This is a genomic window from Dehalococcoidia bacterium, assembly GCA_035528575.1.
Lineage (GTDB): Bacteria > Chloroflexota > Dehalococcoidia > E44-bin15 > E44-bin15 > DATKYK01.
This window is the reverse complement of sequence record DATKYK010000005.1, coordinates 1-57,671: the sequence shown is the minus strand read 5'-3', so window position 1 is coordinate 57,671 and position 57,671 is coordinate 1. Positions and strand designations below refer to the sequence as shown.

54 protein-coding genes, 1 tRNA gene and 3 pseudogenes (1 of these 58 running past the window's edge) are annotated in these 57,671 nt (G+C 51.8%); 39 read left to right on the top strand and 19 right to left on the bottom strand.

Going from position 1 to position 57,671, the window contains the following annotated elements:
- The 7 genes and pseudogenes from VMX96_00640 to VMX96_00610 all read right to left on the bottom strand — a co-directional run.
- A protein-coding gene (locus tag VMX96_00640) for an NAD(P)-binding protein (GenBank protein HUU62420.1) crosses the window boundary here: on the bottom strand, positions 1 to 1,547 show its 5' portion. Its footprint begins 361 nt before the window's first position; the window shows 1,547 of its 1,908 coding nt (coding positions 1–1,547); it begins with the start codon at positions 1,545 to 1,547; its stop codon lies off the left edge, out of view.
- A gap of 27 nt (positions 1,548 to 1,574) precedes the next feature.
- Positions 1,575 to 2,615 (bottom strand): annotated as a pseudogene (nuoH, locus tag VMX96_00635) (NADH-quinone oxidoreductase subunit NuoH).
- A 65-nt stretch (positions 2,616 to 2,680) separates the two neighbouring features.
- Positions 2,681 to 3,784 carry an NADH-quinone oxidoreductase subunit D gene (locus tag VMX96_00630; GenBank protein ID HUU62419.1) on the bottom strand — a complete coding sequence of 368 codons (1,104 nt, stop codon included), beginning with the start codon at positions 3,782 to 3,784 and terminating at the stop codon, positions 2,681 to 2,683.
- Between the two features lie 10 nt (positions 3,785 to 3,794).
- The gene (locus tag VMX96_00625) at positions 3,795 to 4,259 is read right to left on the bottom strand and encodes an NADH-quinone oxidoreductase subunit C (protein ID HUU62418.1); all 465 of its coding nucleotides are present in this window, start codon (positions 4,257 to 4,259) and stop codon (positions 3,795 to 3,797) included.
- Positions 4,252 to 4,848 (bottom strand): NADH-quinone oxidoreductase subunit B family protein, encoded by a 597-nt coding sequence (locus tag VMX96_00620; protein ID HUU62417.1) that lies wholly within the window; start codon positions 4,846 to 4,848, stop codon positions 4,252 to 4,254. The genes VMX96_00625 and VMX96_00620 overlap by 8 nt, the downstream gene beginning before the upstream one ends.
- Positions 4,839 to 5,210 (bottom strand): NADH-quinone oxidoreductase subunit A, encoded by a 372-nt coding sequence (gene ndhC / locus VMX96_00615; GenBank protein HUU62416.1) that lies wholly within the window; start codon positions 5,208 to 5,210, stop codon positions 4,839 to 4,841. Before ndhC ends, VMX96_00620 begins: the two co-directional genes overlap by 10 nt.
- A 69-nt stretch (positions 5,211 to 5,279) precedes the next feature.
- On the bottom strand, positions 5,280 to 5,495 hold the full coding sequence (locus VMX96_00610; GenBank protein ID HUU62415.1) for a hypothetical protein: 216 nt from the start codon (positions 5,493 to 5,495) through the stop codon (positions 5,280 to 5,282).
- A gap of 391 nt (positions 5,496 to 5,886) precedes the next feature.
- Between VMX96_00610 and VMX96_00605 the strand changes: the two genes are divergently transcribed.
- Together VMX96_00605 and VMX96_00600 are read left to right on the top strand one after the other, a co-directional pair.
- Positions 5,887 to 5,984: transfer RNA gene (locus VMX96_00605), tRNA-Sec, on the top strand.
- A gap of 632 nt (positions 5,985 to 6,616) precedes the next feature.
- On the top strand, positions 6,617 to 8,440 hold the full coding sequence (locus VMX96_00600; GenBank protein HUU62414.1) for a right-handed parallel beta-helix repeat-containing protein: 1,824 nt from the start codon (positions 6,617 to 6,619) through the stop codon (positions 8,438 to 8,440).
- An 83-nt stretch (positions 8,441 to 8,523) separates the two neighbouring features.
- On the opposite strand, the gene VMX96_00595 is transcribed toward VMX96_00600, so the two are convergent.
- Complete coding sequence (locus tag VMX96_00595) at positions 8,524 to 8,658, bottom strand: hypothetical protein (GenBank protein ID HUU62413.1); 135 nt, start codon at positions 8,656 to 8,658, stop codon at positions 8,524 to 8,526.
- Positions 8,659 to 9,025: 367 nt separating this feature from the next.
- Here VMX96_00595 and VMX96_00590 point away from each other — a divergent pair, with 367 nt between their 5' ends.
- From VMX96_00590 to VMX96_00580, 3 genes are all read left to right on the top strand, one after another.
- On the top strand, positions 9,026 to 9,322 hold the full coding sequence (locus tag VMX96_00590) for a hypothetical protein (GenBank protein HUU62412.1): 297 nt from the start codon (positions 9,026 to 9,028) through the stop codon (positions 9,320 to 9,322).
- A gap of 302 nt (positions 9,323 to 9,624) precedes the next feature.
- Complete coding sequence (locus tag VMX96_00585; protein HUU62411.1) at positions 9,625 to 10,449, top strand: hypothetical protein; 825 nt, start codon at positions 9,625 to 9,627, stop codon at positions 10,447 to 10,449.
- 313 nt (positions 10,450 to 10,762) lie between these two features.
- Entirely contained in the window at positions 10,763 to 10,981 is a 219-nt protein-coding gene (locus VMX96_00580) for a SelT/SelW/SelH family (seleno)protein (protein HUU62410.1), read from the top strand.
- Positions 10,982 to 11,069: 88 nt separating this feature from the next.
- Here VMX96_00580 and VMX96_00575 read toward each other — a convergent pair whose 3' ends face one another.
- From VMX96_00575 to yedE, 7 genes are all read right to left on the bottom strand, one after another.
- Entirely contained in the window at positions 11,070 to 11,996 is a 927-nt protein-coding gene (locus tag VMX96_00575; protein HUU62409.1) for a caspase family protein, read from the bottom strand.
- Between the two features lie 303 nt (positions 11,997 to 12,299).
- Entirely contained in the window at positions 12,300 to 14,150 is a 1,851-nt protein-coding gene (gene selB, locus VMX96_00570; protein HUU62408.1) for a selenocysteine-specific translation elongation factor, read from the bottom strand.
- Positions 14,151 to 14,153: 3 nt separating this feature from the next.
- Positions 14,154 to 15,206, bottom strand: coding sequence for a selenide, water dikinase SelD (selD, locus tag VMX96_00565; protein HUU62407.1), 1,053 nt, complete (start codon positions 15,204 to 15,206; stop codon positions 14,154 to 14,156).
- Positions 15,207 to 15,320: 114 nt separating this feature from the next.
- The gene (locus VMX96_00560) at positions 15,321 to 15,533 is read right to left on the bottom strand and encodes a sulfurtransferase TusA family protein (GenBank protein ID HUU62406.1); all 213 of its coding nucleotides are present in this window, start codon (positions 15,531 to 15,533) and stop codon (positions 15,321 to 15,323) included.
- Complete coding sequence (locus VMX96_00555; protein ID HUU62405.1) at positions 15,526 to 16,425, bottom strand: NAD(P)H-hydrate dehydratase; 900 nt, start codon at positions 16,423 to 16,425, stop codon at positions 15,526 to 15,528. The genes VMX96_00560 and VMX96_00555 overlap by 8 nt, the downstream gene beginning before the upstream one ends.
- Complete coding sequence (locus VMX96_00550; protein ID HUU62404.1) at positions 16,422 to 16,964, bottom strand: DUF3343 domain-containing protein; 543 nt, start codon at positions 16,962 to 16,964, stop codon at positions 16,422 to 16,424. The genes VMX96_00555 and VMX96_00550 overlap by 4 nt, the downstream gene beginning before the upstream one ends.
- 9 nt (positions 16,965 to 16,973) lie before the next feature.
- Positions 16,974 to 18,068 carry a YedE family putative selenium transporter gene (gene yedE, locus VMX96_00545; protein ID HUU62403.1) on the bottom strand — a complete coding sequence of 365 codons (1,095 nt, stop codon included), beginning with the start codon at positions 18,066 to 18,068 and terminating at the stop codon, positions 16,974 to 16,976.
- Positions 18,069 to 18,259: 191 nt separating this feature from the next.
- Between yedE and selA the strand changes: the two genes are divergently transcribed.
- Positions 18,260 to 19,672 carry an L-seryl-tRNA(Sec) selenium transferase gene (gene selA / locus VMX96_00540; GenBank protein HUU62402.1) on the top strand — a complete coding sequence of 471 codons (1,413 nt, stop codon included), beginning with the start codon at positions 18,260 to 18,262 and terminating at the stop codon, positions 19,670 to 19,672.
- Between the two features lie 342 nt (positions 19,673 to 20,014).
- Here selA and VMX96_00535 read toward each other — a convergent pair whose 3' ends face one another.
- Complete coding sequence (locus VMX96_00535; protein HUU62401.1) at positions 20,015 to 20,254, bottom strand: hypothetical protein; 240 nt, start codon at positions 20,252 to 20,254, stop codon at positions 20,015 to 20,017.
- Between the two features lie 123 nt (positions 20,255 to 20,377).
- Between VMX96_00535 and VMX96_00530 the strand changes: the two genes are divergently transcribed.
- The 20 genes from VMX96_00530 to VMX96_00435 all read left to right on the top strand — a co-directional run bounded on the left by VMX96_00530 (position 20,378) and on the right by VMX96_00435 (position 40,681).
- Positions 20,378 to 20,734 carry a metalloregulator ArsR/SmtB family transcription factor gene (locus tag VMX96_00530; GenBank protein ID HUU62400.1) on the top strand — a complete coding sequence of 119 codons (357 nt, stop codon included), beginning with the start codon at positions 20,378 to 20,380 and terminating at the stop codon, positions 20,732 to 20,734.
- A gap of 74 nt (positions 20,735 to 20,808) precedes the next feature.
- Positions 20,809 to 21,852 (top strand): permease, encoded by a 1,044-nt coding sequence (locus VMX96_00525; GenBank protein ID HUU62399.1) that lies wholly within the window; start codon positions 20,809 to 20,811, stop codon positions 21,850 to 21,852.
- Between the two features lie 15 nt (positions 21,853 to 21,867).
- Positions 21,868 to 22,131 carry a thioredoxin family protein gene (locus VMX96_00520; protein ID HUU62398.1) on the top strand — a complete coding sequence of 88 codons (264 nt, stop codon included), beginning with the start codon at positions 21,868 to 21,870 and terminating at the stop codon, positions 22,129 to 22,131.
- A 200-nt stretch (positions 22,132 to 22,331) separates the two neighbouring features.
- Positions 22,332 to 23,063, top strand: coding sequence for an FKBP-type peptidyl-prolyl cis-trans isomerase (locus tag VMX96_00515; protein HUU62397.1), 732 nt, complete (start codon positions 22,332 to 22,334; stop codon positions 23,061 to 23,063).
- Positions 23,064 to 23,142: 79 nt separating this feature from the next.
- Positions 23,143 to 23,595, top strand: coding sequence for a nitrophenyl compound nitroreductase subunit ArsF family protein (locus VMX96_00510; protein HUU62396.1), 453 nt, complete (start codon positions 23,143 to 23,145; stop codon positions 23,593 to 23,595).
- 6 nt (positions 23,596 to 23,601) lie between these two features.
- Positions 23,602 to 24,318 carry an aromatic aminobenezylarsenical efflux permease ArsG family transporter gene (locus VMX96_00505; protein HUU62395.1) on the top strand — a complete coding sequence of 239 codons (717 nt, stop codon included), beginning with the start codon at positions 23,602 to 23,604 and terminating at the stop codon, positions 24,316 to 24,318.
- A 10-nt stretch (positions 24,319 to 24,328) separates the two neighbouring features.
- Complete coding sequence (locus VMX96_00500; GenBank protein HUU62394.1) at positions 24,329 to 24,544, top strand: hypothetical protein; 216 nt, start codon at positions 24,329 to 24,331, stop codon at positions 24,542 to 24,544.
- Between the two features lie 45 nt (positions 24,545 to 24,589).
- Entirely contained in the window at positions 24,590 to 25,702 is a 1,113-nt protein-coding gene (arsB, locus tag VMX96_00495) for an ACR3 family arsenite efflux transporter (protein ID HUU62393.1), read from the top strand.
- A gap of 431 nt (positions 25,703 to 26,133) precedes the next feature.
- A complete protein-coding gene (locus VMX96_00490) occupies positions 26,134 to 26,427 on the top strand; it encodes a hypothetical protein (GenBank protein HUU62392.1) in 294 nt (97 codons plus the stop codon).
- Positions 26,428 to 26,722: 295 nt separating this feature from the next.
- On the top strand, positions 26,723 to 29,806 hold the full coding sequence (gene fdnG, locus VMX96_00485) for a formate dehydrogenase-N subunit alpha (GenBank protein HUU62391.1): 3,084 nt from the start codon (positions 26,723 to 26,725) through the stop codon (positions 29,804 to 29,806).
- A gap of 19 nt (positions 29,807 to 29,825) precedes the next feature.
- On the top strand, positions 29,826 to 30,608 hold the full coding sequence (locus VMX96_00480) for a 4Fe-4S dicluster domain-containing protein (GenBank protein ID HUU62390.1): 783 nt from the start codon (positions 29,826 to 29,828) through the stop codon (positions 30,606 to 30,608).
- Between the two features lies 1 nt (position 30,609).
- A complete protein-coding gene (locus VMX96_00475) occupies positions 30,610 to 31,320 on the top strand; it encodes a cytochrome b/b6 domain-containing protein (GenBank protein HUU62389.1) in 711 nt (236 codons plus the stop codon).
- A 134-nt stretch (positions 31,321 to 31,454) separates the two neighbouring features.
- Positions 31,455 to 32,285 (top strand): formate dehydrogenase accessory protein FdhE, encoded by an 831-nt coding sequence (locus VMX96_00470; GenBank protein ID HUU62388.1) that lies wholly within the window; start codon positions 31,455 to 31,457, stop codon positions 32,283 to 32,285.
- Positions 32,286 to 32,326: 41 nt separating this feature from the next.
- Positions 32,327 to 32,542: a twin-arginine translocase TatA/TatE family subunit gene (locus VMX96_00465; GenBank protein ID HUU62387.1), complete on the top strand. Its 216-nt coding sequence runs from the start codon at positions 32,327 to 32,329 to the stop codon at positions 32,540 to 32,542.
- Between the two features lie 92 nt (positions 32,543 to 32,634).
- Positions 32,635 to 32,967, top strand: a complete 333-nt coding sequence (locus tag VMX96_00460) for a twin-arginine translocase TatA/TatE family subunit (GenBank protein ID HUU62386.1) — start codon at positions 32,635 to 32,637, stop codon at positions 32,965 to 32,967.
- 34 nt (positions 32,968 to 33,001) lie between these two features.
- On the top strand, positions 33,002 to 33,748 hold the full coding sequence (gene tatC / locus VMX96_00455; protein HUU62385.1) for a twin-arginine translocase subunit TatC: 747 nt from the start codon (positions 33,002 to 33,004) through the stop codon (positions 33,746 to 33,748).
- Between the two features lie 371 nt (positions 33,749 to 34,119).
- On the top strand, positions 34,120 to 35,823 hold the full coding sequence (locus VMX96_00450; protein ID HUU62384.1) for a TIGR04190 family B12-binding domain/radical SAM domain protein: 1,704 nt from the start codon (positions 34,120 to 34,122) through the stop codon (positions 35,821 to 35,823).
- 70 nt (positions 35,824 to 35,893) lie between these two features.
- Positions 35,894 to 37,966 carry an FAD-dependent oxidoreductase gene (locus VMX96_00445; GenBank protein ID HUU62383.1) on the top strand — a complete coding sequence of 691 codons (2,073 nt, stop codon included), beginning with the start codon at positions 35,894 to 35,896 and terminating at the stop codon, positions 37,964 to 37,966.
- A 41-nt stretch (positions 37,967 to 38,007) separates the two neighbouring features.
- Positions 38,008 to 39,921, top strand: coding sequence for an FAD-dependent oxidoreductase (locus VMX96_00440; protein HUU62382.1), 1,914 nt, complete (start codon positions 38,008 to 38,010; stop codon positions 39,919 to 39,921).
- A gap of 82 nt (positions 39,922 to 40,003) precedes the next feature.
- Complete coding sequence (locus VMX96_00435) at positions 40,004 to 40,681, top strand: PHP domain-containing protein (protein HUU62381.1); 678 nt, start codon at positions 40,004 to 40,006, stop codon at positions 40,679 to 40,681.
- Between the two features lie 29 nt (positions 40,682 to 40,710).
- On the opposite strand, the gene holA is transcribed toward VMX96_00435, so the two are convergent.
- Positions 40,711 to 41,685, bottom strand: coding sequence for a DNA polymerase III subunit delta (holA, locus tag VMX96_00430; GenBank protein HUU62380.1), 975 nt, complete (start codon positions 41,683 to 41,685; stop codon positions 40,711 to 40,713).
- Between the two features lie 290 nt (positions 41,686 to 41,975).
- Between holA and ychF the strand changes: the two genes are divergently transcribed.
- The 13 genes and pseudogenes from ychF to VMX96_00365 all read left to right on the top strand — a co-directional run bounded on the left by ychF (position 41,976) and on the right by VMX96_00365 (position 54,479).
- On the top strand, positions 41,976 to 43,055 hold the full coding sequence (gene ychF / locus VMX96_00425) for a redox-regulated ATPase YchF (protein ID HUU62379.1): 1,080 nt from the start codon (positions 41,976 to 41,978) through the stop codon (positions 43,053 to 43,055).
- Between the two features lie 266 nt (positions 43,056 to 43,321).
- Positions 43,322 to 44,053, top strand: a complete 732-nt coding sequence (locus tag VMX96_00420; protein HUU62378.1) for a hypothetical protein — start codon at positions 43,322 to 43,324, stop codon at positions 44,051 to 44,053.
- A gap of 287 nt (positions 44,054 to 44,340) precedes the next feature.
- Positions 44,341 to 45,129 (top strand): SDR family oxidoreductase, encoded by a 789-nt coding sequence (locus tag VMX96_00415; GenBank protein HUU62377.1) that lies wholly within the window; start codon positions 44,341 to 44,343, stop codon positions 45,127 to 45,129.
- 50 nt (positions 45,130 to 45,179) lie between these two features.
- Positions 45,180 to 45,428 (top strand): annotated as a pseudogene (locus tag VMX96_00410) (DUF933 domain-containing protein).
- 600 nt (positions 45,429 to 46,028) lie between these two features.
- Positions 46,029 to 46,358 carry a helix-turn-helix transcriptional regulator gene (locus VMX96_00405; GenBank protein HUU62376.1) on the top strand — a complete coding sequence of 110 codons (330 nt, stop codon included), beginning with the start codon at positions 46,029 to 46,031 and terminating at the stop codon, positions 46,356 to 46,358.
- Positions 46,359 to 46,455: 97 nt separating this feature from the next.
- Positions 46,456 to 47,007 carry an ImmA/IrrE family metallo-endopeptidase gene (locus VMX96_00400; protein ID HUU62375.1) on the top strand — a complete coding sequence of 184 codons (552 nt, stop codon included), beginning with the start codon at positions 46,456 to 46,458 and terminating at the stop codon, positions 47,005 to 47,007.
- A 71-nt stretch (positions 47,008 to 47,078) separates the two neighbouring features.
- Positions 47,079 to 47,339 (top strand): hypothetical protein, encoded by a 261-nt coding sequence (locus tag VMX96_00395; protein ID HUU62374.1) that lies wholly within the window; start codon positions 47,079 to 47,081, stop codon positions 47,337 to 47,339.
- A 692-nt stretch (positions 47,340 to 48,031) separates the two neighbouring features.
- Positions 48,032 to 49,732, top strand: coding sequence for a Piwi domain-containing protein (locus tag VMX96_00390; GenBank protein ID HUU62373.1), 1,701 nt, complete (start codon positions 48,032 to 48,034; stop codon positions 49,730 to 49,732).
- Positions 49,729 to 50,967, top strand: coding sequence for a hypothetical protein (locus tag VMX96_00385; protein HUU62372.1), 1,239 nt, complete (start codon positions 49,729 to 49,731; stop codon positions 50,965 to 50,967). Before VMX96_00390 ends, VMX96_00385 begins: the two co-directional genes overlap by 4 nt.
- 311 nt (positions 50,968 to 51,278) lie before the next feature.
- Positions 51,279 to 51,824 (top strand): PHP-associated domain-containing protein, encoded by a 546-nt coding sequence (locus VMX96_00380; GenBank protein HUU62371.1) that lies wholly within the window; start codon positions 51,279 to 51,281, stop codon positions 51,822 to 51,824.
- A 531-nt stretch (positions 51,825 to 52,355) separates the two neighbouring features.
- Positions 52,356 to 53,360 carry a CoA-transferase gene (locus VMX96_00375; protein ID HUU62370.1) on the top strand — a complete coding sequence of 335 codons (1,005 nt, stop codon included), beginning with the start codon at positions 52,356 to 52,358 and terminating at the stop codon, positions 53,358 to 53,360.
- Entirely contained in the window at positions 53,347 to 54,117 is a 771-nt protein-coding gene (locus VMX96_00370) for a CoA-transferase (GenBank protein ID HUU62369.1), read from the top strand. Before VMX96_00375 ends, VMX96_00370 begins: the two co-directional genes overlap by 14 nt.
- A gap of 44 nt (positions 54,118 to 54,161) precedes the next feature.
- Positions 54,162 to 54,479: pseudogene (locus tag VMX96_00365) on the top strand (DUF933 domain-containing protein).
- A 317-nt stretch (positions 54,480 to 54,796) separates the two neighbouring features.
- Here VMX96_00365 and VMX96_00360 read toward each other — a convergent pair.
- On the bottom strand, positions 54,797 to 55,558 hold the full coding sequence (locus VMX96_00360; GenBank protein HUU62368.1) for an NYN domain-containing protein: 762 nt from the start codon (positions 55,556 to 55,558) through the stop codon (positions 54,797 to 54,799).
- A gap of 448 nt (positions 55,559 to 56,006) precedes the next feature.
- Positions 56,007 to 57,164 (bottom strand): pyruvate kinase, encoded by a 1,158-nt coding sequence (gene pyk, locus VMX96_00355; protein HUU62367.1) that lies wholly within the window; start codon positions 57,162 to 57,164, stop codon positions 56,007 to 56,009.
- Positions 57,165 to 57,671: the final 507 nt, after the last annotated feature.

Below are 57,671 nucleotides of genomic sequence, written 5' to 3'. Positions count from 1 at the left end.
GCACAGAAGCCACAGTTGAGGCACCTGTTGGCTTCCTCTATAGCCGTCTCTTCTGAAAAGCCGAGGGCTACCTCCTCGAAGCTGCGGATCCTATCCTTAACCGGTAAGTGGGATACCTTTGCCCTCTCTTTACTCTCGACATCGCTGATATCGAGATCCTCGAAAGCTACCTCCTTTAGTGGCAGCACTGGCTCCAGCTCTCCGAATTTTTCGCCGCGAAGGTAGCAGTCGACGGCGAGGGCAGCCTTGGTTCCTGCCCCGATAGCCTCAACCACAGTCTTGGGCCCGCTCACGGCATCCCCGCAGGCGAAGACGCCGGATATGTTGGCAGCCATGCTGAGGGGGTCGACCTCGAATGTCCCTCTCTTTGTGATATTAAGTTTGTGATCATGGGGCAAGCAGGAGAGGTCAGTGACCTGACCGATGGCGGGAATGAGCATGTCGATGTCGAGTATAAATTCCGACCCATCGACGGGTACCGGGCGCCTTCTGCCGCTGGCATCGGGTTCGCCCAGCTCCATCCGAATGCACTCCAGGCCTGCCAGCTTCCCTCCATCTTCAACAACCCTGACCGGCGCCGCCAGATAATGGATATTGATCCCCTCGGCCTCCGCATCCTCTATCTCCTCCTCAGCGGCGGGCATCTCCTGCCGCGACCTGCGGTAAACAATAGTTACCTCCTTGGCGCCGAGGCGGAGGGCGGTTCGCGCAGCGTCGATGGCCACATTACCTCCGCCAACTATGGCGACCCTATTTCCCACCTTGACCTTTTTGCCCAGGAGTACATCCCTGAGGAAAAAAACCCCGTGATATACTCCCTCAATGTCTTCGCCGGGGATGTCCAGTTTCATGCTTTCATGGGCACCCACGGACATGATAATGGCTTTATAGCCTTGTCCTTTGAGCGATTCCAGTGTCAGGCCATCTTTGCCTAGGGGGCTTTCCAGCTTCAGTTCAACACCAAGCTGCAGTATTCCATCGATCTCCTTTTGCAGCACCGCTTTGGGCAAACGATACTCCGGAATACCTACCGACATCATCCCGCCGGCGACCGGGAGCGCTTCGAAGACGGTCACCCCATAGCCCATCCTCGACAGATCGCGGGCGGCGGTCAACCCTCCAGGCCCTGAGCCAATAACCGCTACCCGCTCGTCTTTGGTTCGGGGGTACGGCATTATCTCTCCCCTGCCTACGCTCATTTCATAGTCGGTCACGAAGCGCTTTAGTTCACGGATGGCGACCGCTTTATCCATAGATCCCCGGTTGCAGGCCGTTTCGCAGGGGTGGGTGCAGACCCGCCCGCAGACGACGGGGAAGGGATTGGTTTGCCTGATGAGCTCAACCGCTTCAACAAATCGACCCTGGGTGATAAGAGAGACATATCCCTGCACATCCACGCTGGCAGGGCACGCCGCAATGCATGGAGCCCGTTTGCGCTCATCCCGTATAAATCGTTGGCCCCGTGCCCGCCTGGAAACATTGAGCCGCTGCTCAGGATACTGTACCGTGATGGGGCTGCGTAAAAGATGCCTGAAGGTAAGAGCCATCCCCTTGGCAACGCCACGGCCGAAATGCCTGAGGCTAAACCTCTCCCCGTACACCCTGAACATACTTGACCATAGGATAATGAGTATGATGGCGACGGGGATATTAATGAACATAAGCCACCAGGGGAACGAGGGCCAGACGATAACCTCAATCGCGGTGATAAAGATATTTGCCAATGCCAGTGGGAAGAGGAACTTCCAGGCAAACTCCATCAGTTGGTCCACCCTGAGCCGGGGCAGGGTGCTCCGTATCCATACGAGGGTGACAAAAACCAGTAACACCTTAATCATGAACCACAACACCGCCGGTAGTAGTGGCCCGCTGCCTCCACCGAGGAAAAGGGTGGTCAGGATAGCGGAAACGGCGAAGGCGTGAGCGTATTCCCCGAGCATAATGAGGCCATACTTCATTCCGGAGTATTCCGTATGGAAGCCGGCGACAATCTCCGAATCTGCCTCCAGGAGGTCGAAGGGGCTGCGGTTGATCTCTGCGGCTGCTGCCAGGAAGAAGATCATTAACCCCAAGGGTTGGAGCAGAAGGAAGGGCACGGTCTGTGCCTCCACGATACTCACCATGGACATGGAGCCGGTTATTATGAGCACACCAATGATGGAGAGCACCAGCGGGATCTCATAGCTTACCATCTGGGCCACAGCGCGCATGGCACCAAGCAGGGAGTATTTATTGCTTGAGCCCCACCCCGCCATGAAAATACCAACTACGCTCAGAGAGGATATCGCTATTATGTAAAGTATGCCGATATTAAGGTCGGCGATGAAAGCACCGTGGCCCCAGGGTATGATAGCGAAGATCATTAATACGGGAGTGAAGATTATTATGGGGGCTAGCCAGTGAACCCAGCGGTCCCCCAGGATGGGGATGATGTCCTCCTTCAGCAGTATCTTGATGGCATCTGCTACCGGTTGAAGGATGCCCTGTGGGCCTGCTCGATTGGGCCCCTGGCGAACCTGGAATCTTCCTATCCCTCTCCGCTCGATGTAAATAAAGGCCATTACCACAAGCAGAATAAAGGTGGAGAGGATGGCGAAGGCGATGACTACGGGTATGAGGTATGCTGCCCAACCGGGGATATAGCCCAGCAGCCAATCCTGGAACTGCTCGAGAACGCCCACTAGCGATCCACCTCGCCCATACAGATGTCAATGCTGCCAAAGGTGATTATGGCATCTGCCAGCATCCGTCCGATAATCATATCGCGGAGTACGGTGAGGTTTAGTAGTGTTGGGGCACGTACCTTGAAGCGATAGGGTTTAGCAGAGCCATCGCTCACCAGATAAAAGCCCAGCTCTCCCTTGGGGCCCTCCACCCTGCCGTAGGCTTCCCCTTTAGGCGGCTTGAATGTCGGCGATACCCTGGTGCGTACCTCCCCTTGGGGAATCTGCTCCATAGCCTGCTCGATAATGCGCACGCTCTGCTTAATCTCCTCTATCTTAATCCGGTACCGGTCGTAGTTATCGCCATTGGTGCCGGTAGGGATGTCGAAATCGAACCGGTCATAGATAGAGTAGGGATCTGCCTTGCGCAGGTCCCACTTTACCCCGCTGGCACGCAGCACCGGGCCGGCGACCGAAGCGTTGATTGCCTTATCCGCTGGTAGAATGCCCACTCCCTTGGCGCGGGCAAGTACCACCTCGTTCTCGGCAAGAAGCTGGTCGTATTCATCGATATAGCGGGGCATCTCACCGATAAACCTCTTCAGTGCCGGTATAAACTCCTGGGGGATATCGTGGCTAACCCCGCCGAAGCGCATATAGTTATAGGTCAGGCGCTGCCCGCAGGCCATCTCAAAGAGGTCTAGGATCTTTTCCCGCTCGCGTAACATATAAAGGACCGGCGTCATGAAGGCTCCCATGTCGTTGAAGAAAAATCCCACTCCCATGAGGTGACTGGCAATCCGCATAAGCTCGGCCATTATTATTCTGATATATTCTGCCCGCTCGGGGACCTCGATACCGGCAAGCTTCTCCACCGCTAGCACGTAGGCAAAGTTATTGGACATCGAGGCCAGGTAGTCCAGCCTATCGGTAAAGGGGATATTCTGGGTGTAGGTTTTATGCTCTGCGAGCTTCTCGATCCCGCGGTGGAGGTAGCCAAAGATGGGCTCCATATCGACGATCACCTCGCCATCGAAGGTGACCCTCATCCGAAATACCCCATGGGTTGAGGGGTGCTGCGGCCCTATATTAATAGTGACTGGCTCGGTCTTGAGCGTCATTTACTCCCTGCTACGTCGCTTTCCCACCGCCCGGCACGTCTATAACAAAATCCTTCCTCAGAGGATGCCCCTTGAACCCATCCCAGAGGAAGATTCGCTTCATATTGGGGTGTCCCTCAAAGGAGATGCCCATGAGGTCATAGATCTCGCGCTCCTGAAAATCGGCCCCCTGCCACAGGCTGACCACCGAGGGCAGCCTGGGATTTTCGCGCTCATCGCACCTCGTCTTTAAGATGATGCTATGGTTATTTTCTAGCGAGGTTAGAAGGTATACCAGTTCGAAATAGTCGATGTAATCGACGGCGGTGATGCTGTTGAGGTAATCGAGATCGAGGCTCTCTTTGATGAAGCGCGCCACTTCAAGAAGCGCTTCGCCGCGGACGAAAACAGCGGTTTCATCGGAACCAGTGATCGCGTCGGGGAATCGCCCTCCTACTTGCTGTGCGACCTCTGGGCCGGAAAGCTGCTTAGTCATCCTTTTCTTTCTTTATAAGTTTGTCTTTCAAGACCTTGCGATGCAGCTCCATGAATCCGTGGAGCAGACCCTCGGGGCGAGGCGGGCACCCGGGGATGTAGACGTCTACCGGGACGATGAGGTTTATCCCGGGAACCACGCTATAGGAACCACGGAATGCCCCACCGCTGATAGTGCAGGCCCCCATAGCTATGACCCACTTCGGCTCGGCCATCTGATCATAGATTCGCCTCAGGGCTGGGGCCATCTTCCAGGTGAGCGTGCCGGCAACAAGCATCAGGTCGGCCTGGCGTGGGGAGAAGCGAAAAACCTCCATGCCGAATCGAGAGAAATCATAGCGCGAAGCAGCAGCACAGATCATCTCGAAGGCGCAGCAGGCGAGCCCCAGGAGAACCGGCCAGACAGAGTAGCGCTTCCCCCAGTCTATAACGTGCTCGGTTGAGGTAAGCAGCACATTGCGCTGAAGCTCCTCATGGAGCCAGGCTACCGGATCGGGATAGGGCTCCCTTGAAGCTGCGATGAGCGCCTCTATTTCCGCGCCCTCGGTCTTATCCAGCTCGCTGCTCACATAGGGCATCTCTATTTCCACTTTAGAACCCCCTTTCTCCACGCATAGACAAAACCGACCATCAGGATCAGTACGAATGCCAGCATCTCCACCAGCCCGAAGAGCTTAAGCTGCTTTAGCTCCACTGCCCAGGGATAGAGAAAGACCACCTGTACATCGAAGGTTACAAAGAGCAGGGCAAAGAAATAATAGCGGAAGTTGAATTGAACCCGGGAGTTGCCTATCGTTTCCATGCCGCACTCATAGGTGGTGTACTTTGTGGGGTTGGGCTTCCGGGGGACGATGTGGAGGAGCCTGAGGGTAACGGGGATTAGGATCATTGAGGCGGTAAAACCAAGAGCAGCAACGAGGAAAATTCCAATGTAACCGAAGTCACCTAGCAAATATCGCCCCTCCGAGTTAATTTGGAAACCTGCAGTATTTTACAACAACTTTTGGCATTATACAACATGTCATTTTTTTTGTAAAGTGAAAAAAAGCACAATCATAGAATTGCTCACTCCTTGAGGTTGGTTATCGTTTTCTTTTCCTTCCAGTCCTTGGTAAGCGAGAGCACTTTCTATAAATTCGTTAGCCCGGTCCAGGCAAAGTTGGCACCGGGCATTTATCCAGCCCTGAAGTTCATTTATCTGCTCTTGGGCAATGTACTTGAATCCTCCCTGTTTCATGAGATATTCTCTCAGTAGCCTGAGATTACCCCTTTTGGCAGTGGATTCGCTGGCCGAGGTGAGGCGGTACGACAGGGCTATCGCTTTACAGCTCTGGCGACACCTTGATGTGCTCTGGTTTGATGCTTGACAGTTTGTGAATAATGTGACAGAATGCGACTTCCAGAATTGTTATGCAGTAGGATATGGTGGCGGGGCCTTGTGTGAGATCATCAGGCTTCTAGGGATGAGTGCCGGTGATGTTATGTTCTATTAGGTATCGGGAAAGCTCGCTTATTGCGTTACCAGCGGTCCACCCCTACCTTGCGGAAGCATTTCTGGTTTTGCTTGTCCAGCCATCTAAGAAGCGTATTGCGCTGCCTGAAGCCCAGGTAGAGCTTTGATAAATAGTGGGAGCGGATGGGCCCCGGTGGACTCCGCGGACTTCAAATCCGTTGGTGGGCACCTTGCGGTGTCTACGGTAGGTTCGACTCCTATGCGCTCCCGCCAATCTAATTTCAGCGGTTTTACGGAATTATTTGGAGGTGTTTGAAACTCTTCCGCAACGAATTGCTTAGCAGTTTGATCAGCTTTTTGCATTGCCCTCTCCTTTCTTAACCTTCGGCTTCCTCTTCCTTTTATAGTCCAAGCTCAGGACTACCCAATCACGTCCTAGCTTCTTACCGGCAATTTCACCCCGCTAGAGTGTATATGCTCACCAGCCACAGCACAGCTCACCGTCGCCCCAGGCTTAGAATTAGGTTAAAGCGCTCATATTTGCCCTGGAGTGGCTACGTGTTTATATTCGAGGGTATATTTATGGCCGGGGGTGGAGCTGGAAGGTAGAATGGTAATTCTCGACCGGTGAGCCTGTCACGTTGAACTTTGCGTTGAATAGGTATACTAATCAACATGAAAAAGTCATTGAATAGCTACAGAATTTAATAGCAGCAGGATATTCTAGCCTACCCATCTGGCCAACCGGTATCTTGAGCCCGCCAGCCTGTTGCCATCCGCCGCTGCTTAGAGCCATTGACAGGCTCTATCAGATATGGTCTAATTTCGATTGAAATCACGCACGGCGCACATAATTAGCAGGGATTAATACCCTTTCAATTTCAAACTGGGAGGATGTTGCGAAAATGAAAGCCAGGATGGTTAGTATGGTAGTGGCTCTGGTACTTGTATTTTCGTTGGCCTCGGTAATAATTCCAATAGGCACAGTGTCTGCACAACCGCCTTGGTATGTTGATGCTACGAGCTGCCCTGGGCCAGGGACAGGCACGGTGGGCAACCCGTTCTGTAAAATTCAGAGCGCTATCGGGAACGCATCCGCAGGCGATACCATCATCATAGCAGCAGGGCAATACAATGAGCATGACATTACAATAAACAAGTCCCTGACGCTACGGGGTGCAGGTGCGGGAAGCACCTTCGTTGACGGTGAGGATATGAGCAGGGTGTTTTATATAAATAATTCCACGGTCGATATGTCCGGCATGACGATTCGGAATGGCAATGTTTCAACCGCAGCAAACGGCGGCGGTCTATATAACGAATACGGCAATGTGACGATGACCAACTGCACCGTAAGTGGGAATGAGGCTTATAATGGAGGCGGCCTATATAACAACGGTGGCAATCTCACGATGACCGGCTGCACCATAAGTGGGAATGAGGCTAATTTTTGGGGAGGCGGCATTTATAGAGACGGGGGCGAGGTGACACTGACCAAGTGCACCGTCAGCGGAAACACTGCCGCGAGCGGGATGCTCGGCGGTGGCATTTATAACAACGGGGGGGCGGGAGATGGGCTGACGATGACCGGCTGCACCGTCAGCGATAACAAGGCCGATACCGAAGGCGGCGGCATTCGGAACGATGGCCCGCTTGAGATGACCAACTGCACCATAATTGGAAATGAGGCTCCCGACGGAGGCGGCATTTATAATAGTGGCAATGTGACGATGACCGGCTGCACCGTAAGCGGAAACGATGCCGACAATAATGGTGGTGGCATCTTTAATGATTATGGTGATGAGCTGACGATGACCGGCTGCACCGTAAGCGGAAATGAGGCCTATAACGGAGGCGGCATTTATAACTACGGCGGTCACGTGACGATGACCGATTGTACCGTCAGCGGCAACACTGCCCGGGACGGCAACGGCGGCGGCATTGGTACCGTCGGGCCGGATTTCACGGTGACGATGACCAACTGCACCATCAGCGGAAACAACGCCTCTGGCGATGGCGGCGGTATTTATAACAATGAAGACGAGGTGACGCTGACCAACTGCACCATCAGCGGCAACGAAGCCGGGGATAACGGTGGTGGTATTCGTAATGATAGTGGCCGAGTGGATATGACCAACTGTACAGTGAGTGGAAACAACGCTAAGGAAGGTGGTGGCATATATACCTACGTGGGCCTTACAACTCTTACTAACTGCACGGTAAGCAATAACTCTGCACAGAATTGGGGTGGTGGCGTTTATAACGAAGGGACGGGTTGGGCGGAGTATGTAGAGCTAAGATGCACCATAATATACGGTAATAATGCTGCTGTTGATAAGAACTACTACGGTGAGTACTTAGACATCGGCGGCGAATCCATCGTAGATGAGCTTCTTAGCCCTGCTCCCGACCCCCTCCTCGGCCCGCTTCAGGATAACGGGGGTCCCACAGAGACCCACGCTCTAATAACTGGCAGCCCGGCCATAGACGCCTGCATTGTTTCATGTAACCTAACCACCGACCAGCGGGGGCAACCACGGCCGGCGGACGGGGATATAGATGGCACCTACGTCTGCGACGTGGGAGCATATGAGAGACAGGTTGCAGTTGGCGGGATTGTCGAGCCTGTGGATAAGATTGGCATACTAGCACCGTGGCTGGGACTTGCTGCTCTTATAGTGGTAGCTATGACAGTTGCAGTGTTGATTAAGAGGAAGAGAGTAGCGTAGGCTACACGGTAGCGTACAGAAAGATAACAGGGGCTACCCGAAAATAGGTGGCCCCCTATCTTTTTACCCACAGCACTGACAGCCTAGTTTTCACTACTATATAGGCAGCGTTGCCTTGCCTTGCCCGATAGGGCTACGCACGGTGCTTGCGGGCTGCGCTCCTGCTTCCCCGCACCCTTGAGCCTGCCAGCCCGCACTGCGGTATCGACGTGTGTCAAGCCCTCCCTACAAAAATCCACATTTTTGTCAGGGTTTTCCCCACACAAAAATATACAGACTTTCCCCACAAAAAATACAGACTTTCTCTACAGACAAAAGTGCCGTTCACCATTACAATTAAATTGATAATGGGAATGTTGCGCCAAGAATAGCCATAATCACATACGGGCAAAACTGAGGATTCACACAAAAAAGAATATCGGCTCAGGAAGTATGGTGACCTACGGTTTTGCCTAAAAACCTTTAAGCGGGGTATAGAAGCCCAGCCCTGGCTCACTGCATATAAAGCGAGGGAGGTGATGATATCGCGTAGCCTGAGAATCGAGTGCAAGCCAGAAGACTAATCAGAGAAGGAGGAACAAGGCCATGGGAAAGTATCTGATGCTTTGGGAAGTAGACCGGACGAAAGTACCTATTAGTCCTCAAGAGCGAGGGACCGGATGGGGTACCTTGCTCGATATGGTTAAGAAAGATATGCAAAAAGGTTTAACTAAGGATTGGGGGGCATTCGTTGGCGAGATCAACGGCTATGCAGTTGCTGAGGGAACTGAGGAGGAAATTGGCGATATGGTGCAACGCTATGTTCCGTTCGTCTTTTTCAAGGTGCATCCTGTCGCTTCGCTGAGCCAAGTAGTTGAAATTGCAAAAAGATTATCTCGATAAGCCTATCTAGTTAATCAATGAGGATTCCTTAATGCAGTGACAGCGATATTCGCCCTGTCGGGATAAGGGGGCGGGCATTCTGGCATAACTGCTGCGCAGGAGGGTCTTAGGGTGCAAGATGGCGGGAATGTGAGTTAGAAGCATTAGCATAACCAGCCGCATTGTAGGGGGCTACCCGATAATGGGCGGCCTTTCTGTTATTGCCCACAGCATTGATAGGCTAGTAACGCAGGAGTATTATCGCTTTCACGAACAACGTAGTGACTTAAACAGCCCAGCCAGGCGGATTTGGAGAGGACAACATGAAAATAGCAGCGACTACGGTGGGAACTCAGGGGCCTGAAACTCCTGCCGAGAATCAACAGAGGCTGGAAGCTGCGAAGCAGGCCTTAATAGCGGCGAAGGAATTAGGCGCTGATGTATTAGTGCTGCCTGGTGGATTTTTTACTTGTGATGATTCTCAGTCAAGACAACGTATCGCAAATTCCCTTATAAATGAGGCTGAAAGATTAAGTATTGCTGTAGTATTCGGAGTAGATGAGGAGAATAAAGACTCTACCCAGCATAGGTCAAAGACAAAAGTAAAAGTACAAAAGCAGGCTACGGTATGGTGGCCTGACCCTATGTATGGATATGCTTGGGGTCCAACTGAAGAGATGATTCATTATGGTAGGCAGAGGTCAACCGATAGCGATAACCAGTGGTTAGTAGATAACAGGAGGTGCAAGGAAGTACGTCTACTAATGATAGGTGATGAAGCTCTCGGAGTGCTTATATGTGGGGAGATATTTAATCAACGTATCCGAGATGCTTTGAGAGAATGCAAATCCAGATCTAATGTTGTAGCTGATTTAGGCCACAGAGGGGCTGGATTTAGAGTACATCATGGTATGAAGGGGCTTGGCGAGGGTGAGCATGGCATTGCCTCTATGTGTTCGCTTCATGTGCAAGGCCCAGATGCTAAGTTTAGATACTATATTCCCCACAAAGGATATATGTCTACGGAGTGTTCAAATAAGGTTTTAGAAGGTACTCCTCGTATAAAAATAAAAATATTAGACTTCTCGCTCCAAAATCCCGCTGCCTGTTCTAATTTAACTACATCTTTAGCTGTTCCCCCACCATAGTGAGGTCTCGACAATCTTTGCCAGTCATGTTTTAATCCCCGCCTATCTATTTTTTTCATCTAGAGAATTCGCGACAGAGTAATGTTAAAAACAATAGCATGGCAAACTTCAACTACCGTATGCCCCAAAACTGCCAATTAGTGTGTGATTTGAAAAGCGGATTGGTAGACCGCCATTCGGCTCGGTTCGGTTTTAGTTGGTAGCCTCTTGACAGTCTAACTGCCCAGGAGTATGCTCACAACCACAAAAGATAGCGGCGCAAAGAGCCCAGCCAGGCGGATTGGGAGAGGGTAGAATCCGCAGGAGGTACATTATGAAAGTTGACATACATTATTGCAGGCAATGAAACTATGAGCCCGCTGCCGCCAGTCTGGCGGATGAACTACGCAATGCCTTTGGTGTAGAGACAAAGCTAGTCCCCGGTAGCAACGGCATCTTTGATGTTTTTGCAGATGATAAGCTCGTGTTCTCCAAGGGTGAAACTGGCCGGTTTCCCAACCAGGGTGAGATAGTTCAGAAACTCAAGTTGTAGAGATGCGCCGTACCAAGCCTAGCCAAGCGGATTACGGGGGGCTACCCGATAATGGGTGGCCCCCCGTCTATTGCTAGCTTCTATATTATTAAGGGATTAGCTCATCAAAATACTGGTCGCTTATCTGTGGGTGTGAGTCATCCCTCACTGATGTCACTCCAGCATAAGCATAGGCATGGGCTTCTTGGATAGAAACGCCATCTCCATTTAAGTCAGCAAGACCCTGGAGCAAACCCTCATCGACAAAGTAATAGCCCCAGAGAGTATTACGTAGCTGCAGGTAATCCCAACCATACTCATCTGCTTTGCATGCAGCTGCAATGACACGTCCCTCACCCTGAAGGTCATCAGGGTCGTCGAACATGCCCCCTGAGTGACACGAACCAAAGGCGAGTGTAATTTTTAGCGATTCTAGGGTTGAAAGCTTACCCTTTAACCATCCATCTGGGAGGCCATAGTTGTCATACGTAACTATCAATTCATCGTAACCATCGACCTCGTCATCGGAATCCCATTTATCAGCATCCGCTGCACGATACCCATGACCACTAAAGAAAAATACCACCGACGAGTCAGCATCCTCGCTCTTAGCTAGCCAGTCTATCGCCTTATCGATGGCTCTTGCTGTTGCCTTTCTGTCCAATAGAAGTTTAATGTTATTCTCCGGAAAGCCATAATTATCAATCAACGCCTGTTTCATCTCTTTGGCATCATTCGCTGGATTCCACAGAGAATCACCAGCTCTGTAATTGGAAATACCAATTACAACTGCCCATTTATTAGCCTCTGAACCGTCATCTGGTTTTGGCTTTTTATCCTGGCCTGGTGGCACACCATATGGATTGCCAGTAGGCGTCGTCGGCCCTCCACTCATATCATCGGGCAGTTTCATTACAGGTAAATCCTTTGGCGTCGTCTCAAACGCTCCCCCCATGGGTTGAGTTGTGGCAGCAGAAGTCCCTGCCAAGGCTAATAAAAATACCAACATAATGCCGATGACTAGTACTTTCCACATTGCTCATTACCTCCTAATTGAATTTAAATTATACCTACGAGATTCTAAGCTGCAATGGCATATGCTGTCAATACTAACATTGCGAACTGTGCTTGATACAATAATTCTCTGTGCACTGCCCATAGCCCAGGATGCGATAAACCTGTTATCTTACCAACACAACCTCAGGTTGCAAAATTGTAACCACATCATTAACCCCCACCATTGACACGGGCCCCGGTGGACTCCGCGGACTTCAAATCCGTTGGTGGGCACCATGCGGTGTCTACGGTAGGTTCGACTCCTATGCGCTCCCGCCATCATCTACCTTAACACCCGCTCATCACCGACGCGGCGGGTTAATTTTTGCGTGTCCAGGTATTCCATCAGGGCCAGGGCATATTTGCGACTGGTGTGGAAAAGGTCGCGGACCTCGGCTACGGTTACCTTGCCCCGTGATTTTATCTCGGCGATTATGTCATCCACCATCTTGTCATAGATAGAGGCCAGGAAGATCACGTCATCGCTTACCTTCACCACCAGACGCTTCTCTATGAGCAGATTGAGGAGGTCCGGCTCAGGTAGAGGATCGAGGGACGGCAAGTAGGGATTGTGTGTCAGCCTATCCAGGAAAGCGTCGACCTCCGCCTGCTGTTTTGGCGTTGGCTGAGGCTCGTGCTCTGGCAGGCGCACCATTGGCCCCACCTCAATTAGAGTGCCTTCCTGTATAAGCTGCTCCAGTATGTGGGCAAAGAACTTGGTGCGGGTCTTCAGCTTGCCTTTTAGTTCCTCTTTAGGAGGGCCGTGGCGAAGCGGGAATTGCTGGTGGTATCTCCGGACAGCTTGCTCTGCTTGCTTTGACAGCTTTTCCCAACCCTGGGCTGAGAAAAGCAGCCCCATGTCTCTCAGTGCTATAACATTCTTCTGGGCGGCCAGTGATTTTATGGCTTGCTCTGCTTCCCCTTGCCTCAGATTGCAGAGGGACAGCAACCTCTCCAGCTCGAGAGGCCCTTCTTCTTGTATAATGGCCAGGATTATCTGTTCAGCGGTGCCCGCCTCCCTGGTGGCTAGTCTCTCAATGACATCGGGGCGAAAGCGGCGGTGTCGTTTTGCCCGGGGGCCAACGATTTGCCCTCCGCCAAGGGTCTCCTGGGGGGAGCGAATGATGAATCGGTCATCCTTAACAGCCGCAATGGGCTGAGCAAGTAGAAACTGAGCCCATGTTGTTTCCCCTGGGTCAATCCTGTCCCTTTCCAGCAGGCGGACCTTCCCCAGCACCTCGGCGGCCCCATGGTGAAAGGTAACGGTAGCATTATGGGGGAGAGGGCGGGGTGCAGAGGGCAGCAGGCGTAGCTTGACGTCGAACGCTCTGGTCGGCAGGAGCCAACCAGGGGTGGTCACCACATCGCCACGCGCAAGCTCAACGGTAGACAAACCGGACAGGTTAGCCGCAACGCGGCTGCCCGGAGGGGCAGTGTCGATCTTCTGCTTGTGTGATTGCAGCCCGCGTATACGTGCTGTAAGAGCGGAGGGCAGGATCTCTATTTCTTGCCCCTTGGATAAAGAACCATCGACCAGGGTTCCGGTAACCACGGTGCCAAAACCAGTCATGGTAAAGACACGGTCTATGGGAAGCCTTGGTCTGCCGATGTCCTGCTTGGGCGTGGCCGAATCTAAAACCAGGTCAATGGTGGAAACCAACTCGGGCAAGCCCTCGCCGGTGAGTGCGGAGACGGCGAGTATCGGGGCTTGGGACAGCGTTGTACTCGCCAGCAGCTCATTTAGCTCCAGTGTTACCAATTCCAGCAGCTCATCGTCTACCAGATCTTTCTTGGTGATTACTACGATGCCATTTTCAACCTTCAGCAGGTCGAGAATGGCCAGGTGCTCCCTGGTCTGGGGCATTGCCCCTTCATCGGCGGCGACAACGAGCAGGGCGATGTCGATGCCTCCAACACCGGCGAGCATGTTCTTTATGAAGTGCTCATGTCCGGGGACGTCCACAATGCCTACAGCTCGACCGCTGGGCAGCTCTAACCAGGCAAAGCCGAGGTCGATGGTCAGGCCTCTCTCTTTCTCCTCCCGCAGCCGGTCCGGGTCTATCCCGGTGAGGGCCTTAACCAGAACCGATTTCCCGTGATCGACATGACCTGCGGTGCCCAGGACAAAGGACATACTTCACTCCCGGATGACGATTTTTCCCTTCGGTTTGCCTATTACCGCTCCAATGATGGCAGCATCCTCTATGCCATTCCGGTGCAGGTTTTGCAGTAGCGCCTCAGCCTCTTTACCCGGGACCGAGATCAGCAATCCACCCGAGGTTTGGGGGTCAAATAGGATGCTCCATATATCATCGCCTATCTCATAAGCCTGCTCTATCATATTAAGGCGAAACTCCCTGTTGCGATGTGTTCCCGCTGGAGCCAGACCCATCTGGGCGAACTCCTTCGCCTCTGGGAAGAGGGGAATGGCCCCCACATGGAGCTCCATGCCCAACTGGCCATCCTCTATCATTCCACAGGCATGCCCCAGGAGACCGTAGCCGGTTATATCGGTACAGGCGTGTACTTCAGCTTCCAGCATTAGCTCCGATGCCCTTCTGTTCAATGTAATCATAGAGCTAACGATTCCCGCCACAGCCTCCTCTCCTGCCAATCCACCCTTCAGGGCGGTGCTAACCAGTCCCGTGCCCAGGGGCTTGGTGAGGATCAACTTATCCCCTATCTCGGCTCCCTCCCTGGTGATTATCTTGGCTGGGTGTACCACGCCGGTTACCGATAGCCCGTATTTCAGTTCGTTATCCTCTACACTGTGCCCACCAACAAGGGCAACCCCTGCCTCCTGTAGTTTATCGAATCCACCGCGCAGGATGTCCCTGAGCACCGATATCTCCTGGCTCTTCGTGGGGAAGCAGACAACATTCATCGCGGTGAGGGGCCTGCCCCCCATGGTGTAGACATCGCTAAGGGCGTTGGCGGCAGCGATCTGCCCGAAGGTATAGGGGTCATCGACGATGGGCGTAATGAAATCGATGGTCTGGATGATGGCCAGCTCATCGTTCAGCCTATACACTGCAGCATCATCACCCTTCTCCAGGCCGACAAGCAGGTTCGGGTCATCGACCAGGGGCAGGCCGCACAATGCTTTATCCAGGTCCGACGGACCTATCTTGGAAGCTCAGCCGGAGCCGCGAACGGTCTCGGTGAGCCTTGGCCTCACTTGGTCGTCCATTGTCCTCCCTTCATTGTGGAGTGCGAATGGTAGTTGAACCATCATAGCATCTTGGCTGAAGCCGCACAACTTTTTTCACACGGAACGAATCTCGGTTCCTTTGCTCTGCCCCTTTTAACCCTTAGTCAGGGTTAGATAAAAATCATCCCCCTTTCGCTCCACAGAGATGGCACACCCCTTGCTTTTTGCCAGGCGAGTAACGTTATCGCGCGCTGTAGCGTCATTGACGATGACTACCACGTCCCCTGACTCTATGTCTTCCAAGGCGTTCTTAGTCTTTATTACCGGCATCGGGCATGATAGCCCGCGGGCATCGACTTCAGTCATTTTTTCCTCCTCGTGTAAGGCAAACCCCGCTCCACTCACAGAGGTATTCCTTAAACACAGCGGGGAACTGTTTTACGATTTCACTAACCTTGGTTGCCGGTGTAGGCTGGGCGAACTTCCCTGCCATACGGTTTGCTTTGGCTGCGATTATGGCTGCTTGATGCGGTTCCAGGCCAGCGTAGACGAAAGCGGAGACCAGGCCGGTAATGGTGTCGCCGGTCCCCCCTATAGCCTCCAACTCAGGCACATCCGGTTCATCCACCCTTTCCAGAATCTCACCATCACGAATCACGTAGTCAACTGCTCCCTTGACTAGAAGCAACCTGGCTGCGCCCCTATTCTGGTAGGCAGCAGCAACTAGATTCGGTGTCTGTGTGATATCGTTATCGAAGAGATGCCTGGCGATATAGGCAGGGTGGGTGGCTGAGGTGTCGGCGAGGAAGGCCATTTCAGTAGCGTCCGGGGTAAAGATGTCGAAGCATGAAGCCAGCCCCGCTGCCTTGGCGGAATACATCGAGGCCGCATCGGCGACTAAGATCGGCCTGCTCTCACAGTTATCGACGGCCTGGCATAGTCTCCTCGTTAGGGCCATATCGGGCAGCCAGTAGTGCAGCGCGAGCACTCTTGGCGAAAGAGTCCTTATATTCTGGATAAGGTATTCGTAGATTGCCCGGCTCCCTTTACCCTTGCCGATGTCGCCGGCGATAACAACCTGGGGCCGGTCGAGCTTCAGGTAGTCAGTGACCGCCAGTGCCGCGCTGATCATAGCGCCGGTTCCCTGCATGCAGGGAAACCGGTGCCCAAAGACAGCCAGATAATTGTCCTCGATACTGACGTCACCAACAGTCAGCGGCACGCCCTCATCGGGAATCGTCCCGGCGATAAGCATCATTGTTGCTCACCCCCCTGCCATATGAGAAGGCTCTCCTCTAAAGCCCGGTGCAGCATCAGGGAACACAGGGTAAAGCCGATCTCCTTAGGTTTGGGTGCCTCGGTGAGCTTTCTATCGACCAGCTTGGTGTGCATGACGGGGATATCGGGGCATCCCCCGCCGGATGTGTTTACGATGACTCCGGTCTCCTTGTCAAAGGTAAGCTTCATGTTGCCTGCCTTGACCATCACCCAGTCCCCGAAATCTGTCACCTGTACGATGTCCAGAAGCTCGGAATACCCCTCTCCAAGAGGAACGATCTCCACATAGAAGACGTCGTTCTCATCGAAGACCCGCTCAATGCCCGGTTGTTCTACCAGGTTTATTTCAACCGCCAGATCGCAGCCTTTGCGCAGTTCCGGGGGAGGGGCGATCAGTTTAACGGCGTGCCCTGTACCCTTTAGCACCTTCTCGGCCTTCAAGGCAGCCTGAACATCCATGAACAGAACCAATCCCCCTCCCTCGAAGGCTGGTTTTTTTTTCCATTTTGAAAGTGACATATATGCCTCCTAGCGTTGTATCGTCTTTCTCTCCCGCAGCAGGAATCCGAGGCCTATGCAGAGCACCAGCCCCGCGACTACTGCCCAAGGTCCCAGCCCCGACGGACCGGCAGAAGTACTGGCCAGAGTGAAGTTATGTGCTATAGCGGCGCCGACGAGCAGGCCGAGGACGGTCATGCCGGCATCGGTATCCCCCTCGCCGCTAAGCACCAGTGTGCGCAGGGGGCAGCCGCCGAGCTGGGTTGCCGCCAGTCCCACCAGTGCCATGCCAAGGAAGTTCCACAGGTGGTTGGCATGAGCGATTGGCTGATTCTCAAAGCCGAGATTGAACAGGCTTTCACCAAAACCATGGGTGAGGATCAGGTTTGTCAACAGCGCCCCGAGGAAAAGACCGACTATTCCCTTAAACAAATAGGTATCCCTGACAAGGAACAGGTCGCGCCAGCCTCCAACAGTGCACATCCTAGTCCGCTGGGCAAGGAAGCCTACCAGCAGGCCCACCGCCAGGGAGACGATTAGCGCGGCGTGCATTGAGCCGGGACCCGTTTCGCTCTCAATGAGGAAGCCGGGCTGAACTATCGCCATGATCAGGAGCCCGGCCATAACCGCCGGTATTATCCACCCTGCTACCGTCGGCCTCTTCACCGCACGCCCCAGGCTAAAGCCTCTCTTGAGTAGGAGCACTCCGCCGAAGGTGCCGAATGCCACGCCAGCAAGGCCAGTGATAGCATTCAGGTCGCCGCCGGCAAGCCGGAGCAGTGCCCTCACCGGGCAGCCGAGGAATACCAGTATCCCGATCATCATGAACATGCCCAAAAAAAATCGGACTAGCGGGGCGGAGCCACCTCTAGACCGAAATTCCTTGAAGGCATAGGCAGCGATGAAGCTGCCTAAGACGAAGCCGATGATCTCAGGGCGGAGATACTGTACAACACTCGCTTGATGTAGGCCGAGCGAACCTGAAATATCCCTCAGGAAGCAGCCTACGCATATTCCCATGTTCTGTGGGTTTCCCCACTTCACCAGGAATGCCGCCAGGATACCTATCAGCAGCGCGGAGGCGAAGATCAATGTACCCGGCGTTAACCGCCGTGAAACGCGCATAAACACGCCCTCCTTCTCTCTTGGTCTTACCCGTCTTTAAGAGCCACGCTCTCAGCCGCTTCACGGCTCATGTGCGTCGGTTCGCCATCGATCTCACCCCCTCTCCAAGTTAGCTCTCTATATTCAATGAATTATTATAGAGTACAGAAACGAGTATTGTCAAATCTGGTTAATTTTAACGCAATACTTCAGTGAAATATCGTTTGACAGGCTTTAGCGGGATGTGCTACATTGCCTTCGCAATGGATCAAAGCCTTCGTAGCCTTCCCAGTGTCGATAAGTTGCTCTCTGATGAGCGCATACACCGCCTTCAAGAGGAATACTCTCACGAATTCGTGCTCCGGGGGGTGCGGCAATACCTTGAAGAGGTGCGCCGTGATATCGCCGAGGGCCAAACTGCCCCGACTTTTGACGAGATAGTTGGATCGGTCTGCAGTCGAATCGCTTCTCTGGCAGAGCCCAGCCTGCGCCCGGTGATAAACGCTACTGGCGTTCTCCTGCATACCAACCTGGGGAGGGCACCGTTAAGCCGGGAGGCTATGGCAGCTATGGAGGAGTGTGCCAGGGGCTATACCAATCTGGAGATCGATCTCGATAGTGGGAAGCGGGGCTCCCGCCAGGTTCACATTGAGTCCCTGCTGTGCCAGCTAACCGGGGCCGAGGCTGCTCTTGTAGTAAACAATAACGCTTCAGCGGTGCTCCTGGCCCTCAGTGCCCTGGCTAGGGGCAAGGAGGTGATCGTCTCCAGGGGGCAGGCGGTGGAGATCGGCGGCGGCTTTCGTATCCCAAGTGTTATGCGCCAGAGCGGGGCCAAGCTGGTGGAGGTAGGGACAACCAACTGTACATATTTGTCGGACTATGAAGAGGCGATCACCCAACGAACCGTCGCCTTGCTTCGGGTCCACTCCAGTAACTTCAGATTGGTCGGTTTTACCCAGTCAGCGGCTATCGAGGAGTTGACTCAGCTGGGGGAGCGATACCGGCTTTCAGTACTCGATGACTTAGGCAGCGGCTGCCTCCTGGATACCGCCAGGTTCGGGCTGGAGGCCGAGCCTACGGTGCAGCAGAGCATCGCGGCTGGCGTAGGGCTGGCCATGTTCTCTGCGGATAAGCTCCTGGGCGGACCCCAGGCCGGTATCATTGTGGGCCAGGGCCAACTTATGGCCAAGCTGCAAAAGCACCCCCTGGCCCGCGCGGTGCGCATCGACAAGATAAGGTTGGCAGGGCTGGCAGTCACCCTGCTCCACTATCTCAAGGGGGAGGCGGAGGTAAAAATCCCGGTATGGCGGATGATTTCGGCATCCCTGGAGGAGATAGAGGAGCGAGCCCAGAAATGGTGCCAGTCACTCGGTGGTGCTGCCTCAGTAGTTGAAGGTGAATCCGTAGTAGGGGGCGGCAGCCTCCCCGGTGGCACCCTGCCCACTTGCCTGGTGGCTATCGGAGGAAGGGGCAAAGTTAAGCAGTTGGCTGACAGGCTGCGCAGGGGGTCACCTCTGGTCATCGGACGGATTGAGAATAACCTTCTGCTTCTCGATCCTCGTACCGTCCTCCCGGAAGAGGAAGAGGCTCTGCTGGGTCGCCTGCGAAATGTCTTGAGTCGCTAATTCGAATCTTGCTTGCTCAGGCGCTCTTTGAGCGATTTAATCTCTCTATATAACCTTCTTTGCTTTCGCCGCATTAGATGCATGTACCCAAAGATAACAGCCCAGATGATGGTATATGTGCTCTGAAGAGATAGCTCAGGTTTTTCATATTCACTCCTCCCCTTGTTCATTCTTAATATGTTTTACCTGCTTGATCTCGATTCCCGGCCCCTTTAGTGAAATATTCTGAAGAATCAAGGCAATGTACAAAGTGGTGAAGGCAGCAATGCTGACCGGTGAAGTTAGGAGCATAGAAGATGTAAGTCCCCTTTCGAAAATCAGTGTGGCTGTATGTTGTGTTCGTCACAGATTGAATGCTGGAAGGACTATGGGTACATTGATAAATCCAACGATCCTCAGCACCGCAGCAAATCCTGCAACCCTAGATTCCTCGGTAGCATAGTTGCGTACCAGCAAATAGGCGATATAGTTTGGCCGGAGAAAGAGGCTCGATGTTAGCCGGGCATCACGGGTCCACCATATTCCCCAAATCAGCTTGGCCTTCTGTAGAAACCAAACGCTGGTTCCATAACTTCTGATCATAGTGTCACGGGCTGGTGTGCTGAAGGATTATAGGGCTCGGCTAGAGTTGACAGTAGATGTATAGTGGATATAAAATATAGGCGTAGATGCGCATATAACGTTTAACTAAACAGAGGTTTGACCATGCGAGATTTGACCAAAGCTTTCAAAGCCCTTTCCGATGAGACCAGGCTCAGGATCCTGAACCTGCTCCTGGAAAGGGAGTGCTGTGTCTGCGAGGTGATGCAGGCGCTGGAGATCTCCCAGACAAGGGCTTCACGCAACCTGAGTGCTTTATATGATGCTGGCTTTCTGAAGCTGAGGAAGGATGGCCTGTGGTCATTGTATTCAATAGACCGTGATACGACGGGAGAATATTTCTCAGATATTCTTCAAGCTGTAGAGAAAGCGCTAGATGCCAACGAAATGGTAGCCCGAGACAGGGAGCGCCTCAATAAGGCTGAGCGTGTCGGTCCCGGTTGTGTTAGGCCAGTTGGATAAGAGGTGGGATAACGGCTCTCTTTTTTATACAAAACATATGCAAGAATGCGCATTTAAGGAAATAGGTTCATTGTATGGAATTTTTTATTGATCTCTTGCAAGGTGGGGTTGATGCCCTGCGCGAATACTTATCGGCGCATGTCCTAACGTGCCTTGTGCCCGCTTTCTTTATAGCCGGGGCTATATCGGTTTTCCTTTCTCAGGCAGCGATTCTCAAATATTTTGGGCCGCGAGCTAATAGGTGGCTTTCCTATAGCGTAGCCTCAGTATCAGGCGCAATACTGGCTGTTTGCTCCTGCACGGTGCTTCCACTGTTCGGCAGCATATATAAGCGGGGCGCTGGCCTCGGTCCGGCAATTACTTTTTTATATGCTGCGCCGGCAATCAACGTGCTCGCTATCGTCTATACAGCGCGGCTTTTAGGCTACGACTTAGGCATCGGACGCGCCATCGGTGCCATCGTGTTCGCCGTTTGCATTGGTCTCATAATGGCCTTTATCTACCGGAAAGAGGAAACGACAAAGGATACAAAGGCCTTTGACATGCTGGTCGCCAATCCAGATGACAAAAGGCCGTGGCAGCAAATTATATTCCTCGGCACTCTGGTTGCCATCCTGGTCTTTGCAGCCTCCAAGAACTGGATTGCAACCGGTGTCGCTATGGCCGTTCTTGCCGTCATCCTGTGGCGCTGGTTTGCGAGGGGTGAACTGGTGCAGTGGATGAAAGAGACGTTTCGCTTCGTCAGGCTTATAGTGCCGTGGCTCCTGGGCGGCGTATTCATTGCTGGAATCATTACAGTTGCTGTCCCGCAGTCGATAGTGTCAAGCTTGGTGGGAGGCAACAGCCTTCTTGCCAATCTAATTGCCTCTGTCTCGGGCGCACTGATGTACTTTGCCACCCTTACCGAGGTACCTATCGTAAGGGCCTTTTTGGACCTTGACATGGGCAAGGGACCAGCACTGGCGCTGTTACTAGCAGGGCCTGCGGTATCGCTGCCCAATATGCTGGTGATACGGAAAATTATGGGAATTAAAAAAACGCTGGTATACATAGCATTGGTGGTGGTGATGGCAACCATAACAGGGTACATATTCGGGCTGGTAACCCAATTAAATTAGAGAGGAGGTAGAAAAATGCAAATCAAGATTCTCGGGCCGGGATGTGCCAAGTGTAGCCAACTGGAGAAGACGACAAGAGAGGTTGTAAAGGAACTGGGGATAGATGCCAGCATCGAAGAGGTCAAGGACATCAATAAGATACTGGAGTATCCCATCTTGACCACTCCGGGACTGGTGCTTAACGAAGAGCCGGTCTGTTCCGGGCGGGTGCCGAACAAGGCTGAAATCACCCAGTTCATCATTAACGCTATGGACAAAGAACAAAAGGCAGAGAAGTAGAGAGCTGTTTACCGCGATAAGAGAGGAACTGAGGTGTACCCTTGGCTACTTAAATAGAGCCAGTCAATTCCTCTGATGAATGCACCTGTGGAGCTGAGGAAGTTGTTATTCAACCTTGCTCCGGCGGCTGTTGTGGCCCAAGCGAAATCTGCGGTGGTTCCGTTATAGGATATAATACCTTAAATATGAAGGGAGGAAAAATGACAAGATTTGCATCGGTTTTCATGCTAATGGCCCTACTGATTGGCTCAATATTTATGTCAGCTTGTTCTACGGAGGAAGTAACTGCAAAGGAGGGTGATACCGTTAAGGTTTTCTACACAGGCACATTGGATGATGGCACTGTATTTGATTCCTCCGAATTGCGGGGCGGTGACCCACTGGAATTCATAATAGGAGATGGGCTGTTACTCCCCAGCTTCGAGCAAGCAGTAATCGGGCTGACCATCGACGAATCGATAACTGTGCACATCCCGGCGGATGAAGCATACGGCCCGCTTGACGTGGTGGGGAGCCTAGACCAATTTCCACCGGACGAGCCACCACAGGTCGGTGAGCTATACGAAATAGGAGTAGAAAACGACCTTATAATTGTAGCCGAGGTGATCGATATATCCGGTTCGAGAGTGACAATGGTGAACACCCATCAGCTGGCAGGGGAAGACCTGACTTTTGAAATCCAACTCGTAGAAATATTACCAACAACAATTGCCATGTCCTGCGAGGAAGCTAGGGATGCCATTCAGGAAGCTCTTACTCTTTACCACGATGAGCATGGGAAGTGGCCCACCGCTGACGGCCAGCCGGGAGACATAGTATGGACAAAGCTAGTTCCCAACTTCATGGCAGGTACCCCATCCAACGATAGTGATTGTGAGTGGTGGGTTAACAGCGACCCCGAGGGGGATGTTTGTCTACAGAACGAGTGCTGAGGTTGCAAATGTGGCACGTTGTGCTCACAAGAGTAAGACCTCGGTGAAAAGTGTATCAAGGTGAAAACAGGGAGGAAACATGAATTTATTTACCAAAGCGATGTCCTGCACATTGATAATGATTGTAATCCTGGCTGGAGGCGTTTTTTGCGCATGCAGTTCATCTGTGCCAAACCCGGACTCTCCTCTAAAGCCCAGCATGGATAACGGGGTAGAGGTGGTGTACTTCCACCGTACCAATCGCTGCTATAGTTGTACCTACGCGGGTGATGGCGTGGAATATACAATAAATACGTATTTTGCGGATGAGCTGGCAGATGGTGAGCTGGTATTTATGCTGATCGATGTTCAGGATGATGCCAACGCTGCAATAGTTGACAAATACGGGGCCTATACGTCATCTCTATACATGAATAAGGTGGTAAACGGCGTTGATAACATTGAACCAGTGACCGGCATTTGGTTTCTGATCGGTAATGACCAGGAGTTTGTTGACCTGGTAAAGAGTGAGATAGCAGAGCGTTTGGAGTAGTAGCTTATGGATTTTAGTGGATTCGCCCTCCATTTTATTGAAAGCGGTGGTTTACCCTTCATCGCCGCTTTCCTAATAGGGTTGCTGGCTGCTATCAGCCCATGTCCACTAGCCACCAATATTACTGCGATGGCATACATTAGCCGTAATATCACGGATCGCAGGTATGTGGCTACTTCCGGTATCCTCTATACCCTGGGACGCATGGTCTCATATTCTGCAATTGGCGCCCTGGTTATACTTGCAGGTCTAGGTATCCCTGGCATTTCCAAAGCACTTCAGGATTCGGGCGAGCAATTCCTCGGGCCACTTCTAATCATCGTGGGGATTCTCATGCTGGGTATTATCAAGATTCCATTCGTTCAGGGCAGTGGAAGGCTCTCATCTATAGCAGAAAGGGTCGCCAAAAGGGGGAGAGTTGGGGCGTTCCTCATGGGCGTTGTCTTCGCCCTGGCGTTTTGCCCCTATACCGCGATCCTATTTTTCGGTGTTTTGATACCCCTGTCGATTAAATCAACAGGGGGCATCACGTTTCCCGCTGTGTTTGCAATAGGCACAGGCCTTCCTGTGCTGCTCTTTGCAGTTCTCTTATCCTTCGGGGTAGCTAAGGTTTCTCAGTGGTTGAACAAGATCACTGCAGCAGAGAGAGTGATGCGGAGGATTGCAGCGCTGATTTTTATCGGCGTGGGTATATACTACATAGTTTTGTGGATTCAAAGTTAGGAGACACGTTATGCTTGAAAGCAGGAAGACAGCGGTCGCCATTGAGGAGGAAGAGCTGGTTGAGCTTCAGAGGATTATCATCGACCGCGATGAAAAAGAGGCCCTCAAGTTCTTGAAAAAAGTGGTCTTTGACAAGGTCCTACGGTCTCAAAAAGGGAGGCTCAGGTCTCACTTGGACACCGGTGGCGAGAGCCCGGTGGAGAGGTTCAAGGGACGGTCGTTATGATAGCAAAGGTCGATGAAAGCACATGCACTGCTTGTGGGGATTGCGTTGAGTAACACGGAATCGGGAAGTGTTATCCGTCGGCTGTCAATACTAAATCGTTTCCTCACGCTCTGGATATTCCTGGCTATGGGATTCGGCGTGGGGCTGGGCTACTTGGTCCCCGGGATGGCCGATTTCCTCGACCGCCTTAGCGTGGGTACGACATCGATTCCGATAGCTGTCGGGCTCATCCTGATGATGTATCCGCCACTGGCCAAGGTCAGGTACGAAGAACTGGGCAAGGTATTCCGCAACTGGCGTGTATTGGGGCTTTCCCTGGTCCAGAACTGGGTTATCGGGCCGGTGCTCATGTTCTTGCTTGCCATTGGGTTCCTGGGTTTCCTGTGGCCCTATCCGGACTACATGGTCGGCCTGATTATGATAGGTCTTGCCCGCTGCATCGCCATGGTGATTGTTTGGAACGAGCTAGCAAAAGGGGACAGCGAATACGCCGCCGGGCTGGTAGCCTTGAATACTATCTTTCAGATACTCTTCTACTCTGTTTATGCTTACGTATTTATAACGGTGCTACCGAGATATTTCGGGCTCGAAGGTTCGGCAGTGGACGTAACGATGGCCCAGATCGCACAGAGCGTCTTCATATATCTGGGAATCCCCTTCTTCGGGGGCATGCTGACACGCTTCGTACTCATCAGAGTCAAAGGACGGGAATGGTATGAGAGCAAGTTCATACCCAAAATAAGCCCTATTACGCTCATTGCCCTTCTCTTCACTATAGTGGTGATGTTCTCCCTCAAAGGGGAGATTATAGTGGAACTCCCCCTGGACGTCATCCGCATAGCCATACCGCTTCTAATATACTTCGTGCTCATGTTCTTGATCTCATTCTATATGGGAAAGAAAATTGGAGCAGACTACTCCAAGACCACCGCCATTGCGTTTACCGCTGCCAGCAACAATTTTGAGCTTTCTATAGCCGTAGCTGTAGCGGTGTTTGGCATCGGCTCGGGGCAGGCCTTCGCCGCGGTTATTGGGCCACTGGTGGAAGTGCCGGTGCTCATCAGCCTTGTAAGCGTTGCTTTATACTTCCAACGGAGGTTTTTCCGCCAAGAATTACAACAAACAGCCATGCCCGATCCATGGAACCACGAAAGGTAGCCTCTTGGAGGTAATACTGTGTAAAGTATAATGCTATAAAGGATTCGCAGATAAAATCAAGTGAGAGCAGTACCGTAGCGGGGGGGTGTACCACAACCGTGAAACCATTAAGGAGTGTTGAGATGGATGCTATTAAATAAGAGCTCGATGGGCTGAATGTGGTGGGGTTTATCGGGAACCAGGAAGTAAAATGGTCCCCATGAGCGCTGCTGAGACAATTCGAAGGAGGCCCGAGCCATGCCATTTTGAATTGTCTAAGGGTGTTGGGTCGGTATTGCCAGAAGATCTTGCCGGTGAAAGAGCGATGATAAGGCATACTATGGAAAGGTTGCCAAAGCCTTAGTTAAATGGATTGACAAATCCCTGCTGATATACTAGAATTGGTAAAAATTAACAAACTATTACATTGTAATTAACTAGGAAGGATGGGCATGAGTAGTAAAGTTTATCGGGATTATACGACAAAGCACGAGAAAATCGTTAATAAACTAATGGAGATGTCTGCAGATGGAGATGGCGGTTGCTTCTCCATCTCCAGACTGGCAGTCGAACTCGGTATGGACCAAAGAACTGTTAGGGCTCATCTTAAAATCATCGAAATGGATCACGGAGGGATTTTTACCGACCCCGATGAGAAACAATTCTGCACCAAAGAGGGTATAATCTTGCTGGCTCAGAGGCTTGGTCTGGGAGAGATAGGTGGGGCTAGAGAACTGAATAGATGATAGGAATTGCCTGTGATGTCTTTTTATGGTAGCATTGACAGCATATGGTATAATATATTTTTATCTGAGTAAAGATTAACGTATTACAGTAGCACTAGTTCCTTTCATATATATTGAAACCGAGTATTGTTATCAGCCTTTCTAGCTTTTGGGTATAAGTCCTCATAGTGTGAGATGTAGATTTAATGCGCTAGGTGCAAGGATCGGGAGTATAAAAGGATACGTTGTATTTTCCATAAAAGTGGAGTATAGTCAGCGCAATAGAAATTTGGTTAAAAAATTTCGGAGGTGACGTATGGAGCTAACTCGAAGGGGTTTTCTCAAGCTATCTGGTGCCAGCACTGCTGGCTTTCTTCTGTTTAAGGGAGCGGGCTGGAAAAAGGTTTTAGGTTATTCACCCATTCCGCTGCACAAAAAGATCGGTGAGATAACCACCATTTGTCCCTATGACGCTTCGGGATGCGGCTTTATCATTGAGGCAGATAATGGCAATATCGTAAACATTGAGGGCGATCCCGATCATCCCATCAATCTTGGTGCTGCCTGCGCCAAGGGCGCATCCCTGGCCCAGCTGAGGACGGTGGATGGGAAGCTGAACGAGAGGCGGCTGACCAAGCCTATGTACCGAGCCCCCGGCGCAAGTGGTTGGGAGGAGAAGAGCTGGGATTGGACTATCGGCCAGATCGCGCGAAGGATTAAGGATACCCGCGATGCCCCGGATAACTGGAAGGCAACCGATGATCAGGGCTACACGGTAAACCGGACCGAGGGCATCGCCTCATTGGGCGGTGCGGCGCTGGACAACGAAGAGTGCTACCTGCTCATAAAGATGCTGCGCACTTTGGGCGTGGTATACGTGGAACACCAGGCCCGTATATGACACTCCTCTACTGTAGCGGCTCTGGGAGAGTCGTTCGGCAGAGGGGCGATGACCAATCACTGGAATGATGTAGCAAACAGTGATGTCATGATGGCCATAGGCTCGAATCCAGCAGAGAACCACCCCGCCTGCTTCGGCTGGGTGCAAAAGGCCAAGGACCGAGGGGCCAAGCTGATAAGCGTCGACCCCCGCTTTACCCGCACATCCTCCAAGGCTGATATCTACGCCCCCATGAGGTCGGGCACCGATATTGCCTTCATCGGAGGCATGATCAAGTATGTGCTCGATGACATGGAGGCGAACCCCGATAACTACAACATGACCTATGTTAGAGAATATACCAATGCCGCGTTACTTATTAACTCAGACTTCCAGGGGGCAGATGAGCTGGATGGGCTGTTTAGCGGTTACAAGGGCGTATACAATGAAACCGATAACGCCAAGCGGACGTATGACAAGTCTGCCTGGCAGTATCAACTGAATAAAAGCGGCATTCCCCAAAGGGATCCTGATCTCAAGGACAACAACTGCGTTTTCCAGATCCTGAAGCGGCACTTCGCCCGCTACGATGCGGATACCGTTTCCAACATCACCGGCACCCCGAAGGATACCTATCTGGAGATATGTAAGACCTATGCAGCCAGTGGAACACCGGGCAAGGCAGGCACTATCCTGTATGCCATGGGCACCACCCAGCATACCTACGGCACCCAGAATATCCGCGCCTACGCCATATTACAGCTTCTCCTGGGTAATATCGGGATCGCCGGGGGCGGGATAAACGCTATGCGGGGCGAGTCCAATGTCCAGGGCTCAACCGATATGTGCATCCTGGCCCACATACTTCCTGGCTATCTAGCACAAGTTGAGAACAAGGATGTTGACCTCGATACCTATGTGAACAGGCACCGACCCACGGTGGCCACTGGCCAATTTAATGCTGATCCCTTGAGCCTCGACTGGTGGAAGAACTATAAGAAGTATATAGTAAGCCTGCTCAAGGCATGGTACGGTGATGCGGCTACTAGCGACAATGATTTTTACTTCAACTACCTGCCAAAGACCACTAAGCCATATAATGACTATTCCCATATAGCGCTCTTTGAGGCCATGTACGCTGGTGACATCAAGGGGCTGATGTGCTGGGGGCAGAACCCGGCGGTAGGTGGACCCAACGCCAATATGGAACGGAAGGCATTGGAGAAGCTGGATTGGCTGGTGGCAGTAGATCTCTGGGAGACGGAGTCAGCCGCCTTTTGGAAGAGACCAGGGGTCACCCCAGCGAACATACCGACCGAGGTCTTTATGCTCCCGGCTGCCTGCTCTTATGAGAAGGAGGGAAGCGTCACCAACAGCGGCCGCTGGATGCAGTGGAGATACAAGGCAATTGACCCTCCGGAAGATGCCAAGAATGACCTATCGATCATAAACAAAATCATGGTCAAAGTCAGAGAGCTCTACGCTGCAGAGGGTGGTCCTCTCAGCGAGGCTATAGCTGCCGTGGATTGGAACTACGGCGACGATCCCGATCCCAGAGAGGTGGCCAAAGAGGTCAATGGCTACGACCTGACTACCGGCAAGCTGATGGCCAGCTTTGGTGCTCTTAAGGATGACGGCACTACCTCATCGGGCAACTGGCTATACTGTAATAGCGTCGTGGATCCCGACCTTGAGCCTGACGCCCCCATTCCTGGCAACCGTGCCAGCCGCCGCGACCCGACACCGGGACCGTTCGATATTGGCCTTCATCCCAAGTGGGCCTGGTGCTGGCCTGTGAACCGGCGCATCATCTATAACCGGGCCTCAGTGGATTTAGATGGGGTTCCTTGGGACAAAGAGCAACCCGTAATTTGGTGGCAGGAGGGCAAATGGGTCGGTGATGTGCCCGATGGTGGTGCAGCGCCGATGAACCAGGATGGCTACAATGCTTTCATCATGAAGCCGGAAGGGGTGGCCAACATATTCGGCAGGGGGCGGGCTGATGGTCCGCTGCCCGAGCACTACGAGCCGTGGGAAAGCCCTGTGGCAAACATTATGTCCAAACAGCATAACGACCCGGCGTTCAAGATCTGGGCCTCTGAGCTGGATAAAAAGGGTACAGCGGATGATTACCCCATCGTGGCTACCACCTATCGTGTGGTGGAGCACTGGCAGGCGGGGCAAATGACCCGCAACCTGCCCTGGATCGTCGAGCTTCAGCCGGAGATGTTTGTCGAGATAAGCGAGGAGCTGGCAAATGAGAAAGGGATTACCAATGGAGGCAAGGCCATTATAGAGACAGCACGGGGTCAGATCGAAGCGATAGCCCTGGTGACCAAGCGCTTCCAGCCCTTTCAGTTGAATGGTAAAAAAGTTCACCAGGTCGGAATGCCTTGGCACTGGGGATATTCCGGGCTCTCTAGGGGTGACAGCGCTAACGTGCTCACCCCGCACGTAGGTGATGCCAATACTATGATCCCGGAATTCAAGGCATTCCTGTGTAATATAAAGAAGGCATAGCTGAAACGGAAGGAGGAACATGGCTGACAAAGCGATTCTATACGATGCGAGTAAATGTATGGCATGCCGCGGCTGCCAGGTGGCCTGCAAGCAGTGGAATGACCTTCACGGTGTATCGACTACCAACCGGGGAACGTATGAGAACCCCCCTGACCTTTCCTGGGATACCTGGATAAAGATGGAGTTTCGTGAGGTTGGAAATAACGGGAATCTTCGCTGGCTATTCACCAGGCGTAGCTGTATGCACTGCACCGATGCCGCCTGTGTTACCGTCTGTCCCACCAAGGCCCTCTATTACCATGAGATGGGATTTGTCGCCTACGATAAGGGTAAATGCAGCGGCTGCGGCTACTGCGTGGAGGCCTGCCCCTTCGATGTACCGCGTAGCGGGAGCGGGGCTATAACCGGCATACGCACGGCAAACAAGTGCACCCTCTGCCAGGACCGTGTTACCAATGATATGGAGCCGGCTTGTGTCAAGACCTGTCCCACGGGGGCACTGCAATATGGCGACAGGGAAGCGCTGCTATTGGAAGGTAAGGCGAGGGTAGCCAGTCTCGGTGGCAATGCCACCCTCTATGGAGAGGAGGAGCTGGGCGGGCTGCATGTACTGTATGTCCTTGATGACTCGCCAGATGTTTATGGTCTCCCGTTGGATCCGAAGGTGCCTGCTACCTCCACTGTCTGGCAGGACGTTCTTCAGCCTATAGGTTGGGGCGTGGCCGGACTCGCCGCACTAGGGCTGGGTTTCAACTACGTTATCGCCAAGAGGAAGATAGAGATCGAAAGCGAGGGCAAGTGATATGACAACGGCCAAAGGCAAAGCGAAATCGACCCCCATTAGCCACTCTTTATTCGGGGCTCCGCCAGCGCCGGGGGAGGAGGTGGTAGAGCGTTATTCCAGGCCGGTTCGCATACTCCACTGGGTGAACGCGTTTACCTGGATAGTGCTGTTCATTACCGGGCTATTCTTCTTTGTGCCCCAGTTTGGAGCTGCTGCATCCGGTGGGGTGAGCGGGCTCCTTCACCGCATCGCCGCAGTGATCATGGTAGGCTGGGCTGTCATATATTTCTTTGGTAGTCCCAAAGCTGCGCTCAGAGGGATAGGGGAGGCTTTCAAATGGGGGGCGGGTGATATCAAGTGGCTGCAGGCAGCCCCTTCCTACTACTTCTTCGGCGATGAGAAAAGTATGCCGCCGCAGGAGCACATGAACACCGGACAGAAGCTATGGTGGTTGATGGTTCTTAGTGCAGGTGCGTTGATGATTATCACGGGGGCATTGATGTGGTTCTTCAAAGGCATCATCTCCGCAGATGCCTTTTTATGGAGTGCCTTTTTCCATGATGTTGGTTTCATCGCCTTGCTGAGCTTCGCCTTTCTTCACGTTTACCTGTCTGCTTTACATCCCAAGATGCGCGGTATCTTCTGGTCGATGTGGAGGGGGACGGTCTCTGCCAGATACGCCGAGTCGCACCACAAGAAGTGGTATGATAAGGTAAAAAAGGGGTCATAATTCGGCGCTTTTTAGGCTAAGGACAAACCAAATATAACGTAATAAAAGACTCAATCGGTATAGGCGGTTGAGTCTTTTTATTCCTCCTATTGGAACGCGCGACATGCCCTTGAAAGGTATGGTCGAATCGTGGTATGATAAAGAGCTATATGAGTGGAGAAATCGATAGTAAAATACTGAATAAACTTGATGAATGGGAGAAGGATTCACCACCTGGCCCCATAGAACTCTATATCCGGTTGATGCGTATTCAGACCGAAGCCAAATCGCAGATAACGGTCCAAAAGTCACAACTGTCTCCTGATATTATCGCTGAGCGGACGAGCCTACATGCTCCATTACTGACCTTCGACGACCTGGATCTGGACTGGTCCAAAGTGGAAAACCTATTCAGGGAAGCGCTCTTGGTAATCAGCGAGCACTTTGATTCGGTGGATCCACAGAGCGAAATTCCCTTGGAAGATACTGCCAGGGCATGGTATGAAGGGAAGCCATTGCCGAAGCTGGGAATAGATAAGGATACGTTGTATGTAGCCCTTCATACTGCTCTGAAGCCCTTTTTAACTGCACACGCGAGTGTGTTATTACAGGAAGTTAACCAGAAGGGGTGGCGGCGAGGACATTGTCCTATATGTGGTGGTAGGCCGAACTTTGCCTTCCTCTCTAAAGAGCAGGAAGGGGCCAGGTGGTTAATCTGCGCTCGCTGTGATGCCGAATGGCTGTTCCAGCGGTTGAAGTGTCCCTTCTGCGGTATCGAGGAGCAGAAGAGCTTGGCTTACTTTACCGATGATAAGGGAAAATATCGGGTCTATACTTGTGAACGATGTAAGAGCTATCTTAAGGCCATTGATCTGCGCCAGGCAGCATCCGAGGTACTGCTGCCTTTGGAATGGGTAGCTACACTGGATTTAGATAGACAGGCGTGCGAGTTGGGATATAGCGCTGGGGATTTAACCCTGGCATGAAATAGCAAGAGGGGCCGCAAAAGGCTCTGGAGGAGGGGAGTATGCCACTGCATGGATGGGAGTTCCTTATCGTAGTGGTGGTCGTGTTAATCGTCTTTGGGGTGGGGAAGCTGCCACAGACGTTGGGCTCTCTTGGCAAGGGCGTCCGTAGCTTCCGTAAGGCGTCGGCAGGCGAGGATGTGGACACGGAATCTATGGAGTCTAAGTCCAAGAAGGAAGAGCCCACCAAAGATACCGCCAGCGAAGAGAAAAGTTAGCCTCTGGTATAACCTCATAGCCTCTTCTCCTCAAGAGTTGAGAGGAAATGACGTCCCTTCTCTGCAGGGATTGGCTAAGCGGGTGGTAATGGATGGTTGATGGCTTCTTAGGTATAGGTTTCTGGGAGATACTTCTAGTATTTGTTGTCATCATAGCGATATTGGGTCCGAGAAGGCTGCCTGAGATCGCTGGCAGACTGGGAACGTTGCTTCGCCGGCTGAAGATGGCTTCCCATGATCTGACATCGGCGCTGACCAAGGAAGTGGAGGGCACCCCTTTAAAAAAGGATGACAATCCCCTGGATTCCCTGAAAAAGGCGGCCATTGATCTTAAATCATCGCTGACTAAAGAAGTAGATGATGCCCCTACTAAGGAAGATGAGACTCCACAGGGCGAGGCGGAGGAACCGAAGACACAGGCATAGCACGGTTGCTGGCCAATGAGACGCCGCACGGCCGATGGAAGAAGAGAAAAAACTCACAGTTTTAAGCCATCTGGATGAAGTGCGGGGGCGCCTGTTCAAGTCCTTAATAGCTGTCGTCATATGCATCGTTATTTGTTTCCCCTTAGCACGGTATATCTACCCCATCTTAATGACTCCCCTCCCCGGCATTGAGCTTTATTACACCGAGGTAACCGGGTTAATAGGGAGTTACATGAAAGTCAGCCTCTATGGCGGCCTCGTCCTCGCAGGGCCTTTTCTGCTCTACCAGCTCATAATGTTCATTAAGCCAGCGCTTACTCGAAGAGAGAAAGGGTATTTTTATACGCTGTTGCCCGGAGTGCTTATTCTTTTCTTCGTGGGGGTCATGTTTAGCTACTTCGTACTCCTGCCACCGGCGCTAAATTTTCTATACTACTCGTTTCCAAGTTATGTCGGTGGTGAGATACAGCCGTTGTGGACAGTGGATAATTACGTTTCCATAGTCACCAGACTCATCTTCTGGATCGGCGTGGTGTTCGAAATACCAATACTAATGTTCTTCTTAAGCAAGATCGGTGTGATTAGCCCAGGGTGGATCCGCAGGAAGTGGAGGTATGCTGTTGTCATTGCTTTTATCCTCGGTGGTATTATTACCCCCACCTTCGACCCGCTCAATCAGACCCTTGTTGCTGGCCCCATCATCCTCCTCTATGGGCTTGGCTACTTGCTAGCAAAGCTGGCCCGAGCAGGTAGTAAGAGGGCAGCGACTGAAACGACCTAGAGGATAGCGAGACTGAGGGCAGATTAGAGTGAGACTCTAACGTAACCGAACCTTCCCAGTTAATATCCATCGCTATCAACCGTATAATACATATGCCTCATCAGAAAGAAAGGCTATACTCTCGTTCGGGCAGATAAATGACACCCTGGACAATCTCCGTGGCACCCTGGCCCCTTCTATTTCTGTCATACTGAGGGAGCAAAGCTACCGAGAAACCTATCCAATCAGGCGGAGGTCTAGATTCCTCGCCTCGCTCAGCATTATCGGTGGATGAGTCATAATTTATCTAATGTACTGGAGGAGCACAGGCCATTGACCCAATCCTTGAGGTCAGTTATCATTAGGCTACGCCCATCAAAGGAGCATCACTGGTGCCTCATACTGACCTAGTTTTACTTCACCCACCCAGCGTCTATGACTTTCGCCAGAAGACGATCCTCTTTGGTCCAACAAGTGACCTCATCCCCTCCTCCCCTATTTTCGAGCTCTATCCTATAGGCTTTACCAGCATTGCGGAGTATCTGGAGCGTGCCGGTTACCGGGTGCGCATCGTCAACCTGGCGGTTCGCATGCTCCTAAGCCCCAAATTCGATGCGGAGAAGTTGGTAAAGAGCCTGAACGCAACCGTGTTCGGCATCGACCTCCACTGGCTGCTCCATGCCCATGGCGCCATCGAGATAAGCCGGATGGTGAAAAGGCACCACCCGGAGGCCAAACTGATACTCGGTGGGCTCTCTGCCTCCTACTATCACCGGGAGCTTCTCGATTACCCCGAGATCGATTATGTGCTCCGCGGCGACTCCACCGAGGAGCCATTTCGCCAGTTAATGGAGTGCATCATAGGTAACAGAGAACCGACCGCAGTGCCCAATCTTTCCTGGCGGGATAATGGCGGGGAGGTGCACCACAACCCCCTGTCACATGTACCCGATGATCTCAGTGATGTATTTGTTAACCACTACGACCATACTGTGCGCTCGGTAGTCCGCTACCGTGACCTGTCCAGTTACCTCCCCTACCGGCGCTGGCTACGCTATCCCATTACCGCAGTGCTTACCTGTCGGGGCTGCACCCACAACTGTCTTATCTGTGGCGGCTCTGCTGCTGCCTTCCGCCAGTGCTACAACCGGGAGCGTCCCGCCTTCCGCACCCCGGAGGCGGTGGTCCATGATGTAAAGCGCATCGGGCGCTTGAGCAACGGCCCCATATTCATCCTGGGGGACATCCTCCAGGCGGGTGAGGACTATGCCTACCAACTTCTCGAACTTCTAAGTCGCGAGCGGGCGAAAAACCAGCTTATCCTGGAGCTCTTCGGCCCCGCTCCGCCGGAGCTGCTAAAAAAGATGGGAGAAGCCTGCCCCGGCTTCTGCCTGGAGATCTCCCCGGAGTCCCATGACCCCGAAATAAGAAAGGCCTGTGGGCGGGACTATTCCACCGATGCCCTGGAGGCTACCGTTGAGTCTGCCCTGGCGGCGGGATGCAGCCGAATGGACATCTTCTTCATGTTTGGCTTGCCCAGGCAGACCCCGCAATCGGTAATGGATACCGTGGACTACTGTGGCCATTTAATGGATAAATTCCGAGATAAGCGAGTCTTCACGTTCACGGCACCACTAGCTCCCTTCCTCGACCCGGGGAGCCTCGCCTTCGAGAACCCGGAGCGCTATGGCTATCGCCTGCTGATGCGGAGCCTGGAGGAGCATCGCCAGGCGCTGGAAGCGCCTAGCTGGAAGTATCACCTGAATTACGAAACGGAGTGGATGAGCCGCGAGCAGCTCGTTACCAGTGCCTACAGGGCGGAGCTTGAACTTAACAGCCTCAAGGCAAGGTATGGCATTATCTCAAAGGGGATGGCTGAAGCGACAGCGCAGCGTCTCTACACTGCTCGTGAGATGCTGGATCGCATTGACGAGATAGTTGATTCTGGTCGAGAAGAGCAGTTAGCACAGATCAAGGGCACGGTGGACCTGGTAAATATGTCGCGGGCTGGCGGTAAGCGGGAGCTTGAACTGCCCACCACACCCATCAAAATAAGGTTGCCGAGCACCGTCTGGTCTCTGATAAGGGGATGGTAGCCCTTATTGATCTCATTACAAGCAGGGGGTTAGGATAGGGAACGGCTTTTTACCAGTTTCGGAGTGAATAATGACCAAGCTAAAGCACCTGTTCCAGCCGGTAACGATAGGCAGCCTGGAGTTGAAGAACCGGATAGTGATGACCTGTGCCAATGCCAGCGGCGGCGGCGGAGAGCACGTGCTGAGGTACTACGCCGAGCGTGCCGAGGGCGGCACCGGGCTACTCATCGTCGGCGGCATGTACACCTACGACACGGGGACGGGGAATACGTTCTACGGCGGGCGCAGGGACGTGACCGAAGAGGAGGCGCGGGCCATCCGCGAGTTCGCTCTCTACGGCGAGGAGCTCCTCCCCGGGCTGCGCGAGTTCACTAAAACGATGCACGAGGCCGGGGCTAGGGTCGCAGCGCAACTGCTGATGACCTACGAGTGGAAGCGGGACTGGAAGACGAACAAGGAGGGGCCAACCGAGCTAGTCAGTGCCTCCGACGGGTATGTGCCCGCCCGCCTCGGTGAGGCTAGGGGCATAAGCGCTGAGGAGATACACCAGATAGTGGAGGAGTACGGCGACGCCGCCCGCATAGCCAGAGAGGCCGGTTTCGACGCTATCGAGATACACGCCGGCATCGGCTACTTCCTCAACCAGTTCCTCTCGCCGCACTCCAACAAACGCACCGACGAGTACGGCGGGCCGGTGGAGAACCGCATGCGCATGCTGCTGGAGATAGTGGAGATCTGCCAGCAGAAGGCGGGCAGGGACTACCCCATCATCGCCCGCATCTCTGCCGAGGACTTCGTGGAGGGCGGCAATACGCTGGAGGATACCAAGCCGATAGCCATAGCACTGGAGAGGGCCAGCATCGTGGCTATCGATGTAGAGACAGGATGGCACGAGTCCCCGGTGCCCATGATCCAGCAGTGGGTGAAGCCTGGGGCCTTTGTTTACCTGGCAGAGGAGATCAAGAAGGTGGTAAGTATACCGGTGATGACCGCCTACCGTATATGGGACCCGGTTATGGCGGATAGGATCATCGCCGAGGGGAGGGCTGACCTCATCGGCATGGCGCGAGCCCTCATAGCTGATCCTGAGCTGCCAAATAAGGCTAGGGAGGGGAGGTTTGAGGATATCAATTACTGCATAGCCTGCTGCCGTTGCCTGGATACCGCTATTGGGGGTGAATGCCCATCATGCGCCGTCAACGCCAGGGTAGGGAGGGAGGCGGTCTATAAAATTGAACCTGCCTCCGATAGCAAGGAAGTGCTAGTAATCGGTGGCGGGCCAGCAGGCATGGAGGCAGCCAGGGTGGCGGCGCTGCGGGGCCACAGAGTGACGCTTTGCGACCGGGGTCGAAGACTCGGTGGGTCGCTGTTGCTGGCCAGCATCATGAATCCGGAGCTACCAAAGTTCCTCAAATACCAGACGCGCCAGGTGCTAAAGCTCCCTGTAGAGATAAGGCTAAATGGGGAGGTGGATGCATCCTTTTTAGAGAGGATGAAACCGGGTGAGGTCATCGTAGCAACGGGAGGCCAATCCCCCCCCTTCGAAATACCGGGTATCCATCGGGATAATGTACTCCTCGGTCACGACATGCTCGAGGCTACGATACGTCCTCCACGGAAAGGTGGCACTCGGCGACGGCTCCTTTGGCGCCTGGGTTCCCTGGCGCTAAGATATCTGTATCAGCCAGCGCTTATCAGATGGGGACTGAGGTTCGGCTTCCCCTTTAGAGAGAGGGTAGCCATCATTGGTGGAGGGTTTGCTGGCTGTGAACTGGCGGACGTGCTGGCGGAGAGGGGAAAGAAGGTAACCATTTTAGAGCAATCTCACCGTATAGGTTACGATATAGGGATTACCACCAGATGGGTGGTTAGGATGAGACTGTGGAACTTCGGCGTTAGAATGGAGAGGGATGTCAGGGTGGTGGAGATAACTGAAAGGGGTGTAAGAGCTATAGTGGCTGATTCCGAGACGTTCTTTGAAGCGGATACGGTGGCGCTGACTATGCCCCTGGCAGCAGACGATAAACTTGCACGGGAGCTGGAAGAGGCAGGATGGCATGTTCATAGCATCGGTGATTGTGCTGAACCGGGCAGAATCATGGAGGCTATGGCGGCTGGATTCCGCGCTGGCTTCGAGATCTAAGCACGAGACTGCTAGATTAATTAGCAAGAGGGGAGGATATAATGACCGAGCTAAAGAGTCTATTTCAGCCGATTAAAGTAGCGGGACTGGAACTGAAAAACCGTATAGTGTTCCTGGCAGCCGATACCGGCTACGGTGATGATGATATGGTTACCGACCGTCAGAAGGATTACTACGCGGCGAGGGCCCGGGGTGGAACGGGGCTCTTAACTACGGGTCTGATTTTACCCTCCAGTATGGGTAGGCCCATTCCCGGCCGGATGGGGATTTACCACGATAGGTTCATCCCCGGGCTTCGCCAGCTTGTAGATGTGGTGCATGACGGGGGGGCCAAGATTGCTATCCAGATAAGCCTCCAGTATTTTTGGGCCAAGGGAGAGGGCGCTCCACTGGAAGAGGTCGCACCTTCGGAGGTCTCCACCCGCCGTGGCTCTCAACCGAGGGCACTCAGTGTAGAGGAGATTCACCAGATCATCGGGGAGTACAGCGAGGGGGTGCGCCGGGCACGGGAGGCAGGCTTCGATGCAGTGGAGCTTCACTGCGGCATCGGATATATGATAAGCCGCTTTATATCCTCTTGCACCAACAAACGCACCGACCAATATGGAGGATCTCTGGAGAACAGGATGAGGTTTCCCCTCGAAATCATCGAATCATCTAAGAGAAAGGCAGGCAGCGATTACCCCCTGATATGTAGAATCTCCGCAGATGAGTTTATGGAAGGGGGGCATAAACTGGAGGATACTAAAAGGCTTATTCCTATACTGGAGGGGGCGGGGGTTCATTGTCTAAATGTAGGTGCGGGGTGGCATGAATGCCGCACGCCTCTGGTTCATATGTCAGTACCGCGGGGAGGCTTCGTCTATCTCGCCGAGGAAGTTAAAAAGGTGGCGAAGGTCCCGGTAGTCGCTGCCTACCGGATCAATGACCCTATCCTGGCAGATAGTATAATCGCCGAGGGGAGCGCCGATCTCGTTGGCATGGGTCGCGCGCTCATCGCGGACCCGGAGCTTCCCAATAAGGCCAGGGAGGGGAGGCTTGATGAGATCAGACCATGTATTGCCTGCGGGCACTGTTTGGACGTGGTCATGTTGGGCGCACCGCTCGCATGCGCGGTGAACCCCCAGGTCGGCAAGGAGGCGGAGCGCGCCACCGCTCCAGCGAAAAAGCCGAAGAAGGTGTTTGTCATTGGAGGTGGGCCTGCGGGAATGGAGGCTGCAGCGGGGGCGGCAGGACGTGGACACGAGGTCACCCTCTTTGAAAAGATGGACCGGCTGGGAGGAAACCTTCTCTTTGCTGCGGCCCCTTCGTATAAATGGGAGATCAATAGTCTTACCAACTATCTGGAAACGCGGCTAAAAAGAAGCGGTGCCCAGATCAGGCTTAACCAGGAAATGAGCGAGAAGGCCATTGCCGAGGGCAAGCCGGAGGTGGTCATTGTCGCTACAGGGGCCACGGCGCTCATACCCGATATACCCGGTGTGAACCAGGGAAATGTGGTTACCGCTCTGGAGGTCCTTGGAGGTGAGAGGGAGGTTGGGGCGCAGGTGGTTATTGTTGGTGGCGGGATGATTGGCTGTGAAGCTGCCGAATATCTTGCCGATAGGGGCAAAAAGGTAACCATTATAGAGATGCTCGAGCGAATAGGGGCCGATATAGGGATGACCACCAGGTGGGTTATTATGCAGCGGCTGAGAAACGCTGGAATCAACATGGAGACCAGGGCGAAGGTGGAGGAGATCACCGATCAAGGGGTGGTGGCTGGACGGGGCGATTCCCGGGAATTTTTCTCTGCGGATAGCGTGGTGCTTGCAGTTGGACTTTTACCCCAAGACGAGCTTGCCTCGAGGCTGAAAGGGATGGTCACTGAGTGCTACACTATAGGGGACTGCAACCAGGCTCAGAGAATTATCCAGGCAATCGATGACGGATACCGTATCTCCAGAGAGATATAAAGACCTTAAAGGGATGCGGGGCGCCTTATTGGCAGAGCGACATACACATTAGGTAATTAGCTACCACCGAAAAGTTCAAAATATGCTCATCGATCTGCATACTCATACCCTACCCCTATCTGATGACAGCGAGCTGACACCAGATGAGCTGGTCGCGCACGCAAAGAGCGCCGGGCTGGATGCCATATGCCTCACCGAGCATGACGCTTTCTGGAACGATGATGACATCGCTGCATTGTGCCGTAGACACCGTTTCCTCGTCCTGCCCGGAGTGGAGATAAACACTGAGGAGGAGCACCTGCTTGTATTCGGGCTCAACAAATGGATACTCGGCATGACCCGTGCCGCCTTTGTCAGAGAGCTGGTGGATGAGGCGGGTGGTGTGGTGATCGTGGCACACCCCTTCCGCCGCAAGATACTGAGAGGTGAATACACAGAAGATGAACGATACTATAGAGAGCTAAACCGCGCCGTTGAAAACCCCCTTTACCGGATGGTGGATGCAGTAGAGGTATTCAACGCCCGCGGTTTGGAGAGGGAGAATGCCTTCTCCAGAGATCTAGCCGATCGGCTAGATCTAAGGGGCGTAGCCGGTAGCGATTCCCATGAGGTCAAAGAGATCGGTCGCGCCGCAACCTTTTTCGAGAGGGAAGTTAGCAACCTTCAAGAGCTAATAGCCGAGCTCAAAGCGGGGAGATTCAGGGTGGCAGATACCGCAGAAATCAGGGAGAATCTCAACCGCCAGCTGGCTGAGCGCTAAGCCCAAAAACGGGCAGGCCGGCGGCGAGATCAGGCGCATAACTCGGTGATGAGGATGTCCAGGGCCAGCTCGCCCCTCCATAATCCCCTCTTAATGGATAGGTCTGTCTCCAGGAGCTTGCGGTAGATCTGCTCCAGACGCCCCATTGAGTAGCGCTGGCCCTGTTCTAGTGCCTTTTTCAGGACGTAGTCCGATTTGAGCTCCAACCGTGCCTTGATCTCTGCAGTGGAAATACCCTGCTGGCTAAGCTCCTTCGCCTGAACCAATAGGCGAAGCTGCCTGGTGATCATGACCAGAAGGTAGGGCGCGGTGTCCCCTTCCCGAAGCAACTGGTGTAACAGCAGCGCCGCTCTTGCTGCCTTCGCCTCGATAAGGGCATCAACCATTGCGAAAACGCTGGCCTCCCGAGAGTAGCTTACCACCTCATTCACATCATCCTCATCGATGCGTCGCCCTGCGGTATAAAGGAGCAATTTTTCAAGCTCGCTGGCCAGCACCCACAGGTTCTCACCTACCAGTGAGGCAAGCATCCTCACCGCATCAGGGGAGATACTGCCCTCCCCTTCTTTGACTCGTCTCCTGATCCACCCCTCAAGTGCTGCCCCCCTGAGCAATGGATACTCCTTCACCGTGGCTAATGGTGATAGCCCCTTGAGCAGCGTGTTATCCTTTTTTATCGGCCCATCCGCCAGGATGAGAACTGTGCTGGGCGGCATGTCGCCAACCCTTTTCTTAAGTTCACCCCACTCCTTTGTCAGCCCTTTTTTGGGTCCTGCCCTATTACCCTCAAAGTGCGTTAGCAATCCCTCAATAACAACCAGACGGTGTGGGCCCATAAAGGGCAGTGCTGTACAGGCGTCCATAAGCTGACCCAAGCTCACCTGTTTCCCCTCAAAAACCGTGATATTGGATGACAGGGACTCCCGATCGCCCAGTCCGTCCTTAATTCGCTCCAGTTCCTCCCGAAGCGAGAAATCGTCGGGACCGAAAAGTATATAGAGCATTTTCACCCCCTATTTTAGCGCATCCCCCGACACCAGGCTAGACTCTCGGCATGGCGAAAAGAGGAGTCCAGAGGGGTCTCCCCGAGGCCGAAGCGTCGGCCGACCTGTCGGCCTATATCGGGGCAGAAATACATCTGGGTAAGTTATCAAGAATATGCTATGATAGCCGTGGTTAGAACCTAAGCCAGACAGCTTTAAAAACGAAATAAACGACCCGAAGTTACGCCAACGATCGTAGAAGAGCAAAAAGGCGACTGGGATCCGAACCAACAACTGCAAGGGCCGAAGAAATGGAGATCGGGATTATCGGGCTGCCCAAGAGCGGCAAGACCACCCTTTTCAATGCCCTCACCGCGGGAAATGCGGATATTGGTATCTATACCGCGGCAGGACCGAATGTTAGGGTGGCCAAGGTGCCCGACCCGCGGCTTGAGGCGCTAAACGAGATGTTTCAGCCCAAGCGGAAAATACCTGCCGAGGTAAAATATATCGATGTCGCTGCACCCACCAAACGGGAACTGGGCAGCGAGCTCCTCGCCCATCTAAGCCAGGCGGATGGCCTACTCCATGTGGTGCGTGCCTTCGAGGATGAGAAGGTACCCCATAGCGAAAGCAGCATCGACCCGGAGAGAGACGTAAAGATGGTGGAACTGGAGCTTACTCTCTCCGACCTCTCTATCCTGGAGAAGAGATTGCAGAAAATAGAGGCTTCCCTAAAGGGGGCGAAGCCCCACGAGCGCGATTCTTTTTCCAGGGAGCAAGCACTGCTTGGAAGGCTCAAGAGTGCTCTGGATGGCGAAGTGCCCATCCGGAAGCAGGAGCTGAGTGAAGAGGAGAAAAAAACAATATCCGGCTATCAGTTCCTGAGCGCCAAACCGCTGCTTGTGGTGTTTAACATCGGGGAGGAAAGGCTGCCCCAGGCAGGCTCCTTGGAGGACGAGTGGCGTAAAAAATACCATCGCCCGCATCTGGAGGTTGCCGCCCTCTGCGGCAAGCTGGAGATGGAGCTAACGCAGCTTGATGAAGCCGATGCCCGGGAGTTCCGCTCCGATATGGGTATCTCGGAGACGGCGCTAAATCGGATGATCGGGCTCTCCTACCAGCTTTTGGGGTTGCTCTCCTTCTTTACCGTGCTATCCGACGAGGTTAAAGCATGGACCATCAGCCGAGATACCACTGCTGTGCAGGCGGCGGGCAAGATTCATTCGGACATGGAGCGGGGCTTCATCAGGGCTGAGGTAATTGGCTATGAGGACCTGGTGAAGTGCGGCAGCATCGCCGAGGGTAGGAAGAAGGGGCTGCTCCACACCGAAGGGAAGACCTACATCGTCAAAGACGGGGATGTCATCACCTTCCTGTTCAATATCTGAGCGATCACCTTCACTACCACCTTAGCTACAAAAAGAGTACCAGTCACTTTGTGACAGGCGTATACAGATTCATTGTTGCACAATATGACGAAATGTGTCCTTTAAAATTCACTTCTATGATTTAAGAGGAACCGCTGTCTGTCAGGTATTGTACATTTTGGGTAAGCTGTCCTGAGCTATGCTTATCAGGCCGCATACCATTATCTGTGTAGTTGCATTTGACAAACCTTGGGAAGGCCGATAAAGTACGTTTATTAGAGGTTTTGATGCTAGCTCTATTGGGTGCATTTGGACAGGAGATAGCAGAACTGCGGCGGCGGATGGTCATCCAGGAAGTCGTTGCCGAGCCGCATTGTAAGCTGTACCGTGGCAAATTCGAAAACAGGGACACCCTGCTGGTAAAAACCGGCATGGGTAAGGAACGAGCCGAGAGCGCAACGAAGTTCATTCTGGAGCGCTATCCTGTTGCTGCAATAATCTCTCTAGGCTTTGCAGGGGCACTGGCCCCAGAGCTAAGGATTGGCGATGTTGTCATATGCTCAACGCTGTATTGTGACTCCAGAGCAGAAGTATACGCTTCTGATGCCCATCTGCTTTCTCTGGCATCGCAAGGGCCAGAGGGCATTGCGACTAGGTCTTGTCTTGGCAGCAGTGTTACAACGTTGCACCTGGAAGCCAGTTCCCAAAAGATGCATAAGTTGAGGGAAACCTTCCATGCGCATATTGTAGATAACGAAAGCTACTGGATCGCCAGAATTGCCTCAGCCAGCAAGATTCCTTTCATAGTTATCCACTCCATTTCTGATGATATGCAGCATAGTGTGCAGCCATTCGACCAGATTCTGACTGCGGATGGCGAATTGCTCTGGAAAAAGGCAGTCCGTTGTTTCCTTTCGCATCCCTGGTATCTCATGAACGTGTTTACCCTCTTCAGAAACACGCGGCTGGCTAAGAGAAACACCGCCACTTTTATCAGTCACCTGGTGACTAAAATTTGAAACAAACGGAGATACCTCGGATAAGCTTTCCTTCACCGGGATACTTCTTCCTCGACGGGACGGGGATGCCGGCAACCGTTAGCCAGACCTCATTGGCACACTGAGCGAGCATTTGGTTTGCCAGACCCAGGATGTCCCGAATTAGAGGTGATAACGAAATAGGAAGCGGAAGTCTCCGTGAAGCCGATTAGCTTCACCGGAGGATGCTGGAATCGAGGTAATTTGTTGGTGGATCGGCTCATGTCAACTGATACCTCGGGTAATCAATTCTACGAGGAGGAAAGTCCATGATAGGTAATAAAGAGAGATATGCAGTCGTGACAGGAGCTTCCAGTGGAATCGGTTACGAGCTGGCCAAGCTTCTAGCTAAGGATGGTAAAAACATCGTTGTACTAGCAAGGAGGCAGGACAAACTTGAGGCATTGAAGATGGAGATCGAGAGCAAATATGGAACGATGGTGAGGGTCTTGCCCAAGGACTTATCTGACCCCAAAGCACCACCAGAGATATTCTCTGAACTTGAGAAGGAACATATCAATGTGGATGTGCTTGTCAACAATGCAGGTTTTGGTGTTTACGGCAAATTCTCCGAAACAGAATTGCAGAAAGAGCTTGAAATGGTTCAGGTTAACCTTGTTTCATTGATACATTTGACTAAATTGTTTCTCAAAGGGATGATGAGGAACAAGTCAGGTTATATATTGAATGTAGCTTCTCTATGTGCCTTTACGCCAGTTCCGCTGGAATCTGTTTACTGTGGCACTAAAGCTGGCATCCTGCATTTCTCGGAAGCCCTGGCAAACGAACTGAAAGGAACCGGTGTCAGCGTTACCAGTCTTTGCATTGGTCTGGCAGAGACTGGATTCCACAAGAGGGCAAAAATGGAAGACACCAAGGTGGCAAAGCGAAAGATGATGGATGCAGCTACAGTCGCTCAGGACGCTCTTAATGCTCTAAAGAAGGGGAAGGTTATCACCGTCCCTGGTTTGCAGTATAAAGTGTGGCCATTGTTTGCCAGGGTTCTTCCCAGGAATCTGCTTACAAGGATCATGAGGACGCAACACGAGCGTGCATGAGAGGGTTCTTAGAACGACATGGCCTTGTTTTCGACTATAGCCGGTGCTCTGTGTCGTCCCTGACCCCAGGCGAGGAGAAGGCATGGACCATCCACCGAGATACCACTGCTGTGCAGGCAGCGGGGAAGATTCATTCGGACATGGAGCGGGGCTTCATCAGGGCCGAAGTAATTGGCTATGAGGACCTGGTGAGGTGCGGCAGCATCGCCGAGGGTAGGAAGAAGGGGCTGCTCCACACCGAAGGGAAGAGCTACATCGTCGAAGACGTGGATGTCATCACCTTCCTGTTCAATATCTGAGCGATCACCTTCGCTACTTGTTCGGGTAAGCCATTACAGGCTTGCTCCCTAATGCACCACACATTCTAGAGAATTGTAAAATCTCATTCCGAAGAATTACTTCCCCTGTTGGGCCAGCACCTGATCCAACAAAATGGCTAATTGTTGGCTCATGATGAAAGTTGCCAGAGCAGAACGGGTAAACGCAGAGAATCACGAGTACCTAGATACCAGCATTCATTAGGCAGCTTTCTAAAAGTAGACGCTCTTCTCCCGGGATACTCCGAGACCGCATTCCTAGTGATCCCGCAGATACGTATCTAAAAGTGCACGATTCCAATATAAGCAGTAAAATAGTCTGAAGAATATTTGGAAAAGCTAGAACCAAGTCAAAGCATGAATTGGAATGGGAGCAGGCGAAACGAAGAATATAGGACGAATGGCTTTGCCTGGTCGGTCATATCTGCGTTTCAGTTACTTGAGTCAGGTCAGTCACAGCGTAGAATACACGCTATGATTTCTAGCTCTATTCAGATTTGGAACTATATAGTTGCAGTTGACAGTCAACTACATATCAGGTAATATAATGGTAGCTTCGTAAAGTCAAGAAGGAGAACTAATATGACATTTGGCGAACGATTGAGAGCGCTGAGAAAAGAGAAAAGGATGACTCAAAAAGAGTTGGCACAAATGGCTGGTATTGATTTCACATATCTGAGCAAAATAGAGACTGGCGTCATGGATCCGCCGAGGGCTAAGAATATTTTAGCTTTAGCAAAAGCACTAAATGTGGACGACGTAATTCGTGATGAACTATTCGGCCTAGCGAAAAAGATACCCTCTGAACTCCTGGACAAAGTCAACCCGGAAATGATAATGATGCTTCGATCTTTCCCGGGGGAGGTAGATAAGCCTGAAGATTGGCATAAAACCATCAAAGACGAAACATAGTGAGATTCTGTTGAGTATAAGTCGGTTCTATCGCACTGAAACGATCCAGAGACGTGCAAATGAGCTTTTAACCAAATACCAAACGCAGGATCAGGCTTTGACGCCACCTATTCCTGTAGAGCGCTTGGCAGAGGATGTTTTGGATTTCCAACTCCTTTGGAGTGATATAGCAGAGAAGGAGAATGAAACTATTCTGGCCGGATTGATCCCACGTAAACGAATGGTGGTATTCAATGAAAAGAGATTAACGGTCTTTGATGGGACACCTGGTCTCTATCGAACCGTTCTGGGTCATGAGATTGGCCATTGGGAGTTGCATGCGGACAAGGCACTGGTCAATCAGCTAGACATGCCGGGTATGGAAGAACAACCTCAGTTCTTATTCCGCAGTGAAAAGCAGAGCTGGGATGAGAGGAACGCCCATTCATTCATGAGCCATTTATTGGTGCCTCAGGAACTGTTAGATCCCCTTATACAGGGAGTTAAGACATTTGATTGGCCTTTTCTCTATCGGCTTCGAGATGTTTTCAACGTTACGATCAGTGTTATTAAGATCAGATTGGAAAGGATGGGGCTTCTATACGTCGACGAAGATGGGAAAATCCACCGGTCTCGTAGGGAATATGAAGGGCAGATGCGTATGATATAACTTTTTTACCCTCAAAGTTGCACTTGACATTCAATATCTAATATGCTACATTTTGGAGTATGGAGGTTGATATGGATAAGGGGAAATGTACTCCCGGCGTTTACCTCATCATTGGGAAAAGAGGAGTTCGTGTTGGGCAATCAGGTTGCATGGAAACGAGGATGCAAGCAGTTAAACGGGAGTTCGAGGGTTGCATAGGTAAACCCAAACACGTGCTACAAATTCCAGTCATTGGTCGAAAGGAGCGACTAGCTTTAGAGCATGATTTGATAAAAGCTTTAGACCCGAAATGTAATATCGCAGGGAGAAAGCGCGGCTATAAAAACCGATAATCAAGAAATGAATCGCACAGTCGATAATTCTATAAAGCTTAGAAGCCAATACTACGCGTGAGAAGTATGCAGAAGGCATACGTTAAGCTAACTGTGTGAGGTGTATTCGATGCAAATAAGTGGAAGGAACTATATGTCGTCACAACCATCGTTGGTGCTCTCCTTTCTCCCCGTGGAATTCGAGGGGAGCAGCAGTTTGTCTGTTGGGAATCTTACTTTTGAAAGTGCGGAACATTTACGCAGCCTGAGAGAGAATTACCAGCATACTCACATCTTTCATCGCTCTGGATCCAACATATTGTGTATTCCGCTTACTGACAGTGCTGAGCAGATAGGGAAGTCTACCATAATCTCCATAGAGGACCATAGAATTGCCGAGAGACTTATTCGCGAAGCTCTATTTAGTCACTTCCGAACCCAAATGTACGAGATTGTTCGCTTCAAACCCTTTACTCTTGTCGACAAGTCCCGGAATTTATTGTCTGAATGCTTGTCACAGGAACAGTTGCAACAAACTCGGGGCTTGGCCATCTATCCGAAATATGAGATTCATTCGCGGACAGTGTTCCCTCGCAGTCAAGAACCGCTTCCAGGGATAGCGATAGATGTGTACACAGCCTACCAAATAGAGCTTACGGCAAGTGAGCTGATATCTATGGGTCTCGACGGGTCTCGACGTCAAGGGGAGATATGTGGTTAGCACAGACAGGTTTAGGGGAAAGCTGCTCGGTCGAGTTGACAGCATATCAGGAGACAAGGCTATACTATCTGATCATGCAGGAAACCCCGAAATAGAGCTACATGCTTGTCGTCTGGAGGCGAGCAAGGAGAACTTTTCCTATTGTCTGCAATGTTCATTAGGTGATACCTATAAATCCATACAGACTAAGCTTGATGACCGTTTGTTTACCTTGCTGGGCGGCCAAGGTATGCTAGCCACTTTTGGAAACATACAAAAGCATCTCCAAGACTCCGGTCCATTTCAATGCGCAGTAAATCTAAGATTCAAGGTTGGGGATTTTCTTACGCCAACCTCCAATGGCACAATATCCTATCGCTGGTTACGTAGGCCAGACTTTGTCTTTGACCCCACCGGTACTAAGACCTATTCGTGGCATGACCCCGGACTAAATCAATTTGGCCCCTTTGACGCTGAATTTTTCACATCAAAGGAGCCTAAGGTAGTCGTCATCACCCCAGGAGATTTCCAAGGACAAGCAGAGAAGTTCGCCAAACAGTTGCGCGATGGGATTGCAAACAGTAAAGGCTTCGAGAAAGGGTTTGTACGCAAATATCACTTGAATGACTGCAAGATAGTTGTCCACCCTTTTGAACGCACGACAAACATATCCAGGTCATATCGCGAGGCTTGCCTTAACGCTCTTCAGAACGATTACGACCTTGCTCTTGTCGTCATAGAAGAGAGTTTTCATAAGCTTGATGGTGATGCTAATCCCTATTTGGTGTCGAAGGCGGTCTTTATGAACCATGGGGTGCCGGTGCAAGAAATAGAAATAGAAACAATGAGGAGTTCAACCTACCAACTACAATACATCTTAAATAACGTAGCTCTCGCTTGCTATTGCAAGCTCGGTGGAATTCCCTATGCCATCACAGCGTCACCAGTAGTAGCTCAGGAACTCGTCATTGGTCTCGGAAGTGCGATCATACGCAAGCAGAGACTTCAGGGTAGCGAGAGAGTAGTAGGCATCACTACTATTTTCAATGCAGATGGAACCTACCTGCTATCAAATGCGTCGAGAGAAGTAGCCTACGACGACTATATTGAAGAACTTCTTTCTAGTTTGCGCTCTTGCATAGAAGACATTAAACGCAGGAATGCCTGGCAGGATGGGGATCAGGTTCGTTTGGTCTTCCATGTTTTCAAACCAATGAAGAATCTGGAAGCCATTGCCATAAAGCGTTTCGTAGAGGAGATAGCAGGCCAGTATCAGGTTGAGTTCGCGTTTCTGACTTTCAGCCGGAATCACCCGCTCACAGTTCTTGATCGCAACCAAGCGGGAGTAGATGAACGGGTCCGTAAGAAAGGTGAACTAGTCCCAGAGCGGGGCTATGGTATCAATATCTCAGGAAACGAGATACTGTTAACGTTGACAGGTCCTAGACAGCTCAAGACAGCAACACAAGGCTGCCCGAAACCTATGGCACTCAGGTTACATAAAGAGTCAACTTTCCGTGATATTGACTATCTGGCACATCAGGCCTACAAATTCTCGTTTTTGTCGTGGAGAAGTTTCTTTCCAAACACATCTCCAGTTACCATATCATATTCTCAGCTCATTGCGCGCATGTTAGGAGAGTTGAGAGGCGTATCCAATTGGAATCCAGAAATCCTCCGTACTCGTTTAAGGACAAGTAGGTGGTTCCTATGAATGAAATAAGAACTCTTTTCTCCGAACAATTGTTGGCACTCGAAGCCAGAGTTAGATTGAGTAACAAGTTGGGAGATTTGGATGGCCTTTTTGCGTATTTCGTCTTAGGTGGAGCTTGCATCGGTGAATGGGAATGGCAGGTCAACTGTGCCGATGAGTCATGGATTCAGGATCACGAGTCAGGATTAGCTCGCGGAAATTATGGTTTTTTAGCCGCTTTAGGATATTCGCTTGCGGTCTCTGATCCAAAGGAGCACGAGTCTCATTTCGCCACCTTCATAGATGGAATGCATCATCTCCAGAAGCGAGAACTCTTTCCAATAGATGGAGTTTCGTTTCCGAACATTCCCCGGATTTTCCTCGGCCTGGCAGTAGGTGTTAAGGCAATCTCTGAAATATCTAAGCGTGAAGCTATGAGCAAATGGCTTTTAGAAGTTCTTGAACAGACAATGGCTCACCGGGCAATCACATCTCCGTGGGGGCTCATATATGGATACATCAAAAGCCTACTTGCAAATGAGCCTCAACGAATGGACCCTAAGCATCTGGCCGATGCTACCGAGATGGCTTTGTTTGAATTGGGCTTAAGCAAGCATAAGTTTGAGGCAAGAGACTCACAGAAAGACCTGTCAGAATTCAGAAAACGCCTCGTTAATGAGGTATTGAAGACAGATGCTCGACAACTGGACTCTGCTCAAGCCGCAGTCCTATGGAATGCCCTTAATCTGTGCCTGACGGCCTCCGTCCATGAACTGATGATATCGCCTTCACATGTCTCTGTAATGCTTGGTCGTTTTCAGGACGCCATGAAGAGATGGCGTTGGGATTCAGAGAAATTAAAACAGCCGATCCGCTGGCCTATACAAGATGAACGAGAGATTCAAGACATCGTATGGATTATGCTAAGGCCTGTATTCCCCGATTTGGTTGATGAAGATACACTTCCCAAGTTTGGTCACAGCTCGTACAAAGCTGATTTTGGCATTCCAGCCTTAGGCCTGCTTATCGAGGTCAAAATGGCGGGAAAGGCTGGAGATTTTAAGAAAATCGAACAGGAGATCATGCAGGACGCTATAGGTTACTTAATACATGCGACGAGGTATAGTAAGCTTTTGGTTTTCATTTACGATGAGTCAGCAAGTGTTCAGGAGCATGGCACAACAATCCAAGCTTTGAAGGTGATCCCAGAGATCGAAGACGTGATCATCGTGTCCAAGCCGTCACACTTGCCATAAAGTAATACACTTACCCTCAAGGACTATGATGACTTGCATCTCAGATATGTAGATATCGGCCGCAGAGTGGGACCAGTGTTTATCTAAGATTTGGCTACGTTCGCCTGGGGCTTAGCTCTTTGTAACATCGGGACTACCTGCCAGATTCCGCACATTCACAACTTGACGATTTGTTCACCCGGTCACAATGTAGCGTTTTGTGTAATGCACCCCTTTCCACAGGTTCCCACTGACGAGGTGACCTTGACCGTCAGCTACGCCAGCTGCTAGAATTATTCCCGGATACTATCTAGCCGATTAGTGGTAGCAATTTGAAGATTGACCTGCACACCCATTGCCGCGAGGCGACAGCCTGCCCAACTCCCACTTTGGAGATCGTGGAACGGATTATGGCTGCGGTGAAGAGGAAAGGGCTGGACGGGATCGCTGTTACCGAGCACTACACCAACTACTATGGCCATAAGGTAAAAGAGATTGTCGATACCCAGTTGGACGGCAAGGTAGTGGTCGTCCCTGGCCAGGAACTTGCCAGGATGCTGGTGGGCCGTGAGCCGGGGGTGATCCATGTGGTTGAGCTATACTTACCTGACGATCTGATTTTCAGGTTTATCGCTCATCCTGGCCATCCTTATGTAAAGGACCTTAGCCAGTTTATAAACGAGGGCATACATGGCATCGAGTTGAAGAACCCACTGCACGATGGCGATGGCCTGACAGAGGAGCAGATAAAGGAGTTGGCCAAGAAGCATAACCTGATCCTGCTGACTAATAGCGACGCCCATCGACTGGAGGACATCGGTACCTACCACAATGAGATCGAGATTGAGGAGTTGTGTGCCCTGGCTAGAAAAGGCTAACTGAATTATCGAAAAATTATACTCTGGAAGACACGCAGAGGGGGCCATTTAGGTCCCCTCTGCAGCATTATCAGATTCTCACAAGTCATACTTATCCACTAGAGCACTTTGGCAGTGACTTCGGCAACGTCATACTATTAAATGACTCGGGGAGCCGCTCTGTTCACTCTTGCACATTCTAGCGAACTGTGCAATAAGAAAACATTTCTTTGGAGTGGTTTATAGTATATACTATCTCTAAAATTGGTTTGGACGGTGACCCATGACTTCCTTTATAAGCAACCTAGATAGGCTTAATTGTAAAGAACGTTACTATCTAATTGGGATGGCTCTGGGTAATCCAAAGTTCAAACTGAATTCGGCATTCCGACAGAAGTTGAGTAAGAAGTATGGTTTAGCTTTCCATATAATACTGCACTGCTTTAACGATTAATTTCGTTAGGTACAGTGCCTGCATTATGGATAATTTATCCTGCTGAGGATTAAGATAATGAAAATAAACAATATAGAAATATCTTGGAGGTGTGTATCGTGGTTGTGCTAGAAGAGGGTAGAGGGAGGCTGTTCACGGATCCAGATCCGGACAAGGCAAGGGACTTTTTCCGCAAGAAGTCGCGTAAGATGACAAACAAATTGATGAGCCTCAAAAAGGCCTTAGAGGAATTTGTTCATGATGGAGATTATCTGGCCATAGGTGGATTTGGAGCCAACAGGACTCCTATCGCGGCATGCCATGAGATAGTTCGCCAGGGCAGAAAGAACATGGGTTTTGCCGGTCACACATCTACGCATGATTTCCAGATCCTAGCCGCCGGAGAAGTATTCAATAGGGTGGACATTGCCTATGTCGTAGGGCTTGAAGCCAGGGGACTATCTCCATGTTCCAGGAAATACATGCAGAGCGGAAAGGTCGAGGTTTGCGAGTGGACCAATTACAGCCTTTCCGCCAGGCTCAAGGCTGCGGCGATGGGCGTGCCATATATACCAACGCGGAATGTGATGGGCACCGACACCTTCAAGTACAGCGGGGGCAAGATCGTCGAGTGCCCGTTTACCGGTAAGCGATTAATGCTACAGCCTGCCTTGTACCCGGATGTATCGGTTATCCACGTGCATGAGGCTGACATATACGGGAATGCGAGAATTCGGGGGATCCTGATTTCAGATGATGATCTTGCCAGGGCCTCCAAGCGCGTGATTATCATTACCGAGCGACTGATCCCCAATGAGGAGATTCGGAGTGATCCCACCAGCACGGTAATCCCATTCTACGTCGTTGATGCGGTGTGTGAGGTCATCTATGGAGCATATCCAGGTACTATGCCGTATGAGTACTTCTCTGACGAGGAGCATCTTCAGGAGTGGTTGCGTGTGCAGGATGATCCGGTGAAATTCCAGAAGTTTCTAAATCGCAATATATACGACTGCCCTGACCATAACGAGTATATTCAGAGAAATGGCGGGCTCAACAGGATCAGTGAGCTCAGGCAGAAGGAGTTATTACTTCACAAGGAGGTGGAAAGTGGCCGACTATAATATAATCGAGATCATGATCTGTGTGGCTGCAAGAGAACTTGAGGATGGCGCCACGGTGGGAGTTGGAACAGGAGCACCCTGTGCTGCCGCCATGCTTGCTCAGAGGACCCATTCGCCTAACCTTGTGATCATGTTTGAGGCTGGCGGCGTAGATCCGCAATTGCCAGAGATGCCCATCTCGGTCGGGGACACTAGGACATTCTACAAGGCTGTTATGGCATCTAGTATGTGCGATATCATGGAGACATGCTGCAGGGGTTTTGTGGACTATACCTTTTTGGGTGGTGCGCAGATCGACATGTACGGCAACCTGAACTCTACTATCATAGGCGCTGACCATAGCAGGCCAAAGGTTAGGTTCCCTGGGAGCGGAGGGGCCAATGACTTTGCGTCGTTTTGCTGGAGGACGCTAGTCATGATGGTTCAGGACGCTAGGCGCTTTGTGGAGAAGGTGGATTTCATTACCACACCAGGCTGGCTTGAAGGAGGGGACTCGAGGGCCAAATCAGGGCTTCCCTTGGACGCAGGGCCGTACAGGATAATTACCAATATGGGGATCATGGACTTTGAGCACGAAACCAAACGCATGCGGGTAATATCCATCAACCCTGGATATTCGTTCGAGGAAATTCAGCATAACTGTGGTTTTGATCTGCTCCAGGCACCTGATATCACGGAGACTAGGCCCCCCACTGAAGAAGAATTGCGGATACTTAGGAAAGAGGTCGACCCTTACAAGTATGTAATAGGCAGGTAGGCCTAGATTTAAAGCCGTATCCCCAGGAGTTCCGTTTCCGATATATGGGTATCTCGGAGACGGCGCTAAATCGGATGATCGGGCTCTCCTACCAGCTTTTGGGGTTGATCTCATTCTTTACCGTGGTCTCCGACGAGGTGAAGGCATGGACCATCCGCCGCGATACCACTGCTGTGCAGGCGGCGGGTAAGATTCATTCGGACATGGAGCGGGGCTTCATCAGGGCCGAGGTAATTGGCTATGAGGATCTGGTGAAATGCGGCAGCATCGCCGAGGGTAGGAAGAAGGGGCTGCTCCACACCGAAGGGAAGAGCTACCTTGTTAACGACGGCGATGTCATCACTTTCCTTTTCAATGTCTGAGCGATCACCTTCACTACTCGGTCGGGTAAGCCCTTACAGGCTTGCTCCCTAATGCACCACACATTCTGACGGAACGTTCAATTGGCTGGGCTATTAAATGAGGAATCCGGGTTCTTGGGTTTGAATCTTGTCAGGTAGCGATACCGGGCAGAAGCCAGAACTTCTCACGTCAACCTTCAGCTATCAAGACACTGCTCCAGGGGCTAGGATCGAGTCTTCTGTGCTGGGTCTCTGTGGAGATGAAAGTGCTCTATCAGGGCCTTTGATCGCTAGCCCATACAGGCTATACTGGCCGCAAGCGGGGGTTAGGCAGTGCGCTAATCTCTGAGTTTTACATAGATGAGGGAGGGGCCATCTTGGCTCTTCACTTCTTTTACTTCAAACGCGTCAGAATACGTCCGGATCAGAAGCGAAAGCTGCTTGCTTCCGTATGTCCGAGGGTCGAAGCCTGGGTCGAGCTGGCGCAGTCGACTGCCCATCGTTCCCAGGAATGCCCATCCGTCGTCCTGCACAGCCATTTCGAAGGCGCTCTTCAGCAGCGGCAGCAGTTCAGGTAGGACTGGCTCGTCAGCGCGCGCCTTCTTCGGAGGCTTGGTGGCTTTGGGTCTAGGAATGTCTACTTCAGCCAGCAGGTTTTCAGCGTAGATGAATATATCGCAGGCGTTGACGAACGCCCGAGGAGTACTTTTCTTCCCAATCCCCATCACAAAGATGCCCTTCTCCCGAATGCGGGTTGCCAATCGGGTGTAATCGCTGTCGCTCGACACCAAGCAGAAGCCATTCACCATACCGTCGTAGAGAATGTCCATAGCGTCAATAATCATCGCACTGTCAGTGGCGTTCTTGCCGGTGGTGTAACGAAACTGCTGGATCGGCTGGATAGCGTGGACATGAAGGGTCTCTTTCCAGCCTTTCATGTTATCAGTTGTCCAATCACCATAGATGCGCCGGATCGTGACCAAACCGTACTTGCCTGCTTCGGTCAGCATCTTCTCGATCAATGTCGGTTGTGCGTTGTCGCCATCGATTAGCATGGCGATTCGGCGACTTTCGACGGCTGAAGATAACTCTACCATCATGTCCTCCTCATTGCGGCCTAACCTTTTCGGCACCTGAATCGGGGCAGCTTGCTCCAATGTTCCACTTATCCATCTCCCTTGCCACCTTCGTTATATACTCGGTCGGCTCAGAGTCACTAATAAAGGCGACCAGGCTCGGGTGAGTCCAATATTTCCTTACCGCACACGTAGACCTCCGATACGGTAGTCAAATACTAACATCCGATGACGTATCATACAAGTTAGTACCCATGTTCCATATCGGGCACTATTGTGCTGCACAACACGCCCAATTCTTCAGCCAAGCAGCATCACACAATTCTGACTTTTGTTATCTTGCCGCCAACATCTCTAGCCTACTTGGGGATATTGGCTGAGCCTCTGGCTGATATTGCACGAGACTGTGAAAACTCATTACCATATAGGCTCGGCGTGCCTTTGCGAAGGCCAAGAAGAAACATGGTATAGGTCAGATACTGTGTACCTTGACCAGATTGGTGCTTCCCGGGAGATTCAGGGGAATTCCAGCAGTGATCACTACAAGGTCGCCTCTCCTGGCGACACCTGTGTCCAGCGCAACTTCCCTGGCTAGCTCGAAGACTTCCTCTAGGTTTGAAGGAACAGGCTTTTTGACAGGAAGAACCCCCCAAGCTAAGGAAAGGCGTCTCACGATGGTCTCAGAGGGGGTCACGGCCAGAATGGGTTGGCGTGGTCTGTATTTCGAAACCCGTAAAGCCGTGGTCCCGCCGGTGGTAAAGGCAATGATAGTTCTTGCCTCTACATGGTAGGCCATATGGCAGGCTGCTATGGCTGTAGCGTCGTTGACCTCGTGCAGAACATCCCGCCATTTTTCAAACAATATCTGCTCATAGGGAAGCGCTACCTCAGCCTCCAAGGTTATTCTCGCCATCATTTCGGTAGCTTCGACCGGGTAATCTCCAGTGGCCGTCTCTTCGGAAAGCATCAGAGCGTCGCTACCGTCGAGGATAGCATTGGCCACATCGGCTGCCTCTGCCCTGGTCGGAGTAGACGAGTGGACCATTGACTCAAGCATCTGAGTGGCCGTTATTACCGGCTTTCCGCAGCGATTTGCTTCCTTTATGAGTTGCTTCTGGGCCAACGGCACCTTCTCGATGCTTATCTCAAGCGCTAGGTCTCCCCTAGCCACCATTATCCCTTCCCCAACATCAAGCATGGCACCCCTCTCTTCTAGAGCTCGCGTGTCCTCTATCTTAACAATGATGGGTATGTCAGCGTTCATTTCTTTAAGCAGTTGCTTGACTTCTTTTACCTGCCGCGCCGAGGAAACGAAGGAGAGGGCGATGAAGTCAGCATGCTGAGAGAGGGCGAACTCCAGATCCTGGCCAAAGACAGCCTTAACATTCCCACTCCGCCGCTTCAGTCCAGGAAGGTCGAGAAGAATGCCTGTGGGGAGGTTGAGCTTTTGGCTAAGCAAGCGAACTTGGGAAATGAGCCGGCTGTGTTCTTCAAACGTCCCGTGGGCCATGTTAAACCTTGCGATGTCCATGCCGGCTTTTAACATCCTTTCAACGATTTCAGAAGAACTGCTAGCCGGACCCAAGGTACACACTATCCTGGCATGGCGCTTCGCTTTTCTATGATTCATAGCTCATGCTATTATAGCATACGTAGCATGCTGATTCACAGTTTACTGCCGTTGCTTTGAGGAAGCGAAGCTGTCACCTACTGAAAGAGCGAACGGATTGCAAGCCTAGGGTTGTGTACGGAATGAGCTTCAACTGAACCTTATTCAAGGGGAACTCTATATTATACAAATGGCCGTGAAGTCGTAGGAAGGGGATCGCAGGACGGAATAGGTCCTGGCACTTCATTTAACATTCCTCGGTTTTGTTAACAATAATTCATAATGTTAGCTTTTTACCAGTACTTAGAGTCCCACTCCAGAAGGCAGCAAACTGGCAGGCGGCTCGACCGCCGAAATAGTGGAGGCTTATCAACAAGGTAGTACGGTTGGGGAGATCTCGAAACGCTTGACAATGCTATTGTATATTGTATACTACCCTTAGAAACGAAAAGGGGGAGTATGATGTGTAAGACATGCGCAGCACATGCTAAAAAGGATAAGGGCAAGAAAGAACCTGAGAAGAAATCA

Excerpts from the sequence above, each read along its gene's own strand:
- VMX96_00630 (HUU62419.1), bottom strand. The coding sequence starts at position 3,784 with ATGACGCTCAAGACCGAGCCAGTCACTATTAATATAGGGCCGCAGCAC.
- VMX96_00625 (HUU62418.1), bottom strand. The coding sequence starts at position 4,259 with ATGACTAAGCAGCTTTCCGGCCCAGAGGTCGCACAGCAAGTAGGAGGG.
- VMX96_00610 (HUU62415.1), bottom strand. The coding sequence starts at position 5,495 with ATGAAACAGGGAGGATTCAAGTACATTGCCCAAGAGCAGATAAATGAA.
- VMX96_00600 (HUU62414.1), top strand. The coding sequence starts at position 6,617 with ATGAAAGCCAGGATGGTTAGTATGGTAGTGGCTCTGGTACTTGTATTT.
- VMX96_00590 (HUU62412.1), top strand. The coding sequence starts at position 9,026 with ATGGGAAAGTATCTGATGCTTTGGGAAGTAGACCGGACGAAAGTACCT.
- VMX96_00585 (HUU62411.1), top strand. The coding sequence starts at position 9,625 with ATGAAAATAGCAGCGACTACGGTGGGAACTCAGGGGCCTGAAACTCCT.
- VMX96_00575 (HUU62409.1), bottom strand. The coding sequence starts at position 11,996 with ATGTGGAAAGTACTAGTCATCGGCATTATGTTGGTATTTTTATTAGCC.
- selB (HUU62408.1), bottom strand. The coding sequence starts at position 14,150 with ATGTCCTTTGTCCTGGGCACCGCAGGTCATGTCGATCACGGGAAATCG.
- VMX96_00560 (HUU62406.1), bottom strand. The coding sequence starts at position 15,533 with ATGACTGAAGTCGATGCCCGCGGGCTATCATGCCCGATGCCGGTAATA.
- VMX96_00555 (HUU62405.1), bottom strand. The coding sequence starts at position 16,425 with ATGATGCTTATCGCCGGGACGATTCCCGATGAGGGCGTGCCGCTGACT.
- VMX96_00550 (HUU62404.1), bottom strand. The coding sequence starts at position 16,964 with ATGTCACTTTCAAAATGGAAAAAAAAACCAGCCTTCGAGGGAGGGGGA.
- yedE (HUU62403.1), bottom strand. The coding sequence starts at position 18,068 with ATGCGCGTTTCACGGCGGTTAACGCCGGGTACATTGATCTTCGCCTCC.
- VMX96_00535 (HUU62401.1), bottom strand. The coding sequence starts at position 20,254 with ATGATCAGAAGTTATGGAACCAGCGTTTGGTTTCTACAGAAGGCCAAG.
- VMX96_00530 (HUU62400.1), top strand. The coding sequence starts at position 20,378 with ATGCGAGATTTGACCAAAGCTTTCAAAGCCCTTTCCGATGAGACCAGG.
- VMX96_00525 (HUU62399.1), top strand. The coding sequence starts at position 20,809 with ATGGAATTTTTTATTGATCTCTTGCAAGGTGGGGTTGATGCCCTGCGC.
- VMX96_00520 (HUU62398.1), top strand. The coding sequence starts at position 21,868 with ATGCAAATCAAGATTCTCGGGCCGGGATGTGCCAAGTGTAGCCAACTG.
- VMX96_00515 (HUU62397.1), top strand. The coding sequence starts at position 22,332 with ATGACAAGATTTGCATCGGTTTTCATGCTAATGGCCCTACTGATTGGC.
- VMX96_00510 (HUU62396.1), top strand. The coding sequence starts at position 23,143 with ATGAATTTATTTACCAAAGCGATGTCCTGCACATTGATAATGATTGTA.
- VMX96_00505 (HUU62395.1), top strand. The coding sequence starts at position 23,602 with ATGGATTTTAGTGGATTCGCCCTCCATTTTATTGAAAGCGGTGGTTTA.
- VMX96_00500 (HUU62394.1), top strand. The coding sequence starts at position 24,329 with ATGCTTGAAAGCAGGAAGACAGCGGTCGCCATTGAGGAGGAAGAGCTG.
- VMX96_00490 (HUU62392.1), top strand. The coding sequence starts at position 26,134 with ATGAGTAGTAAAGTTTATCGGGATTATACGACAAAGCACGAGAAAATC.
- VMX96_00480 (HUU62390.1), top strand. The coding sequence starts at position 29,826 with ATGGCTGACAAAGCGATTCTATACGATGCGAGTAAATGTATGGCATGC.
- VMX96_00475 (HUU62389.1), top strand. The coding sequence starts at position 30,610 with ATGACAACGGCCAAAGGCAAAGCGAAATCGACCCCCATTAGCCACTCT.
- VMX96_00470 (HUU62388.1), top strand. The coding sequence starts at position 31,455 with ATGATAAAGAGCTATATGAGTGGAGAAATCGATAGTAAAATACTGAAT.
- VMX96_00465 (HUU62387.1), top strand. The coding sequence starts at position 32,327 with ATGCCACTGCATGGATGGGAGTTCCTTATCGTAGTGGTGGTCGTGTTA.
- VMX96_00460 (HUU62386.1), top strand. The coding sequence starts at position 32,635 with ATGGTTGATGGCTTCTTAGGTATAGGTTTCTGGGAGATACTTCTAGTA.
- tatC (HUU62385.1), top strand. The coding sequence starts at position 33,002 with ATGGAAGAAGAGAAAAAACTCACAGTTTTAAGCCATCTGGATGAAGTG.
- VMX96_00445 (HUU62383.1), top strand. The coding sequence starts at position 35,894 with ATGACCAAGCTAAAGCACCTGTTCCAGCCGGTAACGATAGGCAGCCTG.
- VMX96_00440 (HUU62382.1), top strand. The coding sequence starts at position 38,008 with ATGACCGAGCTAAAGAGTCTATTTCAGCCGATTAAAGTAGCGGGACTG.
- VMX96_00435 (HUU62381.1), top strand. The coding sequence starts at position 40,004 with ATGCTCATCGATCTGCATACTCATACCCTACCCCTATCTGATGACAGC.
- holA (HUU62380.1), bottom strand. The coding sequence starts at position 41,685 with ATGCTCTATATACTTTTCGGTCCCGACGATTTCTCGCTTCGGGAGGAA.
- ychF (HUU62379.1), top strand. The coding sequence starts at position 41,976 with ATGGAGATCGGGATTATCGGGCTGCCCAAGAGCGGCAAGACCACCCTT.
- VMX96_00420 (HUU62378.1), top strand. The coding sequence starts at position 43,322 with ATGCTAGCTCTATTGGGTGCATTTGGACAGGAGATAGCAGAACTGCGG.
- VMX96_00415 (HUU62377.1), top strand. The coding sequence starts at position 44,341 with ATGATAGGTAATAAAGAGAGATATGCAGTCGTGACAGGAGCTTCCAGT.
- VMX96_00405 (HUU62376.1), top strand. The coding sequence starts at position 46,029 with ATGACATTTGGCGAACGATTGAGAGCGCTGAGAAAAGAGAAAAGGATG.
- VMX96_00395 (HUU62374.1), top strand. The coding sequence starts at position 47,079 with ATGGATAAGGGGAAATGTACTCCCGGCGTTTACCTCATCATTGGGAAA.
- VMX96_00385 (HUU62372.1), top strand. The coding sequence starts at position 49,729 with ATGAATGAAATAAGAACTCTTTTCTCCGAACAATTGTTGGCACTCGAA.
- VMX96_00360 (HUU62368.1), bottom strand. The coding sequence starts at position 55,558 with ATGATGGTAGAGTTATCTTCAGCCGTCGAAAGTCGCCGAATCGCCATG.
- pyk (HUU62367.1), bottom strand. The coding sequence starts at position 57,164 with ATGAATCATAGAAAAGCGAAGCGCCATGCCAGGATAGTGTGTACCTTG.